Here is a 57671-nt window from a genome sequence, read left to right on the forward strand (position 1 = left end):
CGCCTGATCCTGGCCGTGCCCGACGTCTACTTCCGCCAATGGGTGGAGGAGAACTACGGCGCCCTGGTGGAGCTGCTGGTTCGCGACTGTGGGCTGCAGGGCGTGCAGTGGCGCCTGCCCGCGGACGAATACGCGCCCGAGGTGGCGACGGGCCTCCCGCGGTAACCACCGCCTCAATCCGCGCGCATCGCCTCCACGGGGTCCAGCCTCGCCGCCCGGGCGGCCGGGTAGATGCCGAACAGCAGCCCCACCCCGCAGCTCATCACCAGCGCCAGCGCCACGGCCCAGGGGGGCACGTACATGGGGAAGCGCAGCACCCAGTCGGCGAGGAACACCAGGCCGAAGCCCAGGCCCACGCCCATGGCGCCCCCCATCAGCGCCAGCAGCACCGCCTCCGTGGCGAACTGCCCCAGGATGCGCCGCCGCTTCGCGCCCAGCGCCTTGCGCACGCCAATCTCCCGCGTCCGCTCCATCACCGACACCAGCATGATGTTCAGGATGCCGATGCCGCCCACCACCAGCGACAGCAGGCACACTCCGATGCCGGCGATGGTGATGACCACCGAGAGCTGGTTGAACGACGCCGTCACCGACTCGTTGGTGTGGATCTCGAAGTCGTTGGGCATGTTCGCCGGCACGTCTCGCCGCCGGCGCAGCAGCGTGGTCACCTCGTCCTGCGCCTTCTGGAACAGCTCCGGCTCGCGGGCCATCACGTCCACGTCCAGCGAGCGGTTCTTCCCGTAGAGCTGCTGGAAGACGCGCAGGGGCATCATCACCTGGTTGTCCATGCTGAACATGCCCAGCATGCTGCCGCGCCGCTGGAGCACCCCAATCACCCGGAACGGCCGCCCCTTGATGCGCACCTCGTGGTTCACCGGGTCCATGCCGGGAAAGAGCGCGTCCGCCACGTCCGTCCCCAGCACCACCACCTGCCGGCCGTCCAGCGCCTCCACCTCATTGAAGTAGCGCCCGGACGCCACCGTCAGGCCGCTGGTCGCCGGGTAGTTCGTCGGCGTGCCGAAGACGCGCACCGACGGCCGCGTCTCGTTGCTCGCCGTCGCCACCTTCTGCCCGCCCTCGTCGTCCACGGGCACCACCACGCCCACCGACGGGCAGGACTCCTCGATGGCGCGCACGTCGTCCATCTCGATGTCCTGCCGCTTGGCGAACTTCGCCCAGTTGATGCGTCCGAAGCCGCCCGCCGGCCACTTCGTCACCTGGAAGGTGTGGGCCCCCATCCGGCCCAGGTCCTTGTTCACCTTCATGCGGAGCCCCTCGATGAGCCCCATCATGGTGATGACCGTCGCCACGCCGATGACGATGCCCAGCAGCGTCAGCAGCGAGCGCAGCGGGTTGCCCAGGAACGTCCCCAGGGCCAGCCGCAGGTTGTCGAGGAAGGCTCGCATCGCGTCACTCGTACCGGAGGGCTTCCACCGGATCCAGGTTCGCCGCGCGCGCCGCCGGCCAGATGCCGAACAGCAGGCCCACCACCGCGGCGAAGGCCACGCCGCCCACCACCGTCGTGGCCTGCACGTCCGCCGCCAGGGGGGTGATGAGTGAGACGACCTTCGCCGTCCCCAGCCCCGCCGTGGTCCCCAGCAGACCTCCCACCGCGGACACGCTCGCCGCCTCCATGAGGAACTGGAAGACGATGGTGCGCTTGCGCGCCCCCAGCGCCCGCCGCACGCCAATCTCCCGCGTCCGCTCGCGCACGGACACCAGCATGATGTTCATGATGCCGATGCCGCCCACCAGCAGGGTAATCAGGCCCACGCCCACGGCCACGCCGTAGAGCGCGCCCGTGAGCTGCTCGTACGTCTGCGCCATGGCCTCCGGCTTGTTGATGGAGAAGTCGTCCGGCAGGCCCGGCGGCGTGCCGCGGATGCGCCGGAGGATGCCCACGAGCTGGTCCTCCGCCCGCCGCACCTGCGTCGGGTCCGCCACCGCCATGGCGATCTCCAGCCCGCGCCCCTTGCCGAAGCTCGAGTAGAACGACTTGAACGGAACGAAGACCACCAGGTCCAGGCTCTCGTTGACGATCTTCCCCTTCCGGCTGAGCGTGCCCACCACCTGGAAGGTGCGGTTGTCGATGCGGATGGACTGCCCCAGCGGGCTGATGCCGGGGAAGAGCCCGTCCGCCACGTCGGCGCCAATCACCGCCACCGGCCGCGTCACCTCGTCATCCGCCTCCGTGAGGAAGCGCCCGGCCGTCACCTCGTAGCCGGAGATGGTGAGGTACTCGTGCGTCACGCCCTGGATGCGCACGGTGGACAACTGCTCGCCGCCGTACGCCACGTCCGCCACCCGCTGCACCGTCGGGGAGATGGCGGACAGGAAGGGCGCCAGGCTGCGCAGCCGCGTCACCTGGTCCATGGTGAAGTTCTTCCGGTTCCGGTACACCCACCAGTCGCCCTTCATCGCCCAGGGGAACTTGGACACGTAGAGCGTGTTGGCGCCGAAGGTCGCGAGCTGCCGGTGGAAGGACGTGTTGAGGCCCTGGATGATGCCGACGATGGCCAGCAGCGTGGCCACGCCGATGCCGATGCCCAGCGTCGTCAGCACCGTGCGCAGGCGGTTGGCCTTGAGCGAGAAGAGCGCGATGCGCACCCCCTCCAGCACGTCCACCCGCACCCCCCGCGGCAGCTTCATGTCCCCCCCGCCGCCATCACCGCCGCGCCGATGCCCAGCGCCACCTCGCGTCCGGGGCCGTCCGCCACGACCTGCCCGTCACTCAGGCGGATGGCCCGGGGGCAGCGCGCCGCCAGCTTCGGCTCGTGCGTGACGAGCACCAGCGTGTTGCCCGCCCGGTGGAGCTCCTCGAACAGCCGGACGATTTCCTCACCCGTGGCCGAGTCCAGGTTGCCCGTGGGCTCGTCCGCCAGGAGCATGGACGGCTGGGCCACCAGCGCGCGCGCAATGGCCACGCGCTGCCGCTGACCGCCGGACAGCTCGTTGGGCCGGTGGTGCATGCGGTGCGCGAGCTGCACCTTCTCCAGCGCCGCCTTCGCCCGCTCCCGCCGCTCGCGCGCCGGCAGGCCCCGGTACACCAGCGGCAGCTCCACGTTGGCCAGCGCCGTCTCGCGCGGCAGCAGCTGGAACGTCTGGAAGATGAAGCCAATCTCCTCGTTGCGGATGACGGCCAGCTCGTCGTCGCTCATGCGCGACACGTCCTTGCCGTTCAGCGTGTAGCGGCCGCTGCTGGGCGTATCCAGGCAGCCCAGCACGTTCATCAACGTGCTCTTGCCGGAGCCGGACTGGCCGATGATGGCCACCCACTCCCCGCGGCTGATGCCGAAGGAGACGCCGCGCAGCGCGCGCACCTCCTCGCCACCCACGTGGAAGACGCGGGTGATGTCCTCGACCTCGATGAGCTTGCCCGCGCTGCTTCCGTCACTCACGACTTCCGCCCACCCTTCATGCCACCGGGGCCGCCCGGGCCCTGCTCGGGCTCGCGGACGATGTCCCCGTCGCTCAGCTCCTTCGACAGCGTCCGGTACGGGCCCTCCACCACGCGCTCCCCGTCGTTGATGCCGTTGAGGATCTCCAGCTCCGTGTCGGAGGCGATGCCCGTCTGCACCCGCCGCACCTGCGCCTTGTTGTTCGCGTCCACCACGAACACCACCTTGGCCAGCGACTCGGTGCGCTTGGCCGTCAGCGCCCCACCCTCGATGGGGGCCTTGTAGTCCGGCAGCGTGCGCTCCGAGCGCACCGTCACCGCCTGGATGGGCACCAGCACCACGTCGTTGCGCGTCTCGGCGGAGATGCGCACCTCGGCGCTCATGCCGGGCAGCACGCCCGGAGGCCGGGTGTCCAGCGCCACGGTGACGGGGAAGCTCGTCACCTCCGCCTCCGTACCCGCGTTCTTGATGAGCGCCTTCTGGGCAATCTCCACCACGGAGCCCTGGAAGGTCTGCCCCTCCAGCGCGTCCAGCGACACCTCCGCGGGCTGGCCCGGCTTGAGGTGCACCACCTCGTGCTCACCCACCTCGAACTTCACCTCCATGGCGCTGAGCGCGGCGATGGTCATCACCACGTCCTCGGACAGGTCCGAGCCACGCACGCGCTCACCCACCTCGCGCGACAGCTCGATGACGTTGCCGTCGATGGGCGACTGCAGCGTCGTCTTGGCGAGGTCCGTCTGCGCCTGGTCCACCATGGCCACGTTGCGGGCCAGGAGCTGCTTCGCCGACGCCACCCGCGCGTCCGCGGTGTTCTTGGCCGCGCGCGCCGTCTCCACCTCGGCCGTCGACGCCAGGCCCTTCTTCTCCAGCTCCTCCACGCGCGCCAGCTCCTGCGCGCTGCGCCCCGCCTCCACCTCGGCCACCTGCGTGTCCGCGCGCGAGGCGTTCTGCGACGCCAGCGCCTGCTTCACCGCGGCCTCGTAGAGGCGCTTGTCGATGCGGCCCAGCACCTGGCCCTTCTTCACCGGGTCGCCGTCCTTCACGAGCAGCTCCACCAGGTCACCGGACAGGCTGGAGGAGATCTTCACGGTGGTGGCCGCCTGCACCTTGCCCGCGCCGGTGATGGTGCGGGTGATGGTGCCCTTGCGAGCCTTCGCGAGCTGCACCTCCAGGGACGGTGGCGGCCGCTCCTTGAGTCCGCCGACGGTGATGGCCGCCGCACCCAGGAACAGCACACCGGCAATGGCACCCTTCCACCACTTCATTTCGTCTCTCCCGGGCTCAGGGCGCCCATGGCCCGCATCAGCGTGAAGCGGGCGATTTCGACATCAATCCTGTTTTCCAGCAAGTTGAGCTCCGCCTGCGTCAGGCTGAGCTGCGCGTCGCGGACCTCCAGGGTGGAGCCCGCGCCAGCGCGGAATCGCTCCTCCGCCAGCTTGAGTCCCTGCACGGCGGCCTCGAGGTTGGCAGCGGCCAGGCGCGCGGCCTCGATCTGTGCCTCCAGCGAGCGGTGCGAGCGGCGGACGTCCGCCTCGATATCGCGCGCCGCCTGCTCGAGCACGAGCTGCGCCCGGCGGATGTTGGCCTCGGCACGCCGCGTATTGGCGGCGGTGGCGAAGCCGTTGAAGAGGTTCCACGTGAGGTTGATGCCCGCCGTGAAGGTGTTCTGCAGGCGCGGCTCGGTGAAGACGACGTCCGCGGCCGGGCCCTGGCGCGAATAGATGCCCTGCGCCGTCAGCCGGGGGATGTAGTCCGCCCGGGCGATGGCGCGCCCCAGCTCCGCGGAGCGCACCTGGAGCTGGCGCGCCGCCAGCAGCGGCCGGCGCTCCCGGGCCTGGGCGAGGGCGGTGTCCATGGCGGGGGCCGGAGCGGGCTCCTGCGTGAGGACGCCGGGGTCCACCGCCAGCAGCGGCTCGGTGCCGGGCCGGGCCAGCCAGCTCGCCAGGTTCGTCTGGTCCGTCACCAGCTGCGCCAGCCGCTCCGTGAAGTTGATGCGGTCATTGCCCAGGTTGACGAGCGCGGAGATCTCCTCGTTCTTGCCCACGCGGCCCGCCTGGAAGAGGGCTCGGGCTCGCTCGAGCTGCTCCTCGCTGCGCTTGACGGTGGCCTCCAGCACCTTGAGGGTGGCCTGCGTGCGGAACAGCACGAAGAAGCGGCGGATGGCCTCCAGCTCGGAGGTGTCCGCCTCCTCCAGCGTCTGGCTCTTCTGCGCGTCCCGCAGCACGCCGCTCTGCTCGAGCTGCTTGAAGCGCGCCCGGTCGTAGATGACCTGCGTCAGGCTCAGGCCCAGGTCGTACGCCTCGGTGTCGACGGACGGCGTCTCCACCTCGAAGGTGAGGAAGCCCCCGGGGTTGTTCGGGTCCTCCGAGGTGACGATCTGCTGGCGGCGGCCCTGCCAGTTCTTCCCCGCGGAAGCACTCAGCGAGAGCTGCGGCAGCAACGCCGAGCGCGACACCCCCACGTCCGCCTCGGTGACCTCCAGGTCCAGCAGCGACTGGAGCGCGCTGGTGTTGACACGCCCCAGCTTCCGGACCTCCTCGAGGGTGATGGGGCTGGTGGCCTCCGGCGCGACGTCCGGCGCGGCGGCCAGCATGGCGGCGACGAGGAAGGCGTTCATCGGCCACCTCCCATCGCCGGAAGGCCAATCATCGTCACGCCCGCGAACATGGCGTACATCACCAGGGTCAGCCCCACCGCGCGGCCCCGGCCCATGCCGGTGGCGGCGGAGAAGCCCAGCCCCAGCTGGCACGCGCTCCAGAGGTTGAAGAAGTCCACCGTCGACGCCACCCGGAGCATCTTCGGGCTCAGCCCGCTCAGCACCGCCCCCAGGTGGGAGGGCACGAGCTGCGCGGCGCGCGCCGCCGTGAGCGAGTGCTGGGAGGCGGCGCAAATGGTGAAGATGAGGTGGTAGAGGGCGATGGGCAGCAGCGCCAGGGCCGCGGCCGACATCAGCCGCTCGAAGGGGGCCTTCTGGTCGAACAACCAGCCCACCACCCACAGCACGCAGGCCAGCAGCAGCGCCAGCAGCGGCATCACGAAGACGCCCTTGGCGATGCCCCCCACCAGCGCCTTGCGCGTGGCGGTCTGGATGTTGTCGGTCAGGTCCGCCTCGGACATGCCGGCCAGCCCCCCCGAGGCCTGGAGCTCCCGGATGACGTCGGGCGCCGCGTCCCACCGGAGGGAATAGAGCGTCCCGGAGGCGGACACACAGAGTGCGAGGATGAGGAGAGGCCACACCCAGCGGCGGGCCTCGACGGCGGTGCGTGTCCCCTCTAGAGGGTCGACGAAGACGCGAACCGGTTGGACGAGTGAGGTCATATGGTTGAGTGTCTCGGAGCGATGTACGGCACTCGCCCTCAGGCAATTGCCCGGCCAGCCGAATTGACGCGGAGAACGGGCAGGCAGCCAACCGAATTCCGTTCCCGGGGGCTTTCTACCCCAGTGTTTCAGCGGACCTGTAGCAGCCTGTAGCGGAAATTTTGCCCGGGGCCCTGGGAGGGTGTATTCCGCTCGCCTGCCCGCTTGCCGGAGCTCGAATGGTCGATAGCACGGATCTCGCGCAGGTACTCCACGAGGCGAACGACATCGCACAGAGCGTGGTGCAGAGGCTCACCTCGGCGCACGTGCTCCTGGCCCTCTTCACGGTGGAGAACCGGGCGCAGCTCCTCTTGAAGGAGCGGGGCGTGGACGAGGACGCCCTGCTGCAGCTCCTCACGTCCGCCCCGACGGAGTCGGACGGTGTCGTCCGCGAGCTGCGGGAGAAGACGCGGGAGATTGCCACCAGCCTGGGCTCGGGGGAGGCGGACTGCCTGCACCTGCTCATCGCGGTGACGCGGGTGCGCTGCGCGGCCAACGAGCTCCTGCAGCTCGCCGGGCTGGACCTGGCGACGCTGCGGACCACGGCCATGGCCTTCTTCACGAGCGGCCGGATGCCGCGCTTCCTCCAGACGGGGCGTGCGCAGGCGCTGGGCCACCGGCCTCCGGTGAGCCGCCCGGTGGGTGCTCCGCCCTCTCCCCTGCCCCTCTCCACGGTGGCGGTGAGCCTGCCGCGCGCGACGCCGCCCACGCCTCCGCCCCTGCCTTCGCGGCCGTCGCGCTCCACGCCGGCCCTGTCTCCGCGCGACCTCATCGACGTGGACGAGCCGGAGACCGCCTCCGCCGTGCCCGTCCCCCCGCCCGCTCCGCCCGTGGCGCGCGCCGTGCCGCCGCCGCCCGTGGCCCCGCCCGCGCCGGTGTCCCGCCCGGCGGCGCCCCCCGCCCCGGCGCCCCAGGCCCGGAGCGCGTCGGTGGCGCTGGACGCCAAGGCCTTCCCGCTGCTCACGTCGCTGGGCCGCAACCTGAGCCAGGCGGCCCGCGAGGGCCGGTTGGACCCGGTGGTGGGCCGCGCACGCGAGGTCGAGGAGGTCATCGACATCCTCGGCAAGCGCCGCACCAACAACCCGTGCCTGCTGGGCGAGCCCGGCGTGGGCAAGACGGCGGTGGTGGAGGGCGTGGCGCAGCGGCTGCTGGAGCTTCGCGGCACGCTGGCGGAGAAGGTGCTGGTGGAGCTGGACATGGCCACGCTGGTGGCGGGCACCCAGCTTCGCGGCTCCTTCTCCGAGAAGCTCAACGCGCTGAAGGAGGAGGTCCGCCGCGCGGAGGGCCGCGTGGTGGTCTTCATCGACGAAATCCACACGCTGGTGGGCGCGGGCTCCACGGGCGAGGGCCCGCAGGACGCGGCCAACGAGCTGAAGACGGCGATGGCGCGGGGTGAGTTCCCCTGCATCGGCGCCACCACGCACGACGAGTACCGCAAGTTCATCAGCGCGGACCCGGCGCTGGAGCGGCGCTTCACGGCGGTGGTGGTGAACGAGCCGTCGGTGCCGGAGACGGTGGAAATCCTCAAGGGCATCATCGGCCGTTACGAGGAGCACCACGGGCTGCGCTACCTGCCGGAGTCGCTGGAGGCGGCCGCGTCGCTGGCCAGCCGCTACGTGACGGACCGGTTCATGCCGGACAAGGCCATCTCCGTGGTGGACCTGGCGGGCAGCCGGTGCCACCGCGAGGGCCGTGACGTGGTGGAGGCGTCGGACGTGGCGCGGGTGGTGGCGAAGCTCGCGGGTGTGCCCGAGGAGCGGCTCCTGATGAATGACTCGGCGCGGCTGCTCCGGCTGGAGCAGGACCTGTCCGAGCGCGTCATCGGCCACACGGAGGCGGTGGAGCGCATCGCCCGCGTCATCCGCCGCAACTACGCGGGCTTCGCCTCGCGCCGGCCCATGGGCAGCTTCCTCTTCCTGGGCCCCACGGGCGTGGGCAAGACGGAGATGGCGCGGGCGCTGGCGGAGGTGCTGTTCGGCAACAAGGACGCGCTGGTGCGGCTGGACATGAGCGAGATGTCCGAGCAGCACGGCGTGTCGCGCCTCATCGGTTCGCCCGCGGGCTACGTGGGCTTCGGCGAGGGTGGGCAGCTCACGGAGCCGGTGCGCCGCCGCCCGTCGTCGGTGGTGGTGCTGGACGAAATCGAGAAGGCGCACCGCGAGGTGCAGATGCTCCTGCTCCAGGTGCTGGAGGAGGGCCGGCTGACGGACGGCAAGGGCCGGCACATCGACTTCTCGAACACCGTCATCGTGATGACGACCAACCTGGGCGCGGAGGCTTTCTCGCGCACCGGCCGCCCGGTGGGCTTCGGGGCGGACAGCGCGGGGCCGTCGAGCGCCATGGACCTGGCGTCCTCCGCGGCGCGCAAGGCCCTGCCGCCGGAGCTGTGGAACCGCATCGATGAGCGGCTCCCCTTCCGCCCGCTGGAAGAGGTGGAGGTGGCGCGCATCGCCACGCTGTTGCTGGCGGAGAGCAGCAAGCGGCTCGCCAACGAGCGGGGCATCGAGTACGTCGCGGACGCGGACGTGGTGGGCCACCTGCTGAAGTCGGGCGGGTTCGACCCGCAGCTCGGCGCGCGGCCCATGCGGCAGATGGTGCAGCGGCTGGTGGAGGCACCGCTGGCGGAGCGCATCCTCTCCGGCGAGTTCGGCGCGGGAGACCGGGTACGCGTCGCGGTCCAGTCCGGCCAGCTCCTGTTCCAGCGCGAGTCGCACTGAGCAGTACCTCGAGTGCCGGGTCGAAGAGGCCCGGCACCGTCGAGAGCCCCGTGGTTTCGCGCCCGCGGACACTTCGGTCTCAGGGGACCGCATGTCGCGCGTGCCCTGACGGCCCGCGCATGGTGACATGACCTCCGCGCCCTCCCCCGCCCTCGCGGGAGCCGCAACCCGAGGTCCCGATGCCCGCACCATCCGCCCGCCAGCCCAGGCCCCGCCCCGCCCGTCCCCCCGTGGTCATCGTCGGCGCGGGCCGGCTCGGTGGAGCGCTGGGACTCGCGCTCGCATCGAAGCGCTGGCCCGTGCGGCTGCACTCACGCGGCACCGAAGGCCGTGAGCGGGCGGAAACCCTCGGCCTGAAGCCCGCGTCCCCGGCGGACCTGCGGCGTGCCCGCGTCGTGCTGCTCTGCGTCCCGGACGCCGCGGTGCCCACCGTGGCAGCCGAGCTGGCCGCCACCCTGCCCCGCACGGCCGCGCTCGTACACACGGCGGGCGCACTGTCCCTCGACGCGCTCGGCCCCGCGAAGGGGCGCGCGCGGGGCTCCTTCCATCCGCTGTGCGCGGTCTCCTCGCCCCGGGACTCGCTGGCCGGACACGCGGTGGCGGTGAGCACGCCGTCGCGGGCGCTGCGGGATGTGCTGCGCCGCATGGCGGCGGACGTGGGACTCCAGGTGCTCGACGTGCCGGAGTCCCACCGAGCGGCCTACCACGCGGGCGCGGTGATGAGCGCGGGCGGGCTGGTGGCGCTCGCGGATGCGGCGGTGGCGGCGCTGGGCGCGGCGGGAATCCCCCCGGACGCGGCGCTGGCGGCGCTGCTGCCGCTGATGCGCTCGGCGCTGCGAGGGGTGGAGGCCCGGGGCCTCTCCGGCGGCCTCACCGGGCCCATCGTCCGTGGGGACGCGGGCGTGGTGGAGGCACACCTGGGGGCGCTCCCGGAGGAGGTCGCCCCGCTCTACAGGCTGCTGTCGCGGCGCGCGCTGAGGCTGGCCGGAGACCGGCCCCGCCCCGAGTCGCGCGCCGCGTTGGAACGGCTGCTCAGGCCGTGATGATGAGCGAGCCCTGAAGGGCCTTGCGCACCACGGCCATCGCCTGCTCGGAGGCGGCCTCCGCCTCGGTGAGGCGGCGCAGGCACAGCTCGCCCTGGACCTGCGTCAGCGAGCGCTTCAGGTCGGTGAGCAGCGTGAGCGCCGCCTTGAGCATCTCGTCGCCCTGGGGCGACGGGGTCGCGGGCTTGCCGGACTCCTTCGCCATGTACTCGGTGAAGCGCTTGATGGTGTCCGCCGTCTGGTTCGGATCGAACTTCTCCAGCAGCGGCTTGATGCGCGCCGCGTTGATGCGGATGAGCCGCAGCGCGCCCACCTTGGCGAAGCCGGGATGCGCCAGGCCGATCTCGCTCATCTCGAACGCGCCCAGCAGGCCCTCCTCCGGCGCCTTGTGCGAGTGCGGAACGATGTCCACGAAGAGGGGCAGCGGATCCGCGCCCTGGCTGAACATCTCCTTCTCCTCGTCATCGACGGGAGGGAAGCTCGCCGGGTTGCCGATGAACAGCAGCGGCAGGACGATTTCGTGCCAGAAGTCCTCGGGCGCCGAGCCCGTGCCGCCCACGGTGCCGAACAGGTGGGCCATCAGCTCGGCCAGGCGCGGGGCGCGGTCGGCCTGCTCGATGAGGGGCTTGCTCGGATCCAGGCGCTGCAGGGACTGGACAATCTGCCCGTCGAACTGCTGGCGCGCCTCCTGCGGCAGCGGCGGCTGGGTGCGGCCGAGCGCGTTGCGCACGTCACGGGCCAGCGAGTCCGGCTTCGTCTCCAGGGCCGTCTTCGTCTTGTTGGTGTCCAGGACGACGAACTGGAGGAAGCCCGGGTCGAACAGGCGCTGGTAGTCCACGGGGGACAGCTTCGGGGCCTGGCTGCCCAGGGTCTGGGCCGGGTTGACGCTCAGTCGGGCCTGACCCAGGGAGCGGCGGATGTCCGCGGCCAGGTCATCCAGCCGGGCCAGCTTGCCCTGCCCCAGGGCGTCCATCACCGCGCCGAACGGCGACAGCATGATGATGGCGTCGGGGAAGCCCAGGGTGGCGCCCTCGGGCGAGTCGCGGTTGGGGAACCAGAAGGCCTGGTGCTCCTGGATGAGGCGCAGGGCGAACGCGCCGGCGAGTCCGAGCGCCAGCGTCTGGTGCTCCGGCTTGTTCACCTGGAAGGGGCCACCGAGCAGCTTGATGACGGCCTTTTCCACGTCCGGCCAGGGCGCCTTGAGCAGGTCGACGGGCTTGCCCTCGGACTTCTCGAGGGCGCCAGCGACCTGGAACTGGGCGTGGTGGACGTGCTGGGGAACGGGATACCCCTGGGGAGCGGCGGGTTCGGACATGGAGGAATCCAGAATCAAAAGGGAGGCGACGGCCTCCAAATACCGTGAAAAACGCGGTCGTGGCTACGTTTTGTGCCCGCTAGGATGGGCCGCATGCCCGCTCACCGCCGGCTGCCGCCCTGGCATGCCCTGGCTTCTCTTCTCCTGCTGACACACGTGGGGTGTGCCTTCGTCTCACCCCGTTTCCCGCAGAACATCCAGGCGTCGTTCGCTCGGGATGACATGCGGAAGCTGACCACGGAGACGCTGGAGCTCTACTACCCGGCGCACCTGCGTGGACCGGCGCTGCGGATGGCGTCCCGGCTGGAGGGCTGCGTTGCGCGGCTGCGTGGGCAGACGTGGCGCCAGGAGTCGAGAGAGCGGGTGCTCGTCTACCTGACGAGCTCGGACTTCAACAACGCGTACGTGGTGCCGGACTACGCCAGCACGCCACAGCAGATGGTGATGCCGGTGCACGTGACGCTGGAGCTGTTCCACCTGTTCGGCCTGGGCGAGGTGGACGTCGGCGACGTGGCCTGCCACGAGGCCGTGCACTATGTGCAGCTCGAGGAGACGCGGGGCGTCTGGGGGGTCCTCAACGCCATCACCGGCGGCCTGTTCCAGCCCAACTCCTTCACCGAGTCGTGGTTCCTGGAGGGGCTGGCCACGTATTACGAGGGCCGCTTCGACAAGGACACGGGGCGGCCGCACAGCCCGGTGTGGCGCGGCTGGTACGAGTCGGTGGTGCAGGCGCGCGGGGGCGAGCTGGACCCGGGCTTCCTCTCGCCGGAGCACCGGGCGTTGGACCCGTTCGGCGGCAACTACATCACCGGCATGCACTTCGTGGAGTACCTGGCCGCGAAGTACGGCGAGAAGCAGCTGTGGCGGCTGGTGGACGAGCAGGGCGGCTCCATCGCTCCGCCGCTGGCGGTGACGTTGCGGTTCAAGCGGGTGTACGGGAAGGACATCGGGACGCTATTCGCCGAGTACACGCGGGAGCTGCGCCTGGAGCACCCCGTGCGCGAGCGGCCGGCGTCGCAGCGGGTGCTGCTGGCGGACGCGGGCTACTTCTCACGGCTGGCCTCGCATCCGGAGAGCGGCGCCACGGCGCTGGTGAGCGTGGGGCGCGAGGAATACTCGCGGCTCACGGTGCGCGAGGCCGACGGGCGCGTGCGCTTCGAGCGCCCGCTGACGGAGCTGCTGCCGGGGCGCCGCTGGGTGCTGGGGAGCCCGTCGCTGGTGAGCGGCATGTCCTTCAGCCGCGACGGCGCGTGGCTGTACCTGGTGATGGCGGACCTGGAGGCGGAGGGCGGCTACGAAGCGCGGCTGTGGCGGGTGGACGCGCGCACGGGGGCCGTGGTGCGCGTCTGGGACGGGGTGAAGGGAATGGGCGGCAGCATCACCCCGGACGGCGCGGCGTACGTGTACGTGAGCATCGAGGGCGACACGGCCAACGTGGTGCGGCTGGAACTGGAGACGGAGCGGAGGGAGACGCTCACCCGCTTCGACGCGAGCCTGCCGGTGGGGCCTCCCGCCGTCTCGCCGGATGGAGCGCGGATGGTGTTCCCGGTCGCGGGCAACCAGGGCTGGGACCTGGTGCTGCGCGAGGCGGACGGGAGCCTGCGCTGGCTGACGCGGGACGGGCTGTTCAATTACTCGCCGCGCTGGCTGGACGGTGAGCGCATCGTGTTCCTGCGCGAGCACGAAGACCGGCTCCAGGCGCACGTGATGACCGTGGCCACGCGGGAGATGCTGCGCATCACGGACGCGCCGCACCTGGTGCTGGACGTGAACCCGCTGGGGACGGGCGAGGTGGCGTTCCTCAACCGCGACGGGATGGGGTTCACCCTCGACCGGGCTCCGGTGGCCCCCGTGTCGGCCTCCACCGGGGCGCTCGCGGGCGCATCGCCTCCGTCCGGAACAGGGATTGCGGCGGAAACCGCCGCGCCCGTGTCGCCCGTCTCCCATCCGGAGATGCTCGCGGTCGCTCCGGGCTCGAGCGCTTCAACATCCCCACCGGATGCGCCGTCTCCTGGCGCATCGCCGCAAGCCTCACCGTCCCAGGAGTTCACGGAGTTCCCTGGCACGACCGCGCAGTCCACCGTGCCCGAGACTTCGGCACCGCCTGCTGACGGCTCGCCGCAATCCCCGGCGCCCCAGGACGTCGCGGCGTTCCCCGGCGCAACAGTGCCGTCCTCTGCCCCCGAAGCTTCAGCGCCTCCCGCTGGCGCATCGCCGCAAGCCTCCGTGCCTCAGGACCCGGTGGAGCCCTCGCTGCCCCCTGCCTCCGAGGCTGCCGCGCAGTCCCCTGGTACACCGCCCTCGTCTGACGCGCCCTCGCAGGCCGCGGGAACACCTCCACCGCCCGAGAGTCCGGCCTCCCCTCCCCCACCCGACGCGCCCACGGCGCTCGCGGACCTGGACGCGCCCGTGGTGGCGCCACCGGCGGACCCTGGCAGCACGCTGGACATCCAATCCGACGAGCCCTACTCGACCCTGGAGGGATTCTTCATCCCCGAGTTCCGCATGCCGTACATCCTGTTCGGAACGGACACGGCCAACCCGGACAGGACGCTGGTCAGCGGGGGGTTCGCGCTCTCCGGGCAGGACCGGCTCGGCTTCCACGGGTACTCGGCGCTGCTGTCGTTCAGCTCGGAGGAGGACGAGCCGAGCGTGGCCCTGACGTACGGTAACGGGCAGCTCGCGCCCTGGTACACGCAGGTGTCCGCCGCGCGCATCCGCGAGAGCACGCGCACGGACCTGCAAGGCACGGTGTTCGCCTCGCGCACGTTCTGGACGACGCCGGTGGCGGTGGGCGTGCTGGCGCTGCGGCGCGAGTACGACGCGACGGAGCAATTCCCCGGCCTCGTCACGCGGCTGATTGGCCCGGAGGTGGCGGCCTCATACTTCGCGGGAGACTCCACCTCGTACGGCGGCACGCAGCGCGGGCTCGGGCTGTCGGTGGCGACGGGCGTGTACCCCGGCGCCTTCTTCCGCGAGTCGACGATGGGCGACGTGCGCCTGGGCCTGGACGGCTTCCTGGGAGGCCTGCCCTTCACGGGCATGGACAACCTGCAACTGTCCGCGGTGGCCCGCTTCCTGCCCGGCGCGCCCACCGGACTGCTTGAGGTGGGAGGCATCCGCGCGGGGCAGGTCTGGTACAGCAGCCGTGACTCCACGGAGACGTCCCGCCTGCCGCTCGAGCTGCAGCCCGGCGTCGCCTTCAGCGAGTACCTGCGCGGCTACGAGGACGTGACGACGCGCGCGCGCAACGCGCTCATCGGCAGTGCCACGTACCGCTACCGTGTCCCCATCGACTACGGCTGGGCGTCCACGCTCTGGGTGCTGCCGTCCCTCTTCGTGAGCGACTTCGAGGTGGAGGGCTTCGGCTCGGTGGCGCGCGTGGACAACCGGAACAACCTCGGCGCGGTGGGAGCCTCGGCCGCGCTGAGCCTCACCTTCGGCCAGGCGGTGCCGCTCTCCCTCTTCTACCAGTACGCCTACCGCTTCGAGCGCGGCCTGGACCACCTGCACCTGTTCGGCGTCGGCCTCTAGCGACGCACGCCCAGCCCGTACAGCCCATGCTTCCGCGCGTGGGCCAGGGCCCCCGACGGCACGAGCTCCGCCGGCTCCACCCCGCGCGCGAGCATGTCCCGCACCAGCGTGGAGGACACCTCCGCCAGCGGGGGCCCCACCGTCTCCGGCGCCGGGTAGCCCGCGCGGTAGAGCACCAGCACGCGCGCCATCTCCCGGATGCGGTGGAAGTCCTTCCACTGCGGCAGGTCCTTGAGGATGTCGCTGCCGATGATGAGCGACCACCGGACCTCCGGGTAGCGCTGCACCAGCAGGGACAGCGTGTCCACCGTGCGCCCGGTGAGCCCCGGCTCGCGTTCAATCCGGGTCGTCTTCAGCCAGCCCGACGTCTCCGCGCACAGCGCCTCGCACATGGCGACGCGGTGCTCGAACGCCTCCATCTGCTTGCCGAAGGGGTGCTGCCAGGACGGCATCAGCCAGACCTCGTCCACGCCCTGGGTGGCGTGCACGTACGTGGCGGCCATCAGGTGTCCCACGTGGGGCGGGTTGAACGAGCCGCCGAGGAGCGCGACCTGCACGTCGGGCCTCACTTCACTTGAGGGTCAGCTTCGAGGACTTCTTCTCCAGCACCAGCAGCGTGGGCGGCACGATTTCACGCCCGTCCAGCCGGAACGCGGAGAAGCCCAGATCTCTGTCCACCTTCTCCAGCAGCGCGCACGTCTGCTCGGCCGCGCCCACCAGCCGCCCCGGGGTGATGAAGTAACGCGGGCCGATCTGCACCACCTTCGGCTCCGACTCCTTCCCGTGGATGAACACCGACGCGTTCAGCAGGTCGTCCCGCGTCAGGTCGTTCTTGTCGTGCACGATGCAGCACAGCGTGTCGGCGACCATGTCCAACGCCTTCTTGTTGATGGACGGGTCTCTGTACTGGAGCGACTCGCGCTCCGGCACGCGCACGAAGCGCTCCATGACGAGCCGCCGGTCATCCTCGGAGACGACGTCCGCCGGGGCCTCCCCGCGCGCGGGTGTGCGCGGCAGCGTGTCCTGGCTTCCCAGCCAGTTGGACACGTCCGCCAGGAAGTCCGCGTCCGAGTACTCGCGCCCGCCGCGGCTGCGCTGCCGCCGCCAGAGGACCCACTCGTCCAGGTCCGTGTAGCGCGCCCCGGCGAAGATGAAGCGGCGCGCGCCCTTCGAGCGCAGCAGCTCGTAGGCCGCGTCGAAGGCTTCGAGATCACCGTGGCTGTCGGAGAAGACGCCGATCACGTGTGGAACACCCCACGCTCAAGCGTACAGCAGGTAGGGCACCCTTTGCTTCGCGAAGGTCTCCGCCTGGGCGGAGAACCCCTCCATCAGCCGGTCCAGGGGCCACCCCGCCTCGATGCCACGACGCACCTGGTCGGTGCCGCACAGCAGGTCGAAGGCCGGCACGTCCTCGACGAACTCGTACGCGTCCGCCCGCCAGTCGAAGTGCCCGGGGCCGATGTCGTGCAGCGCCTGGAAGATGGCGATGCCGGTGCGCAGGGGCAGGAAGGCGTTCCGGTTCGTCACGTGGATGAAGGCGCCGCTGCAGGACTCGCCCTTGTACTTGTCGAAGGTGGGGGTGAAGCCCACGGCGCGGAAGGCCACACCCGGCAGGTCCTCCTTCGCCAGCCGCGCCAGCAGCGCGTCCGTATCCACCCAGGGGGCGCCGAACTGCTCGAAGGGGCGGCAGGTGCCGCGGCCCTCGGAGACGTTGGTGCCCTCCCCCAGGCACATGCCCGGGTACACCAGCGCGGTGTCCGGCGTGGGCATGTTGGGCGACGGGGAGATGAAGGGCAGCCCGGTGTCGTTCCAGAACTGGTCGCGGCGCCAGCCCTCGCACGGCACCACCGTCAGCTCGCAGCCGAAGCCCTCCTGCGTGTTGAAGAGCCGGGCCAGCTCCCCCGCCGTCATGCCGTGGCGGTTGGGCAGCGCGTACAGCCCCACGAAGGAGCGGTAGCCCTCGCCCACGAGGTTGCCCTCCATCGCCACGCCGTTGAGGGGGTTGGGCCGGTCCAGCACGTAGAAGGGCACGCGCGCCTTCGCCGCGGCCTTCATGGCCAGGGCCATGGTGTAGACGTAGGTGTAGTAGCGGCTGCCCACGTCCTGGATGTCGAAGACGAGCGCGTCCAGTCCCTCCAGCCACTCCTGGCGGGGCGACAGCGACTCGAAGGTGGAGCCGTAGAGGCTGTGCACGGGCACGCCGGTGCGGCGGTCCCGGGCGTCGCCCACGGCCACCATGTACTGCGCCTCGCCGCGCACGCCGTGCTCCGGGCCGAAGAGCGCCGCCAGCTTCACCCCGGCCGTGCCGGCCAGCAGGTCCGCCAGGTGGCGGAAGCGTGAGTCCACGCTGGTGGGGTTGACGATGGCGCCCACGCGCTTCCCCTTCAACGCGGAGAAGCCCTGCTCCACCCAAACGTCCAGTCCCGTCTTCACCTTCGTCACGGCGTTTCCTTCCTCACCGACGGCCCGCGGGCCGGGCCGTCAGTCGTTGAAAGTCTTGAGCGCGTGCTGCGCGGCCTTCTTCGAATCGCACCGGCCCAGCCCGAGGAAGCCACCGCCGCCGCCGTCGTCCGGCCCGCCGTCGTCCTCCAGGTCCTCCAGCGCGCCCACGGCGCCCTTCAGCCTGAGCGCCGCCACCGCGTACGCCGCCGAGCTGCGCACGCTGCATTTCGGGTGCTCCAGCAGGTCGATGAGGCGGTCCTCCGCGTCGTCGCTGCCCGCCCTCACCGCGCTCTTGTACGCGTCGATGGCGTCCCCGGTGTCTCCCTGCGCCTCTTCCAGCAGGCCCTCGAGGTAGTGGCGGCGGCCCGCGTCCTTCTCCTCCTGGATGAGCCGCTTCGCCTCGCGAACCAGGGGGCCGCGCTCCGCCTCGGGAGCATCCTCCACCGCGTCGATGGCCCGCATCGTCGCGCCGCCACCGAAGGCGACCACGGCCACGCCGGCCACCACCGCTGCCAGCCCGAGCCCCACCAGCGCCTTCCGCCCGGGCACCCGCGCCCCCAGCTCGGGAGGCAGTCCGCCTCGCAGCCGCGAGAACAGCGACCCACCCACGGAGCGGGCCTGCTGTCCCAGCGCCGTCGCCTGCTGCCCCAGCACGGACGCGCCCGCCGCCGCGCGCTGGCCCAGCACCGAGGCGCCCGAGGCCGCGCGCTGGCCCAGCACCGCCACTCCCGCCGCCGCGCGCTGGCCCAGCATGGACAGGTCCATCGCCGGTCCCAGCGAGGACTCGGGCACGCGTGACAGCGCCAGGTTCCCGAACGGCGGCATGGACTCGGAGCCCGGTGCCTCGGCGATGGTGGCGGCCGTCGGGGCCTCCACGCGGTAGGGCGCGCGGGGCACGTGGAAGACGCGAATCTTCCCGGGGATGCCCTTCAGCTCGAAGGCGCCCACCTCCTTCGAGGGGACCTCCGCCTTGTTCATGGCCAGATAGACGGCCTCGGTGAAGTACACCTCGCCGGCCTCGGCGATGCCCTCCACGCGGGCGGCGATGTTGACCGGCTCACCGAAGATGTCGTTGGACTCCAGCCGCACCTCGCCCACGTTGATGGCCACGCGCACGTGGAGCTGCTCGGGCTCGGGCACGGAGCGGTTGTGGTGCCACAGCCGGTCCTGGATGGCGATGCCGCTGAGCACCGCCTGGGTGGGCGACTCGAAGGTGACGAGGAAGGCGTCGCCGATGGACTTGATGATGCGGCCGCCGAACGCCTTGAAGAGGGGCGCCAGCAGGGCATGGTGGACCTGGAGCAGGCGCTGGTTCTCCTCCAGCGTCTGCCGGCTGGTCCGCTCGGTGAAGCCCTTGATGTCGGTGAAGACGATGGCGAGGTTGGCGGTCTTCAAAGCGGGCGCAGTGTACGTGCCACCGCCCGGGGCGCAATCGTAACGGCTGGGGATGCCCGCCCGCTGTCAGCGGCGCGAAGGCTTCAGCACGCGCATGGAGCGCTTCTGTTGCGGCTCCATCGACTTGCGGACCTTCTGCGCCAGGTGGGGGCGCTCCGTCCGCTCGTAGAAGTCGGCCAGACGCCGCAGCACCAGGGGACTGGCCGGCTGCCAGGTCCTGGCCGCGAGGAGTTCTTTCTCAGCATCCAGGAGCCGCTCCTGCTTCTCCAGCACCTCGGCGAGCTGGAGGCGCACCTGCACCCACTCCGGCTTCGCGCGGGCCAGGTACCGGTAGTGCAGCTCCGACTTGAGCCAGTCTCCCTGCGCGGCCCACAGGCCACCGAGCCGGAAGCGGGCGTCCTCGTACGAGGAACGGTGCTGCACGGCCTGCTCATAGGCCCGGATGGCCTGGAGCCGGTCGCCCCGCTCCTCCCAGAGCAGCCCGCGCAGGTACCAGGCGCGGGGGTTGGTGGGGGCGACGGTGGCCACGGCGTTCAGGTGGGCCTCGGCCTGCTCCAGCGCCCCACCCGTCTTCAGCAGGAGCCGGGCCGCCTCCAGCCGGGGCAACTCCCAGCCGGGCCGGGCGCGGACCAGCGCCTCCAGGGCGGAGAGCGCGCCCGCGTCATCTCCCGCGGCCTCCAGGGCCAGGGCGTCCGAGAGGGAGGAAGGGGCCGGTGAGGCCACCGTCGCGGAGGGAGCCGTCAGGGTGGACGGCTCCGCCGCGTCGGTCGCGCCCGCCAGCAAAGCCGCCAGGAAGACCCACTTCATGCGTGGCTGATAACAGAGCCGAGCCGGGCTCCTCAACAGATCCCCTTGACGGCCGACCAGCCGCGCATGAAACCCATGACCGTGCAGATATCCCAAAGGACATTGGAAGACCTGGGCTTCTCGGAGGTTCTCCGCGCGCTGACGCAGCGCTGCCGGACGGAGCCCGGAAGGGAGCGTGTGCTCGCCCGCCCCTTCCTCGACACGCCGGAGCAGGTCGCGGAGGCGCTCGCGCTCGTCGCGGAGGCCCGCTCCCTCTCCCAGGAACAGTTCTCCCTGCCGCTCGGCGGCGTGGTGGACCTGCGCATCCCCATCGGCCACGCGGCCAAGGGGGGCCTGCTGGAGCCCCGCCAGCTCATCGACTCGGCGCAGCTCCTGTTCGCCTTCGTCCGCACCCGTGAGGCGCTGGACGAGCGCAAGGAGCGCGTTCCGCGGCTGATGGAGATTGCCCGCCGGCTCCCCATGCTGGAGTCCCTGGCCCGGCGCATCGACCAGTGCTTCGAGCCGGACGGAGAGATTTCGGACCGCGCCAGCCCCGAGCTGCGCGAGGCGCGAGACAGGGCGCGCGGCCTGCACCGCCGCATCAAGTCCCGCCTGGACGAGCTGCTCCACGACGAGAGCTTCCTGCCCAAGCTGCGGGAGAACTACTACACCATCCGCAACGGGCGTTACGTGGTGCCGGTGGTGTCCAACTACCGCTCGGAGGTGGACGGCATCGTCCACAACGCCAGCCAGACGGGCCAGACGCTCTTCATGGAGCCGCAGGCCATGGTGGGCCTGGGCAACGACCTGGCCATTGCCCAGTCGGTGGTGACGGAGGAGGAGCGGAAGGTCCTCCAGGAGCTGAGCAACCTGCTCGGCCGCGAGTCGGACCGCATCCTCGAGGGCCTGGCGGCGGTGGCGGAGCTGGACGAGGCGGAGTCGGTGGCCATTCTCGCCGCGGACCTGGACGCCAGCACGCCCGAGTTCGCGGGGGTGACGGACCTGGAGCTGCGGATGCTGCGCCACCCGCGCCTGGTGCTCCGGGGCACGGAGGTGGTGGCCAACGACGTGACGCTGACCGGCGCGGCCCAGGCGCTGGTGGTGTCCGGCCCCAACGCGGGCGGCAAGACGGTGACGCTGACGGGCGTGGGCCTGTGCTCGCTGATGCTGCGCGCCGGCCTGCCCATCCCGGTGGCGGAAGGCTCGCGGATGCCGCTGTACCGCTCGGTGCACTCCACGGTGGGCGACGCGCAGGACCTGGCCCAGGGCCTGTCCACGTTCAGCGCGCACGTGGTGATGCTGCGGGACATCATCGCGGCGGCCGGCGAAGGCTCGCTGGTGCTGATTGACGAGATTGCCGCGGACACGGACCCGCGCGAGGGCGCGGCCATCGCCATCGCGGTGCTGGAGGACCTGATGACGAAGGGTGTGGTGGTGCTCGTCACCACGCACCTGGAGGAGCTGAAGGCCCTGGCGCACATGGACCCGCGCTTCCTCAACGCGCGGGTGGGCTTCGACTCGAAGCGGATGGCGCCCACGTACCGCCTGCAGATTGGCGCGGCGGGACAGTCCTCGGCGATCGAGATGGCGGCGCGCGTGGGCCTGCCCCAGCGGGTGTGCGAGCGCGCGCGGGAGCTGTCGCTGAACGCGGGCGGTCCCCTGACCAGGGCGCTGGCGGCGGCCGAGGAGGAGCGGCGGAGGCTCTCCGAGGAGCTGGAGCGGGCGCGCGTGGCCGCGAAGGAGGCGGAGGCGCTGCGGGCGGACCTGGAGAAGCAGAAGCAGCAGTTCGAGCGCGAGCGCCGCGCGAGGATGATGCAGTTCAACGAGGACGTGCACGCGGCCAGCGAGCACGCCGCGGCCGAGGTGCGCGAGCTGCTGGCGAAGCTGCGGGCCGAGCAGAACGAGAAGGCGCTATCGGAGGCGCGGCTGCAGCTCCAGCAGCGGGCGGAGGAGGCGCAGAAGCGGGCGCAGGCCGCGAAGGCGGAGCTGTTCCAGGTGGAGGCTCCGGGGCCGGCGAACCTCAAGGTGGGCGCATGGGTGCACCACTCGGGGCTCGGCCGGGACGTGGAGATTCTCGAGCTGGTGGACAGCCAGGCGGTGGTGTCCGCGGGTGGCGCGCTGAAGATGCGGGTGCCCACCTCGGAGCTGTCGGGCTCGCGCACGCGCAAGCCGCAGCAGGCGAAGTTCCCCGAGCGTCAGAAGCAGGAGGCGGCGCTGAAGCGCGCGGCCTCGGTGGCGCCCGCGGAGGTGGAGGCGACGAACTTCCGCTGCGACGTGCGCGGCATGCGCGCGGACGACGCGCTGAAGGAGGTCGAAGCCTTCCTGGACGGCGGGATGCGCAGCGGCGAGGAGGCCGCGCTCATCGTCCATGGCCACGGCACGGGGGCCCTGAAGCAGGCCATCCGTGACTACCTCGCTGCCTCACCGTACATCCGCATGTTCCGCCCTGGTGAGAGCCACGAGGGCGGCGACGGCGTCACGGTGGTGTCGCTGCGGGCGTAGACCGAATCCCGCCAGAGACTCGCCGCGCCCTTCCTCCAGCAACGGGAGGGCGCGGTGCTGCTCCCCTCTTCCAGTCCGGGCGGCGTCGCCTCAAGGCCCGCGAGGCGCGGACAGAAGGCGGACGTTGAGTGCGCCGTTGGCGTAGAACTGGCTGTTCTGCCCCGCGCGGTGCTGCTCCAGCCTGCGCTGCAAGGCGATGTCGTAGCGGCCGAGCTTCATCAGGCCATCGTTGAACCAGCCGTCTCCCTTCCCGGAGCCGTCGACGTATTCCGCGTACGTCCCCTCCCTGGGCCAGATGACGGTGTCGAGCGTCACGGCGAAGCGGCGGAGGTCGTCGTCCGTCCACGTGAGGCCGGCGTCGTGCGCCTCGATGACGAAGGCGAGCACGCCGTTCGCGTGCGCCACATCCTGTCCGGGCCGCTCGCGCGAGCCCCATCTGTCACTCCAGAACCACGCGTCCGGGTGCCGGGGATGCGGCTCGAGCTGCGTGCGCAGGGACGCGTTGGCATTGGGCAGGCCCAGGTTGATGTCGTCGAAGACGGCCTGGTAGTTGCGCCGGGCGGAGGCGTCCTCCGTCATGAGCATCAGGTCCATGGCGATGAAGGCCCAATGCGCGGCCATGTGCGTACGGCTGCGGTAGATGAAGTCCTCGGCTCCGCGCCTGAACCATTTCTCGAAGATGTTCTTCTCGGTGAAGGCCAGCAGCCGCTCGTACTGCGAGCGGTAGGCGGGGTTGGCGTAGAGCGCGGGTGTCTCGCGGATGACGCGCAGCAGGCGCGTGACGTAGCGCCAGCAGTAGCTCTCGAACAGCGGCACCTCCTGGCCCGCGGGGTCCGACTGCGCCGAGGCCCAGCCCAGGAACCCGTCCTTGAACTGGCTCCGGGGGAGCGACGAGGAGACGCGGGCCGTGTCGACCAGGTTGTTGACGTAGAGCAGCGCGCGGTCGAGGTACACGGTCCTGCCGGTGGCCCGGTACATCGCGGTGTTGGCATCGATGCCGTACGCGAGTCCGTAGAAGTCCCAGCTGTCCGTCGAGTTGCTCCGGGGCAGGAAGTCCGTCACGTGCTCGCGCTCCCAGGCGGTCCGGAACAGCCGCTCCCAGGCGCCCACGGTGCGCAGCCCGGGAGGCGCCGGGGGCACGGGCATGGGCTCGGGAATGGGCGCCGGCTCGGGGACCGAGGCATTGGCGACCGTGAAGCTCGCGGTGGCCGCCTCCGCGTGGAACCTCGTGTAGTGGACGACGACCGTGACGGAGTGGTCCCCGTCGGCGAGCTGCCGTGTGTCATAGAGGATGGCCTGGCCGTCCTGCTCCTCCCCCGCGAAGTCGAAGGGAGCGCGGGTGTCCCGGGTCATCGGCGAGCGCTTCCGGGTGGGGTCGTCCAGGAAGAACTCCACCCCGGTGATGCCGCTCCCGGCGCCGGGTGCCACGAAGAAGATGGCGGCGCTACCCTGGAGGGTGCTCCCCTCCAGCATCTGTTCCTCCTCACGCCCCGGGGAGAGGCTGAACTTGAGGGAGGAGGCGTTGAGCACGCCTGGCCGCTCCTCGGTGGGCAAGGGCTCGGTGGGCTCCGGGTCGTCGGGCGGGTTCCCGTCAATGGGGCCCTCGTGCCGCCCTCCGCCGTCACAGGTGGACGCCAGCAGGAGGAGCGCCACGACGAAACACATGGCGAGGCCCCGGGGATGTCGACTGCGGAACTTCGACATCGAGACTGTCCTTGAGTCGGATGACCGCCACCTGTCCTGGCCAGCCGCGGCCGCCGGGTATTGCCAACGGGCACGTCGAGGATGGATGCGGGCGTGGACTTCCCCAATGGCCCCACGGGAGCAGGTGTGCTCCCGGCATCGGACACGCCCCACGAAACCCTGACGTCATGACTGAACGATGACCATCTCATGGGCGAGAGGACACCCTCCCGCCGGGGCGGCTGCGTACCGTTGCCTTTGCTGACCCCCGTCGTTTCCCCATTGGGCCACCCCATGGCCCAACGCGCGAGGAGGCGCGTCTCGTTCAAGCCATGCAATTCACTCTCACGGACCTGTGGGGCCACATGGGCCTCTTCGCGCGGCTCATCGTCATCGTGATGGCCATGATGTCGGTGCTCTCATTGGTCATCCTCGCCGAGCGCGTTCTCGTCTTCCGCACGTCCCGCCGTCACTCGCGCAAGTACGCCGCGGAGATGGGCACGCTGCTCGCCAGTGGTGACTTCGAGGCCGCCGTCCAGACCCAGCCGGGAGCCGACGTGGGCTACCTCGGCCGGACCATCCGCGCGGGGCTGACCGCCTACAACATCTCCGCCTCGGACAGCCGTGAGGAAGCCATGGAGTCGGTGGCGCGCAGCCTGGAGCGTCAGGCGCAGCGCGAGGTCCAGAGCCTCAAGCGGGGCCTGGGCCTCCTGGCCACCGTGGCCTCCACCTCCCCCTTCGTGGGCCTGCTCGGCACCACCATGGGCATCGTCACCGCGTTCCAGGAGATGGGCCTGGCGGGCGCGGGCGGCATCGGTACCATCTCGACGGGTATCTCCGAGGCGCTCGTGACCACGGCCTTCGGTCTGCTCGTCGCCATCCCCGCGGTGATGGCCTACAACTCCTTGCAGGGCTGGGTGGATGCCCGCGCGGTGGACATCTCCGAGGCGAGCAACGAGTTCCTCGACGCAGCGGCCCGCGCCCTCAAGCGCGCGCGCGCCGCCGCCGCGAGGTGAGCACGAGCCGGGACGCCTCGAGGTGCCCACCGGCAAGCCCCCGCCCCCGGGCCTCGCCGTCGGAAGGCCCGGGCCGGTGGAGTGGACGCTCCACCGGCGCGAGCCCCCACCTCAGCGGAAGTACGGCGACACAGCCGCGGAGATGCGAGCGATGAGGTCCTCGGACTGCAACCGCTCATCACCGCTCAGCGCCGGGAGCTGCGCGGTGAGCGTGTCCTGTGCCTCGCGCAGGGTCGCGTAGGAGGCCAGGGTCTGCTGGGCCTTCAGGATGTCCACCATGGTGCGGCGCGCGGTGTAGCTCCGGATGCCATCCGTGTTGAGCAGGATGGCCCGGACGTCGGCAATCACCAGCGGCAGCAACTCCGGTGAGTTGGGCGGATTGGCGGTGAAGATGCCGCGGCTCGCCGCCGGGTCCAGGTACAGGCGCGCGAGGGTGCGCCACGCAATCTCATCCGCCTGGGCGGCGTACGTCGCCGGCGCTCCGGCGGGGACCTGCAACGGCGGCCGCACGTGAGCCAGGGTCAGGAGATACGCGGAGGCCCGCGTCTGGGCATTGCCCGCCCGCACGAACTGCAAGGGGAACTTGACGTAGAAGTCGAAGCTGCGGAGGAGCTGGGAGATGGGCCTCGTGCCGCGCAGCCAGACGTCGACCCGCTCGTGGAACCGGGGGATGTAGTACTTCGTGAGTGGGTCATCGAAGCGGTCACTGGGATTGCAGTAGGGGTCGACCGCCGTGTCCTCGTCCGTGCAGAACGCGAGGGTGGGGAGCTGCGTGGACAGCCCGTAGAGGTAGCGCACCGCCTCCACGTCATACGGCCCGGGCGTGTCCAGATAGACGGCATCCTCGTCCACCAGATAGTCCATCACCGAGGTGGCGCGAGGGCTCGCGGGGCCACCGTCGTACACCCGCGAGGCCATGAAGTTGTGGCGCAGTCCCAGGGTGTGGCCAATCTCGTGCAACACCACGTTCGTGAGGTACGCCTCCACCTTCTGCTTCTTGGTGAGCGGCGCGGTTGCCTCCGCCATGGCACTCCGCGAGGCCGGCGTCCACGGCTCGAGCTCCGCCTCCTGGGGCCCCCGCGGCTCCAGCTCGCACAGCGAGTCGCCCCCCATGCCGTTCCACGACAGGAGCAGCGGCCGGTCTGTCTTCAGCGTGGCGACGCCAGCCGTCGCGTCGTCACCGAACACCAGGTCGCCCCACCACACCCACAGCGCGGGCAGGTACACGCTGGCGCCGCGAATCTCCCCCGTGTTGGGGTTGGTGCGCCAGTTGGCGAAGGCGAAGGGAACGGCCTCGTCCGTGTCGAAGATGAGGGTGTTCTTCTCGTCATCCGCGAAGCTCGACAAGTCGTCGTCCACGACGGCCTCCAGCGCCTTGAAGCCGAACGCCGCGTTCCAGCCCTCGATGCCGCGCTTCACCGCTCCCACCAGGTCATAGCCCTGGTAGCGCGGGTCGTTCTGCACCGTGATGAGGCTGGGGGTGATGTGCCACCGGATGGGCTTCATGCCCGGGTGGATGTTCCACTTGGCGGCCACCTGCTCGGTCAGCAGCGTGTTCTGGATGTAGCGCGCCGGGCCCCGGAAGTAGTGCTCCCGGGGCGGCAGCGGCGTGGGCGTGTAGCCCGGGCTCTCCGCGTACCTGCGCAGGGCCAGGGCCAGGGTCCCCGAGTTCCGGAACGGGTTGGCCTCCAGGAGTTCGGCGGCGTCGGCGTCAGGCACGTCCAGGTAGCCGGTGAAGACCTGCTCGAAGGTGATGCCGTCCGCCAGGCGGCGGAAGCGCTGGGCGAAGATCAGCTCCACCTGGAACCGGACGCCGCGCCGGCTGAACGTGTCTCCCATCACCCCGAAGCGGTTGAGCCCCGCCGTCGGGTCGAAGAGCACGTACTGGTCCGAGCCTCGCGAGCGGTTGAACGGGCCGTGGCCGGTGACGATGGGGTACGCCTCCACCACCACGTCCGGGTCGAAGACGTCGCTCATCGCCTTGCGCTCGTCCACGTCCAGGACGAAGAGCTTGCCGTTCTGCTCCTTGAAGCTCACCACCCGGGTGCCCATGGATTTCGCGGCGTTGTAGAGCACGCCGCCCGGGTGGTTCTGCTTGAGATACGCGGACATGAACCACTTCTGGCCCAGCTCGCTCCGCCGGATGGCCAGGTAGAAGCTGGTGCCGGAATCCTCCACCACGCCGTCCAGCTTCTGCTCCGCCTGCTGCTTCTGCTCCGCGCTCACCACGCGAGGCACGGCCACGAAGGCCCCATCCAGTTCCACCGGCAACCCGGCTTCGGGAGCTTCCGAAACACCGGGAGTCGAAGGGGTCGACGGCTCGCTACAGCCCGTGCTCAGCGCCAGGACCAGGGACGCGGCGCTCAACCAGACGCGAGGTGACGCGAATCGGCTTCTCCACATGAGGGGCCTCCGGGTTGGGGATGCGCCCATCGCATCCCGTGCCGGACGAACGGTGGCGAGCGCGCGGGCTTCGCCTTTTCATTGCCGGCCACGGGAATGCCGCTCGGTGGGCAACGAGTTCGCCCGCCCGCGATATGCCTCCCGCGCGAATGCGTTCCCCTCCCCTCCCTTGCCCAAACCGGCTGAGCGCTGAACCGAGAGGACCGGGCCATGGCACAGGTGGCACAGCTTCCGTGCCACCCCCGTTGTGCCTCCTCGAAGGGAGCCGTGAACCTCTTCGAGCGAAAAGCCGCGAAGTCACGGGGGACGCCATGGCTCCGGGCCGTGTCGAACACTGGCCCACGCCTTGCTCAAGGGGCGCGTGTCCGGCGGAGCGGCGCTCGCCGCGGCCGGCATGTCAAGCCATCACCTTGAAAGGAACGAGATATGAGCGGGAATGCATTCACGCGGGCCGTCCTCGTGACGGCGCTGTGCACCGTCGTCGGAGCCGGCTGCGGCGGGCTGGAAGAGGACGCGCAGTTCCAGCAGCCCACGGTCGAGGAGCTGGGCACCACCGAGGCGGACCTGGCCCCGGACTTCACCTGCGGGCCCCACACCCTCACCTACTACGTCGTGGACACGTCCATCAATCAGGTGGCCGGCATCCGCTGCGTGAAGGTGGTGAACGACCACTCATTCTCCTGGTACGGCGAGGGACGCTGGTCTGCCGGCAGCTTCACGTACCGCCACGTCGGCTATGCCGCGGGTGACAACTTCAACGGCGGGGTCAATTTCCGGGGCTCCATGGCGGACATCCATGGCAACGGCGAGAACGGAGCGGGGTTCTTCAACCAGAACCTGGTGATGACCGCCTCCCGCCCCGTCACCCAGGCTCCCCAGACAATTGATGTCTATGGCGGCGGCGTCAATGAGCGGTGGTACCTGGCCTCCTTCGGCACCACCCAGTACACGCAGCTGCCCTTCGAGCTCAAGAAGTGCGGCAGCGCCTACCTCGACCAGATGCACATGGTGGGTCAGCCGGAGACCCAACATATCCGCTGCCTGCTGGACCTGAAGGTCGGAGCCAACCTGCCCTATGCGTGGGTGGGCAAGGGGACGCTGAGCAACGGCCAGCCCTACTTCCACCTGGGCACCGGCAACTTCCAGCTCGGGGGCGGATGGGGAATGTCGGACCTGTGCCTCACGAACAGCCACGCCTGCAACACCTTCGCCTTTGGCAGCATCTCGCTGTCCCTGCTGTCCAACGGCAACATCTGGGTGACCGGGGCCTTGAACGAGACCTGGTATCGCCTCTGACGGCTCGAGCCGTCCGTTCCACCCGGGGAACAGTGATTTGCGCGGCGAGGCATGGTGGAACGGCGGCCCGCCGCGCATGATCTCCCCATGGCCTCGTTCCGACCAGATCGTCGCAGCGTCCTCAAGGCCGCCGCACTCGGCGTCGCCACGACGCTGCCATTCCCGGGCTGCCGCGATTCGGCCCGTGCCAACCGCCCTCACGAGGAGGGAACCTCCACCATGCCCCAGGCCACCGAGCCACGCATGCCGGCGCTCTTCATCGGGCACGGCTCTCCGATGAACGCCATCGAGAACAACACCTGGACCCACGGCTTCCGCTCGCTCGCCGGGCTGCTCCCCAAGCCCAGGGCCATCCTCTCGATTTCCGCCCACTGGTTCCTTCCCGGCACCTTCCTCACCGGGAACGAGCACCCGCCGACCATCCACGATTTCGGCGGGTTCCCTCGCGAGCTCTACGAGATGCAGTACCCGGCCCCCGGCAGCATCGAGCTCGCGCAGCGCGTGGTGAAGCTCCTCGGGGCCTCTCGCGCGTCCATCCAGCACGACTGGGGGCTCGACCATGGCACCTGGACGGTGCTCCACCACCTGCGTCCCAAGGCGGACGTGCCCGTCGTGCAGCTCAGCATCGACGAGCGGCTCGCGCCCTCCGAGCACCTCGCGCTGGGCCGGGCGCTCGCCGGGCTCCGGGACGAGGGCGTCCTGGTCATGGGCAGCGGCAACGTGACGCACAACCTGCGGCACGCCTTCACGAGCATGCGGTCCGGGAACTCCGCCACCCCGGAATGGGCCGAGCGCTTCGACCAGGAGGTGGCCAGGGCGCTGGAGCAGCACGACGGCGCGTTCCTGGCGCGCGTCATCGAGACCGACGCGGGCCGGCTGTCCCACCCGAGCATCGACCACTACCTCCCGCTGCTGTACGTCGCCGGCGCCGCCAGCGACCGGGATGCCGTGCGCTTCCCGGTGAGCGGCTTCGACCTCGGCTCGCTGTCGATGCGCTCCGTGCTCCTCGGCTGAGGCCAGCCCCTCCCGGCTCAGCCGCCGGGGGGAGCCACCGAGAGCGGCCGTCCCTTGAGGAACTCCAGCAGGAAGTCGCGGAAGGCCGACACCTTCCTCGGCACGTGCTGGGTCCTCGGGTACAGCATCACCAGGGAGGTCGACGCGTGCGTGAAGCGCGGCAGCACGCGGACGAGCTGCCCGGACGTCACTTCCGCCTGGGCGAGGAACGTGGGGAGGATGGCGATTCCCGAGCCCGCCTTCACCGCCTCGCGCAGGAAGAACATGTCGTCGGCGAGCACGCGCGCGTTCTTCTCCGAGAGGCCCAGCTCGCCCAGGTACTTGAGCCCCCGGAACGCGACGATGTCATGGTGGGCCAGGTCCTCGGGCGCGCGGGGCGTCCCGCGGCGTGCGAGGTACGTCGGTGATGCGAAGAGCTGCACCTCGATGGGGGCGAGCCGGCGGACCCTCAGTGACGAATCCACGAGCTTCGCTCCCGAGGCGCGGAGCGCGAGGTCGAACCCCTCCGCCACCAGGTCCACGTTCCGGTTCGTGAGACGGCAGTCGACCCGCACGGAGGGATAGCGCAGGGTGAAGCGCGCGATGACCTCGGGCAGGAAGGTGGCCCCCATGTCATGCGGCGCGGTGAGGCGCAGCTCCCCCGACGGCGCCTCCTCCCGCTCGGGCAGCGTGCCCACTGCTTCCCGCAGCGAGGCGAGCAGTGGCGCCGCCCGCTCGTACAGCGCCGCACCGGCGGTGCTCAGCGACACGTGGCGCGTCGTGCGGTGGAGCAACTGTGCCCCCAATGAAGCCTCGAGACTCGCGACTCCCCTGCTCACCGACGACTTGGGCAGCCCGAGCTTGCGCGCCGCCTCCGAGAAGCTGCCGGACTCCGCGACGGCCACGAAGAGGCCGAGGAGGTTCAGGTCCATTGTTCCACCAGGGGAATGCTCTTTTGCGCGTTGGACCGCTGGTGCCACCACGGCAACGCTCAATATAGAGCCTGGAACCCGAACTCCACAGGAGCACGGCCATGCCCATCATCGACGTCACACTCATCGAGGGACGGCCCCCGGAGCGGAAGGCGGAGCTCATTCGCGAGCTGACGGACGCCGCGGAGCGGGTACTCGGCGTGCCGCGTGCCAGCATCCGTGTCCTCTTGAGGGAACTGCCGGCGGAGAACTGGGGGGTCGGTGGCGAGACCAAAGCCTCGACGCAACGCTGATGGGGGCGCGCCGCCGGGTGGCCTGGATGCTCGCGGTGCTCGTCGCGTTCGCGGCGGGCTGTAGCCGCACGGAACCTTCCACCAAGGAGCCAGCAGCGATGTCCGAACCCCCGAAGCCCCTTGTGTCTCCACGCGTGCTCACCCTGGAGCCAGCCTCGGGCCGGGCCGAATACCTGGTGGTGCTGCTGCACGGCGTGGGAGCGAGTGCGGACTCGTTCCTTCCCGTCGCGCGCGCGCTTGCCCCCGCGTTGCCACATGCGGAATGGGCCGTCCTGGATGGCCTGCACCCGTTCGATGGCGGGCCCACGGGACGGCAGTGGTTCAGCCTCCAGGGCATCACCGAGCAGAACCGCCCCGCGCGCGTGCGGCAGGCCGGTGCCGAGGTCTCGGCGTGGATTGATGGCGCCCTCGCGGCCCGAGGCCTGGGACGCGAGCGGCTGGTCCTCGTCGGCTTCTCGCAGGGCGCCATCCTGGCCAACTGGCTCACGCTTCACCGCAAGCCGTCGCCCATGGCCGTCGTGTCGCTGTCCGGACGCCTCGCCGAGGACGCACCGCCGGCCCCGGAGATGACCACCACGCCGGTGCTGCTGGTCCATGGTGCGCGCGACACCATCATGCCCGTCAGCCTCGTTGACGAAGCCGCGCGCGGGCTCGAAGCCCGGGGCGCCCGCGTCCACGTACGGGTGCTGCCGGCGCTCGGCCACGGGGTCGATGATGCCGTGCTCCTGGAGGCGCGGCGCTTCCTGCGAGAGGTCCTCACGAGCCCGTGACGAAGGGGCGCCGCTCGGACTCCCGGGCGGCCCGCTTCCAGGGGGCAGCGAGAAGTCGGGTTGAAATTTAGGTCAAACGACCTATATTTTGCCCCATGCATACTCATGAAGGTCAGGTGCGGGACACCCCGCGGTACGACCCCGAGGGCGCGGTGGTGCTCGCGGGGGGCTATGGAGTCGTCGGTTCCGAGGTCGCCCGGATGCTCCGGGCCCGTCATCCCGCGCTGCCGCTGGTGCTGGCCGGGCGGACTCCGTCACGGGGCGAGGCCCTCGCGGCGGAGGTGGGGGCGTCACTCCAGGTGATGGACCTCGCGGGCCCCTCCCCGCTCGACTTCTCCGCGCGGGCCGTGGTCACGCTGGTGAACGACCCCGCGGACCGGCTGCTGCGCGCCTGCGTCCAGGCGGGCATTCCCGTGGTGGACATCACCCGCTGGACGGCGCGGGTCCAGCAGGCGCTCGCATTGCTGGCGGTGGAGCCGCCCCGGGCCCCTGTCGTCCTCGCCTCCGGATGGATGGCAGGCGCCGTCCCGCTGGTGGGCGCGGCGCTCTCCCGGGAGCTGGGGGGCGCCTCCACCGTGGAGGTCTCCATCCTCTACGACATGGCCGACCGCGCGGGCGAGGACTCCATCGAGTTCATGGACCGCATGCACGTCCCCTTCGAGGTGATGGAGGAGGGACGGCGCCGGGTGGTGGAGCCGCTGACCGAGGCGCGCAAGGTCGAGCTCGGGGGCCGGCAGCACCGGGTGCTCCGGCTCGACACGCCCGAGCAGCTCACGCTTCCCCTGGTCCTCGGCGCGAGGACGGTCTCCACGCGCATGGGCTTCTCGGACGCGTCGGCCACGCTCGCGCTCCAGGCCGCCCAGGGGCTGGGTCTCTTCCACCTGCTCCGGGGGGAGCGCTTCCGGCGCCTGCGCCGCGCCCTGATGCACGGCTCCGGAAAGGGAGGACGGGCCGAGGTCCGCGTCGAGGTGACCTCCGGCGCGGGGGCACGCGCGCTCACGCTGGTGGATGCACGCGGGCAGGCACACCTGACGGCGGCCGGCGCCACCCTGGCGCTGGAGCGCGCGCTCGGACTGGATGGAGACGCCCCTCCCCGGGGTGTCGCCTTCCCGGAGCAGACGCCCTCCCCCGAGCGGGCGCTCGAGGCGCTGCGCTCCCTGGGCGTGGAGCTCGTGCTGTCGCCCGGCGCCCCGGACGCGGAGAGGCGGGCGGCATGAGCACGCGGGGTGCCTCCCGCAAGGGACAGGAACGCAGCGAGGCCATCCTCGAGGCGGCGGAGCGGCTGCTCGTGGACGAGGGCCACGCGGCGCTCTCGCTGCGCGGGGTGGCCCAGCGGGCCGGCATCCGGCTGGGCAACCTGCAGTACTACTTCGCCACTCGCGAGGAGCTGGTGCGGGCCCTGCTCGCGCGCGTCCTGGAGCGGGCGACGGCGCGGCTCGAGGAGCGGGTGGGCGCGGCGGGGGACTCGGCCGGGGCGCTCGACAAGGCGTTGGAGTTCCTGCTGGAGGATCAGAAGCACCCCGCCAGCTACCGGCTCCTCTATGACTTGTGGGCACTGGCGGCGCGGGAGCCCGCCATCGCCGCCGAGCTCCGGGTCTTCTACGCGCACTACACCGACGCGGCGGCGGCGCTGCTGGCCAGGGCGGCTCCCGGGCTGTCCCGCGCCGAGGCCCGCGTGCGAGCGGAGCTCCTCGTTTCACTGCTGGAGGGGCTCTCGCTCTTCCGCTCCGGGACGGTGGGCGCGCCCGATTCGCGGGTGGAAGCGGGGCTGCGGCGGTTCGTGTCCTGGCTCAGGGACACCCCCTAGCGCAACTCCACGGTGAGGCCTCCGAAGGTCATGTTGGCCCACTGGCCCCCATCACCCGCGTGTGTCATGGGGGCCTCCGCCAGCCCCACCGCCACCACCGCGCCGTCCCGGGCATCCACGCCCAGCAGGTGGAAGTGCCGCTGGCTTCCGTCCATCGGCACGGTCCGCATCCGCGCCGTGGAGCCTTCCGCCGTGACGAGGGCCAGCAGCGGGCCCGCGCCCCGGCTGATGCTCATGCCGCCGCTCCAGCGGTCCCAGCCCGTCGCGCCCGCCGCGAGCAGCCCGTCATCCGTCCAGCGCAGCGCCGAGAAGTGGTCCGCGCGCTCCCCGCCCACGTAGCGCTCGTAGCGCAGGGCCCCGGTGCCGCGCGAGAGCACCGCCACGTAGCCGTCATACGGCGCCATCCTCACATCCGAGCCGGGGAACGGCGGGTAGTAGTCGATGCCGCCGCTGGCATCGAGGCGCACGGCGGTGCCGGCGATGGCGAGCTCCCCGCCCCTCGCGGCCAGGTCGAACACGACGAACTCGGCCACGCCCTCGGGCTGGAAGGAGTGCGTCCCCTCGCGCTCGCCCGTGGCCGTGAAGGAGGTGAACGCGAACGGCTGGTGCTCGGTGTCCATGGGCGAGGTGACGTCCTCTCCGATGAGGCAGTCCATCCTCGGCGGCGCCTGGAAGATGTCGCTCGAGGCGAGGCACCGGAGCGTGTTCCACGTGCGGCCCACCACCACCGCGCCGTCGCCGCTCACCGCCAGCAGCGGCCGTTGGGGCGCCTCCCGCCAGCGGAACTCGTCATAGGCCCAGGCCACCGGCTCCACCCGGTGCCGCCCGTCCACGAGACGCGTCCACTGCTCCGCGTAGCGCGACTCCAACCAGCGCAGCGCCATCACCCCGGACACCAGGTCCTTGGGAGGAATGTCCGGCCGCTCCTGCGGCTCGTCCACGAAGGAGAGGAAGGCCACGACGACGTCCTCGCCCCGGGCTTCGGTGCGGAGCCAGCCATCGGTGAGCGCATGCGCGGGGCGGGACTTCATGCGGAACGGCCGGGGAGGCAGGCCGGTGCCCAGGTCTCCCGCGGGCAGCGTCTCGGGCTGGGGCACTGGCTGGCGTGCCAGCACGTCGCCCCCCGGTGACAGCCGGACGAGGTCATAGCCCCCGCGCTCCGCGCCGGTGCGCTCCACCCCCAGCGTCAGCTCCCCCGAGGGGTGCACCGTGAAGTCGCTGAAGTGCTCCCCGGGTGCCTCCTCCAGCGTCCACAGCACCTGGGAGGCCAGTGACCTGGCGACGAGCCTCCGCTTCGAGCCGAGCTGCTCGTCACGCGTCGTCTCCAGGACATGGGCCGTGCCGCCGGACAGTCGCACCTTCAGCCCGCCCCACCCGGTGCGCGGATTCACATCGTGCGTCAGCGTGCCCTGACCGAAGACATGGGACAGCCCCGACGCGGGCACGGTGCAGCCCTGCTCACAGGGAGCCTCCATGTCCTGGCAGGCGGACATGAGCACACACAGCAGCGCACCGAGACGGACAGGCTTCATGGACCGGATACGTAGCGCCCCTGGCGTCCTGGTTGCACGCTGACACCGTCAGCTCCTCCGGCTCGTCTGTCGGAAAAAGCCACAAATACGCAACTTCCGCTCCAAAACCGAATTGCTCATGTATCCTTGAAGTCCCTCTTCTTCGGAAAGGTCGTGCGCGTGAGCAATCGATTGTTGAGGACGTTCTGCGCGGCGTGGGTTGGCGCCGGGCTCGTGGCCTGTGGCTCGGTGCAGCCGGAGTCGGAGCCGGCGAGCCAGGCGAAGGATGCGGACATCCAGGCCGCGTTGGCCCGCCTGCCCTCGGCCGAGGTGCTCGGCCGCCAGGGAGAGGTGCCCTACTTCATCAAGGGCGACCTGGGCCGGCTGTCCACGGCCACCGGCTCCGCGCAGAAGGCGCGCGAGGCTGGGGGCGAGGCCCGCGAGGCGCTGGGTGACATCGCCGCGGCCTTCCGCCTGCGCAATGACGAACTGGTCTTCCGGCGCTCCTCCGTGGACCCCCAGGGCCACCAGCACCTGCGCTTCCGTCAGCTCCTGAACGGCCTCCCCGTGGTGGGCTCCGAGCTCGTCATCCACGCGGACGCCCAGGGCTTCATCTACGCGGCCAACGGCACCGCCCGCGGCGCCCGGCCGGCGTCCACCGAGCCGAAGGTGGCCTCCGAGGCCGCGCTGAAGGCGGCCGAGCTGGGCTCCAGCGCGCTGCGCGCCACCGCCAGCGGCCCCGCCACCCTGGTCTACCTCTTCCCCGAGGGCTCCGATGAGCCGCGCCTGTCCTGGCAGGTGCGCATCCTCGGCGAGCGCGAGGGCATGCCCGCCGACGACCTCGTCTACGTGGACGCGGAGCGCGGCGCCGTGCTGGCCGTCCACCCGCAGCTCCACTCGGCCCTCAACCGCCGCGTGTACACCGCCAACAACGGCAGCACCACGCCGGGCACGCTGGTCCGCAGTGAGGGCCAGGCTCCCACGGGCGACGCGCACGTGGACATGAACTACGACCAGCTCGGCGTCACCTACAACTGCTACAACACGCTGTTCGGCCGCGACTCGTACGACAACGCGGGCGCGACGCTCATCAGCACCGTCCACTACGGCAGCAACTACGTGAACGCCTACTGGGACGGCACGCAGATGGTGTACGGCGACGGCAACGGCGTGGACTCCATCGAGCTGGGCAAGGACCTGGACGTCACCGTCCACGAGCTGACCCACGCGGTGACGGACACCGAGTCGGACCTCATCTACTCGGGTGAGTCCGGCGGCCTCAACGAGTCCATGTCCGACATCTTCTCCGGCGTGTGCGAGAGCTGGACGCGCGGCTGGGCCACGGACGCGGACGTCTTCAAGGTGGGCGAGGACATCTGGACGCCGAACGTCGCGGGCGATGCGCTGCGCTACATGGACGACCCCGCCGCGGACGACGTCTCGCTGGACTTCTACGGCGACTACTCGTCGGGCGTGGACGTGCACTACAGCTCCGGCATCAGCAACCTGGTGTTCTCGCTGCTGTCCAAGGGCGGCACGCACCCGCGCGGCAAGACGACCATCAACGTGACGGCCATCGGCCCGGAGAAGGCCGGCCGCATCTTCTACAAGGCCAACACGGACCTCTTCACGCCGAGCACCACCTTCGAGCAGGCGAAGACGTACACCGTCCAGGCCGCGCAGGCGCTCGGCTACGACGCGGCCACGGTGCAGGCGGTGTCCGACGCGTGGCTCGCGGTGGGCGTGCCCCCGCCGCCGCCGGTGACGACGCCGCTGACCAACGGCGTGGCGATTACCGGCATCTCCGGCAGCTCGGGCAACAAGAAGTACTACACGCTCGAGGTGCCCGCCGGGCAGCCCAGCCTGAAGTTCGAGACCACCGGCGGCACGGGTGACGCGGACATGTACGTGCGCTTCGGCAGCGTGCCGAACAGCAGCACCTACGACTGCCGCCCGTACACCAGCGGCAACACCGAGACGTGCTCCTTCACCAACCCGCAGGCGGGCACCTGGTACGTGATGCTGAACGGCTTCAGCGCGTACTCGGGCCTGTCGCTCAAGGGCACGTACTCGGGCGGTGGCGGCCCCGGCACGCCGGTGACGGAGACGGCCACCGGCACCGTGGCGCGGAACGAGAACGACAACTTCGGCCCGTACAACGTGGTGGCCGGCACCAGCTTCAGCGTGGTGATGACGGGCTCGGGCAACCCCAACCTGTACGTGCGCTTCGGCTCCGCTCCCACCACCAAGGCCTATGACTGCCGGCCGAACACGTCGGGGGCCTCGGAGACGTGCACGCTGACGGTGCCGGCCGGCCAGTCGTCCGCGTACGTCATGGTCCGTGGCGGCAGCTCGGGTACGGCGACGTACAACCTGACCATCAACTACACGCGGCCGTAGTCGCGGCCAGCGGTGGTTTCAGCGCGGCGGGCGGCTTCCCCCACGGGAGGCCGCCCGTCGTGTTTCGTGGGGCCGCCGCGCTCACTGCATGCCGTAGCGCCGCAGCTTGTCGTAGAGCGTCCGCAGGCCGATGCCCAGCCGCTGGGCGGCGCGCTTGCGGTTGCCGCCCTCGGCCGCGATGGCCTGCTCGATGGCCATGCGCTCCAGCGCCTCCAGCGTCGTGTCCGGCACCCTCCCCCCTTCCGCGGCCGGGGCCGGAGCCGCCACCGGAGCCGCCGCGCCCGTGGGGTCCAGCCACAGGTGGCGTGGCTCCACCACCGGGCCGTCCGCGAGGATGGCCGCGCGCTCCAGCGCGTTGCGCAGCTCGCGCACGTTGCCCGGCCATGGGAAGGCCACCAGGCGCTCGGAGGCCTCGGGCGACAGCCGCAGCCCCGGGCGCCCCAGCTCCTCGCCAATGCGCCGCAGCAACAGCTCCGCCAGCGGGCGCAGGTCCTCGCGCCGCTCCCGCAGCGGGGGCAGGCGGATGGGGAACACCGCGAGCCGGTGGTAGAGGTCCTCGCGGAACTCGCCCCGCGCCATCATCGCCTTGAGGTCGCGGTTGGTGGCGGCCACCCAGCGCACGTCCGCCTCCAGCGTCCGCGTGCCGCCCACCCGCTCGAAGCGCCGCTCCTGGAGCACCCGCAGCAGCTTGGCCTGCAGCTCCGCCTTCAGCTCGCCCACCTCGTCCAGGAAGAAGGTGCCGCCCTGGGCCAGCTCGATGCGCCCGCGCCGCTGGGCCACCGCGCCCGTGAAGGCGCCCTTCTCGTGGCCGAACAGCTCGCTCTCCAGCAGCGTCTCCGTGAGCGCCGCGCAGTTGACGGCCACGAAGGGCCCGTCGGCGCGCTCGCTCCACTGGTGCAGGGCCCTCGCGGCCACCTCCTTGCCGGTGCCGCTCTCGCCCATCAGCAGCACCGTGGCCTGCGTGGGAGCCACCTTGCGCAGGGCCTCCACCACCGGGCTCATGGCCGGCGCGCCCCAGCTCAGCACCACCTCGCCCGCGACCTGGCGGGTCTCCGCCTTCCAGTTGAGCAGCGCGCGGTGCTCCAGCGCCCGCGCCACCGTGAGCCGCAGCTCGGCCGGGCTGCTCACCGGCTTCGTGAGGTACTCGAAGGCGCCCGCCTTCATCGCCGCCACCGCGCTCTCCACCGAGCCCACGGCGGTGAGGACGATGACCTCCACGTCCGGCTGCTCCTCGCGCACCTTGCGCAACAGCGACAGCCCGTCCAGCCCGGGCATCTTCAAGTCGGTCAGGAGCAGGTCCACGCCCTGCTTCGCCAGGAGCCGCGCCGCCTCGTCTCCGTCGGCGGCCGTCGTCACGGAGTGGCCCTCGCACTCCAGCGCCTCGGCCAGGAAGGAGCGCACGCCCTCTTCGTCATCCACCACCAGGATTCGCGCCATGGCTCTCAGCTCCCCTTCGATGGAATGGTGAGGCGGAACTCCGCGCCCCCGCCGTCATGGCCGCGGGCGCGCACCGTGCCGCCGTGCAGCTCGACGATGCGGCGGGTGATGGCCAGCCCCAGGCCGACGCCGCGCACCCTTCCGGTGACGAAGGGCTCGAAGATGCGCTCCTCCTCGCCCGCGGGGATGCCCGGCCCGTAGTCCCTCACGGTGAAGACGAGCGACCTCCCCTCCTGCTCCACGCGCGCCTCCACCCGCTGTCCCGCGGGGCTGGCCTGCACGGCGTTGCGCAGCACGTTCTCCAGCGCCTGCTGCATGCGCCCCGCGTCCAGCGCCCACTGCGTCCTCGCCGGAAGGTAGTGGGCGTCCACGCTCGCCTCGCCCGTGGCCTCCACCGCGGCGCGGAGCACGTCGTTCGGGTCCGCGTCCGCGCGGTGCAGCTCGCCGCTGCGCACGAAGGCCAGCAAGTCATTGAGGAGCTGCTCCAGGCGGACGGCCTCGCCCACGATGCGGTCCGCCTTGGGGTGGAGGGCCTCGTCCCGCTCCACGCGCTCGGCCAGGAGCTGCGCGTGTCCCTTGAGCGAGGCCAGCGGGTTGCGCAGCTCGTGGGCCAGCACCGCGGACATGGTGCCCAGGGCCGCCAGCCGGCGCCCCCGCTCCAACTCCTCCGACATGGCCTCGCGCTGCGCCTGCGAGCGGGTGAAGGCGAAGGCCAGCGCGAGGATGCCCACGCACGACACCACGGCCACGCCCAGCAGCCGCCGCGAGCGGGACTCGAGCTCCAGCGCGGTGAGCGGCTCGAACTCGTACGCGATGCGCAGCACGCGGCGCGGGTCCTGCGCGCGCTCTGCCTCCGCGGGGGGCGGAGGCACCACCGCGCGCACCTCACCGGGCGCGGGGGGCTGCGGCTCGGGGCGTGGCCTCCGCAGCCGATGCATGAGGCGGGCGCGGCCTCCGTCCAGCCGGAGCTGGGGGCCCGGCTCCGGGGTGATGTCTCCCACCGAGCCCTGACCGGCGGAGACCAGCACCCGCGAGTCTTCGAGGATTGCCACGAAGCGGAGCCCACCCGCCTGATGGGCCGCCAGGAAGGCGTCGAGCTCCGCCTGCGTCGGTGGACCTCTATCATTCCGGAAGGCCTCTATCCCGGCGCTCGTCAGGACGGTCGCCATGCCACGAGCCACCAGGGAGTAGGCCTCCTGCGCCGTGCGGCGGCTGAAGAGCGCGGCGGACAGCAGCACCGCGCACATCAGCACCGCCGCCGCCCACGGCATCCAGGGACCGCGCGGACGCCACCGGCCCGCGCCGCTCATCGGTGCCCCTCCTCGGGGTGACTCCAGCTCCTGGGGACTGTCTCGCACACTGCGAACTCTGCATGCGGAGTGCGGAATCCGCACTCCCTTCCCACCGTGAACCACGGCCCGTGGGCTCCACCTCGCTCCGTCGTCTCCAACGTCATGTGCGGCTCTCCTGGGGAAGGAGCGCGACCCGGGGGCCGCAAGCAGGGAGGACGGGCGGGCGCACCGGCCCTCCGCCTCCGTCCGTTGTCCCCTGCCAGTGCAATCACGAGGCCCACGCGCCGGCCCAGTGCGGCGCCGCGCACGCGAGGGGGCTCCAGGGACGGCGCGCGACGCGCGACGCGGTGGTCCGCCGGGCCAACGTGCGGAATCCGCAGTCAGGGTGCGGGCCTCGCAGCGGCGGAGGCAGCATGCCGCGTGATTTCGCTGGGTTGGCTGCTGGCAGGGCGCGTGCAAACGCTCCGTGCGGTATGAGCAAGCTCCCGAGAGCGTGGTTCAAGAATCGGTCTCATCGGATGCTGGCCCTGGGCTTCCTCGGGCTGGCGGCGGCGCCGGAGGTGGCCCTGGCGCAGGCGGCGGAGGCCCAACCTCCGGTGGAGCTCCGGGCGCGGGCGGAGCAGCCGGTGCTGAGCGTCACCCTGGAAGAGGCCATCGCGCGGGCGATGAAGGTGAATCCCCAGGTGGCGCAGGCGGCGGGCACGGTCACCACCTCCGCCGCGGCGGAGCGCAGCGCCTTCGGCGCCTATCTGCCGAGCCTGTCGGCGAACGCCAATGGCTCGCTGGCGAGCACCCAGCGGCTCGACCCCACCACGGGCGCGGTGCTGTCGGGCTCCAATGACACGTACAGCGCGGGCCTGGCGGCCTCGTGGGATGTCTTCACGGGAGGCCAGCGGAGCGCCACCCGCCGGCAGACACGCGCGCAGTCGAATGCCGCCGAGGCCCAGCTCATCGCGCAGCGCTCCACCGCGGTGCTCGACGTGCGGCGCTCCTTCTACGAGGTGCTGCGCGCGGAGGGACTGGAAGAGGTGGCCCGCTCCCGCATCGAGCGGGCGAAGCAGAACGCGGAGGCCGCGGAGCGGCGGCTGTCGGTGGGCTCGGCGACACGCTCGGACGTGCTGCGCTCTCGGCTCGAGCTGACGACGGCGCGCGAGTCCCTCCTCTCTGCGCAGACGCAGCGCACGTCGGCGGCGCTCGCGCTGGGGCGTCTCATCGGCGTGGACGGCCCGGTGGACGCGAAGCCGCTGGAGGACCTGGAGCCGAAGGCGCTGGCGCTCACGGAGGACGCGCTGGTGGACGAAATCACGGCATCGGCCCCGTCGGTGCTCGCGGCGGAGGCGGACCTGCGGGCCTCCGAGGCGGGCGTGGGCGCGGCGAAGTCGGAGTACCTGCCCACGGTGCGGCTGTCCGGAGGCTACGACTGGTTCAACCAGGACCTGGCCCTGACGGGCGGGCAGACGAGCTGGTCCGTGCGGCTGGGCCTCTCCTACCCCATCTTCGACGGCTTCCTGCGCGAGGAGCGCGTGGTGCGCGCGAAGACGCAGGCCTCGGTGTCACAGGTGGGGCTGGCGGACACGCGGCGCGCGGTGCGCTCCAGCGTCGGGCAGTCGCTGAGCCAGCTCCGCCTCGCGTCGGAGCGCATCACCTTCGCCCAGGAGTCCGTGGAGGTGGCGAAGGAGGACGTGAAGGTGCAGCAGGAGCGCTACCGCCTGGGGGCCACCACCATCCTGGAGCTGCTGACGTCGCAGGAGAGCCTCGTCCAGGCGGAGATCGACCTCGTCGCCGCCCGCTTCGACTACCAGCTTGCCCGCGCCGAGCTGGAGGCGCTGGCCGGGAGGCCGCTGTGAGCACTTCCACGAACCCCCCGGCGGGAACGGCCCCGGCACAGGCGGTGGGCCGGGACATCTCGGACGTGGTCATCCGCGTCGAGGGACTGCGCAAGGACTACAAGATGGGCTCGGAGGTGGTGCGCGCGCTGCGGGGCGTGGATGTCATCATCCGCCGCAACGAGTACGTGGCCGTCATGGGCCCGTCCGGCTCCGGCAAGTCCACCTTCATGAACCTCATCGGCTGCCTGGACGTGCCCACCGCCGGGCAGTACTGGCTCAACGGGCAGCCGGTGGCGGGCATGTCCGAGGCCGCGCTCGCGCGCATCCGCAACCGGGAGCTGGGCTTCGTCTTCCAGAGCTTCAACCTGCTGCCCCGAGCCTCCGCGCTGGACAACGTGGCGCTGCCGCTCATCTACGCGCGCGTGCCGAAGAAGGAGCGGCGCGAGCGCGCGGCGGCGATGCTGGAGAAGGTGGGCCTGGGCGAGCGCAAGGACCACCGGCCCAACGAGCTGTCCGGCGGCCAGCGCCAGCGCGTGGCCATTGCCCGCGCGCTGGTGACGCAGCCGGCGCTGCTGCTGGCGGACGAGCCGACGGGCGCGCTCGACAGCCGCACGGGCGAGGAGATCATGGCCCTCTTCGGCGAGCTTCACGCTCAGGGCCAGACGCTGATGCTGGTGACGCATGAGTCGGACATCGCGGCATATGCGCAGCGGGTGCTGTTCCTGAAGGACGGCGTCATCGAGCGAGACGAGCGGAAGCGGGACTGAATCGGTCCGCGCTCCCGCGCGGCGACCTGGAATTGGAGGAACGTCGTGAGCAAGACGAAGAAGTGGGTCATCTCGGGCGCCGTGGCGGTCCTGCTCGGAGCGGGGGGGGTGTACACCACCACGCGAGGTGGAGAGCCGCAGGCGCAGGAGCGCTCGGCCTCGGTGGCGGTGGTGGAGCGGCGGGACATGGAGGTGGTGGCGGAGTCCTCCGGACTCGTGGAGCCCCTTCGCGTGGTGGAGGTGAAGTCCAAGGCGTCCGGTGAAGTCCTCCGCGTCCACTTCGACACCGGGGACAAGGTGGAGAAGGACGCGCTGCTGGCGGAGATCGACCCGCGGGACGTGCAGAACGCGCTGGCCCAGGCCCAGGCGGACGTGGAGTCCGCGCGGGTGAAGCTGAACACCACGGAGGCCCAGCGCCTGCGCCTGGAGGAGCTGCGCAAGTCCGGCTACGTCACCCAGCAGGAGTACGAGACGGCGGTGGACGCCGCCGCCACCGCGCGGGCGTCGAAGGTCCGTGCGGAGACGAACCTGCAGCTCGCCCGTGAGCGCAGCCGGGACGTCACCATCCGCGCGCCCATCGCCGGCACCCTGCTGGAGCGGCAGATCCAACCGGGGCTCATCATCGCCTCCGCCACGTCCAACGTGTCCGGCGGCACCACGCTCTTCAAGATGGCGGACCTGTCGGTGATGCAGGTGCGCGCCAAGGTGGACGAGACGGACGTGGGGCAGATCAAGCCCGGCCAGCGGGCGCGCGTGACGATGGAGGCGTACCCGGGCCGCACCTTCGTGGGCGAGGTGGTGAAGGTGGAGCCCCAGGCCGTAATCGAGCAGAACGTCACCCTCTTCCCGGTGCTCGTGCGGCTGGACAACTCCGAGGGGCTGCTGCGGCCGGGGATGAACTCGGAGGTATCCATCGAGATCTCCCGGCGGCGCGACGCCATCACCGTGCCGAACGCGGCGGTGGCGAGCCTGCGCGACGCCCGGTCCGCGGCGGCGGCCGTCGGCGTCTCGGAGGAGGCGGTGCGCGCGGTGATGCGGCCGGCGGGCGCGGGCGGTGCCGCACAGGGCGATGCCGCGGCGGGTGCCACCGGAGCCGGGGCGATGGGAACAATCGTGCCCGCCGCGGCCGGAGCCGGTGGAGGCTCGGGCCAGGGCAGTTGGGGCGGAAGCCGTGGTGGACAGGGCGCGCGCGAAGGTCGGCAGGCCCCGGGAGACACGCGGCCGGGCATCGTCTTCGTGCAGGGCCCGAAGGGGCTGGAGCCCCGGCGCGTGGTGCTCGGGCTGAGTGACTGGGAGAGCTCGGAGGTGGTGAGCGGGCTGGAGCCTGGCGAGCAGGTGCTGCTCATCTCCGTCGCCCAGCTCAAGCAGCAACAGCAGCGGAGCAACGAGCGGATGCGCCAGATGGCGGGCGGAATGATGGGCGCGGGCGGCGCGCCCCGTGGCGGAGCGCGGTAGAGGGAGGCCAGGTCATGGGAGAAATCATCCGGGTCGCGTTCGACGCGGTCCTCGCCAACAAGCTCCGGTCGCTGCTGACGATGCTGGGCATCGTCATCGGCATCGCCGCGGTCATCACCATGGTCGCGCTGGGTGAAGGCGCGCAACGCTCCGTGGCGCAGCGGCTGCAAACACTCGGCACCAACGTCCTCACAGTGCGCCCCGGGCAGGCCTTCCAGGGCGGCCTGGGCCGGGGACAGGCGTCGATGGCCGTGGATGACGCGGAAGCGCTGCGCGAGAACCCGCGCTACGTCCAGGCCGTCGCTCCGGAAATCGAGTCGCGATTCCAGGTGGAGTACGGCGCCAGCAACGCCAACCTGTCCGTCGTGGGAACGTGGCCGTCCTACTTCGACATCAACCAGGGCACGGTGGTCCAGGGCCGCCTCTTCACGGACGCGGAGGACCGGGGCCGCCGCCGGGTGGTGGTGCTCGGCGCGCTCGCGGGCACCCAGCTCGGGCTGAAGGACTCGTCGTCACTGGTGGGAGAGACCCTCCGCATCCGCGGCATCCCCTTCGAGGTCATCGGCGTGCTGGCGGAGAAGGGAGCCCAGGGCTTCTCCAACCCGGACGAGAGCCTCTACATCCCCCTGGCCACCGCCCAGTTCCGGGTGATGGGCACCGACCGCATCCGCTCCATCGCCGTGCAGGCGGTGGACGAGAAGTCCATGGACAATGCGATGGCGGAGATAGACCTGGTGCTCCGGCGCGAGCACCGGCTGCGGCCGGAGGAGCAGGCCGACTTCAACATCCGCGACCAGGCCTCGCTGCTCACCACCATGCAGGAGACCACGCAGACCTTCTCCCTGCTGCTGGCCGGCATCGCCGCCATCTCCCTGCTCGTGGGCGGCATCGGCATCATGAACATCATGCTCGTGTCGGTGACGGAGCGGACGCGGGAGATCGGCCTGCGCAAGGCGCTGGGCGCCACCGGCATGGACATCCTGCTCCAGTTCCTCGTGGAGTCGCTGGTGCTGTGTCTGGCCGGTGGCACGCTCGGGCTGCTGCTGGGCGTGGGCGGCGCCGCGGTGCTTCAACGGGTCGCGGGCTGGAGCGTGGTCGTCGCTCCCGAGGCCATCGTCGTGGCCATCGCCTTCTCCGCGTCCGTGGGCGTGTTCTTCGGCATCTGGCCCGCCCGGCGCGCGGCGAGCCTCGCTCCCATCGAGTCGCTGCGGTACGAGTAGCGAGGCCGGCCCGCCGCACCCATGGCGGCGGGCCTGGACCGCGGGGCTCACTCCGTGACGTAGACCGAGGAGCGGTCTGGGGCGCAGGCGCCGGGCGCGTGTCTCCACCCCGGCCCGGAGCTACTTCGCGGCGCCTCCCGCCTTCTCCAGCCGCTTGACGGTCTCCGCCGCGTTCACATTGGAGGGGTCCAGCTCCAGGGCGCGGCGATAGTTCACGAGCGCCTGCTCCTTGTTCCCGCTCACCAGGTACGCCTCACCCAGGCTGTCATGGGGATTTCCACTGTTGGGAAACATCTCCACGTTCAGCTTGAAAATTTCAATCGCATCCAACGCTCTCCCGGACATGAGCAGCCGGTAGCCGACGCCGTTGAGCTGCCCTTCGGAGAAGTCGTACTCGGCCGCCTTCGTCGCCTTCAGCGCCTTGTAGCGGGCGATTCCCTCCGCCACGGGCGCCTTGTCGAGAGCCTCCAGCACGGCCTCGGCGACGGGCTTCCGGGGCTGCTGGGGCTTGATGCCGTGCAGGATGCTCAGCAGCCCGCGCGCGAGCGCATCGAGCTTGTCGCCGCGCGACGTGTTGTCCAGGAGGACGACCAGCTCCTTGCGCTCCGGTGCCCGGACGAGCAGCGAGCTGAAGCCGTTGATGCCCCCATCGTGGAGGGTGGTGGAGACCTCCGTCTTGCCATCGTCCAGCTTGAAGGGCCGCACCTCCCAGCCATAGCCGTACTGGCTCAGCCCCGGGGTGAACATCCGCTGCTTCAGCGGCGCGGGCAGCAGCGTGTCCGTGTAGAGCGCCCTGTCCCAGAGGTAGAGGTCCTCCACCGTGGAGTACAGCGAGCCGGAGGCATAGGGAATCGACATGTCCAGGTAGGGCGCGTTGACGTACCCGTCGGGCCCGAGCTGATACCCGCTCGCGCGCTTCGGGAGCACCGCCATGGTGACGTCGTAGCCGGAGTTCTTCATCCCCAGCGGGGCGAAGATGCGCTGCCGCACCGCCTCCGCGTACGGCATCCCGGTGACCTTCTCGATGATGGCGCCGAGCAGGTGGTAGCCGGAGTTGCTGTACGCCCACTTCGTGCCGGGCTCGAACTCGAGGTCGCCGCTGGCGAACTTCTTCACGAACTCCGCCACCGGATAGGGATTGCGCGACTCGCGCTGGAAGAACTCGGGCGTCGTGTAGCTCGGGATGCCGGAGGTGTGGTTGAGCAGATGGGCAATGGTGACGCGGCTGCCCGTGTCCTTGCGGTAGTCCGGCAGGTGCGTCGTGAGGGTGTCGTCGAGCTTGAGCTTGCCCTCGGCGACGAGCTGCATGACGACCGTCGCCGTGAAGGGCTTGGTGACGGACGCGATGCGGAACTTCGTGTCCGTCGTGTTGGGCACCTGCCATTCGAGGTTCGCCTGGCCGTAGCCCTTCTTGAAGATGATGCCCTTCTCGCCGGCGACGAGCACCGCCCCGTTGAACTGGCGCAACTGGTGGTACTTCGCGACGAGCCGGTCGAGCTCCTGCTGCCGCGACGCGGCTTCGGCGGCGGGCACGGCCAGCGCGAACACCAGGAGCACGCCCGCGGCGCGTGCATTGAGCCATTTCATTCGAACCCCCTGCGTAGGTGGAGACCCGGTTGGACGGGGCCCCACCCTCTTCCCACAGGGGGAACAGCACGCACAAGAAGCCCGCCCGGTCATCAGGCGACCGGGCGGGCTGGGGCACGGCCGGGGTTAGCGAGTGGCTCTCGCCCGCCCCTGCTTGGACGGCTTCGGAGCGTCGCCCGAGGCCACCGCGGCCGCCACGCCGAAGACGACGTCGTCGTGGTCATCGTAGATGCCGAAGCTGCAGCTCGCCTGCAGGCTGCTGGCCTCCACGAACTGCGCCCGGATGGCGTGCTGCCCGGCGCCGCTTCCCACGGTGAAGGTGTGGCTGAACGTCTGCGCGCCGCTGGCGGTGCAGGCCAGACCCGTGGCGAGCGACGACCACGTCGGAAGGCCCGGGGTCGGCGTGTAGTACAGGTTCAGCTTGTCCGTGGCGTCGTAGCACCAGACCGTCACGTCCACCTTCACCTGCTTGCCCGGGGTGATGGGCCCACCGTCCACGCTCTTGAGCACGACGCGGTCGATGCTCTCGTCGAAGTGGTAGAAGCCCCACGGGCCATCCGGGCAGCCATCGAGCGTGTTGGGTTCGTTGGGCTCGGCCCCGAGGAACTGGCTGCCACGGCTGTTCACGATGGTGCCCGTGTCGCACCCGCACCCGGTGCCGCAGACCGGCGTCCCGAGCGAGGCGTCATAGGAGGCGAGCGCCACCGTGCACGTGCCACCCTCCTGGGTGTTGAAGCTGAAGGGGGCGCTGTAGCTGCCCGCGCCGCAGCCATTCACCGCGCGGGCCCGCCAGTAGTACCGGCTGCTCGCGGTGAGCGCGGGGGAGACGGTCCACGTGCTGGTCGCGAGTGCCGTGGCCGAGCGCACCACGTTGGTGAAGCCGGAGTCCGAGGCCACCTGCACCTCGTAGGAGGTCGCCCCCGTCACGTCGCTCCAGTCGAGCACCGGGGACAGCGCGACGCCCTCCGCCGTGTCCGCGGGGCTCGCCAGGGCCGGGCTCGCCGGCGGGGTGCACGTCTGGTCCGTGGTGGTGAAGCGGAAGGCGGCGCTGTAGGTCCCGTTGGCGCAGTTGTTCACCGCGCGGACGCGCCAGAAGTACTGGGTGTTCGCCGTGAGCGCGGACGGGACGGTCCACGTGGAGCCCACCGTCGTGCCGGAGCGCACCACGTTGGTGAAGGCGGAGTCCGTGGCCACCTGCACCTCGTAGGAGGTGGAGCCCGCCACGTCCGCCCAGTCGAGCGCCGGGGCCAGCGCGACGCCCGTGGCCCCGTCCGCCGGAGCGGAGAGCGTGGCCACGCCGGGCGGCGTGCAGGGCCCACCCGGCGTCGCGCAGACACAGGCCGCGGCCGGGCCGTAGCAGGCGCTGGAGCTGGCCGGGACGACCGAGTAGCAGTACCGCCGGTCGTTGGCGACCTCGCCGTCGGTGTACGCGGTGCCGGTGACGGTGGCCACCTTCGCCTTGCCGAAGTCGCAGCCGGCGTAGCCCTCCGTCTTCATCACCCAGTACTCGCTGGCGCCGGCCACCGCATTCCAGCTCAGGGCCACCTGCCCGTCGCTGCCGGTGGCGGTGGCGGTGGGCGCGGCGCTCGGACCGCTCGCGCAGCCCGAGTTGGCCGGAGCGGGCGTGTTGCAGGCGATGCCGTGGCGGTTGAACGCGGCATGGATGGCCGTCATGTGCGGCGTGCCGTCGTTCAGGTTGCCGTTGTCGTCGTCCGCGGCCAGCCACTGCATGTAGCCGTGGCTCGCGCCGCAGCCATCCGAGGTGCCCGCGGTGCAGTTGCAGGCGTGCCACGAGCCGATGTTGCCGCTGCCCTGGTAGAAGATCTTGTTGCCGATGATGAAGGCGGTGTTCGAGTCGTAGTTGAACGGAGGCGCCTGGAGGTCCCTCGCCACCAGGTCCCACGCGGCCTGGCGGGCGGGCGCGGCGGCGCAGTGCACCTGGCGGCCGCAGGGGCCGGTGCTGGAGCTGCACTTCGTGCACACGAAGTTCTGCGGCGTGGCCGGCGTCTGGTTGGCGTGGGCCATGTAGTCCGCGTCGCGCACGCCCGAGCACTTCGTGTTGCACCAGGCCGCGCCCGTCTGGGCCTCGTTCTGGTTGTAGCCGGTGCCGTCCGGCGTCTTGCCGCAGCCGCGGTCGCTGGTGTGGAAGAAGCCGTAGCCCACGCAGGAGGCCTGCAGGCGGTAGATGGACGCGATGTCCGCGTAGCCCTCGGAGGAGTTGCTGAGGGCGCCGCCGGAGTCGAAGTCATCCATGCCGTGGCCCCACTCGTGGTCGAACACGGCGGCGATTTCGCCCGTGTTCCGGCACCCGCCGCCGCTCCGGTAGAAGTTGATGGTGGAGCCGTTCCAGAAGGCGTTGCAGGTGCTGTTGATGTTGACATTGGCGGTGAGCTGGCCCTGCAGCCAGGTGTTGTTGGGGAGCCAGCCGCGGGCCAGCTCGGCGATGCGGTTCACCTCGTAGAAGGCGGAGCGCGATGCCGGCGTGTTGCCCGCCCCGCCGCCACCCGTGGTGCAGTCATGCTGGCCGTTGGTGCCTCCCATCTGGACGTTGCCGGTGGAGGAGCTGAAGCTGACGGAGCCGCAGGTGTCGCTGACGCGGACGTACTTGCCGGCCAGGGTGGTGGTGACGTTGCCGGAGCTGTAGTTGAAGACACCGGCGCCGTCCGTGAAGTTGTTGGGCGACGCGAGGCCCGTGTTGGCCCACGGCATGGGCGTGTCGACCTGCATGGTTCCGCACGCCTCGTTCTGGGTGCAGATCTCCGTGCTGGTCAGTGGGTAGATGCCGCCCTTGATGGTGGCGTCCAGGTAGTGGTTGTCGTCCTCGAGGGCCAGCACCTCACCGGTGTGGGCGTCCACCGTCACCTTCCAGCGCTCCTGCTCACCGGGGTTCTGGAAGCCGTAGGTCCACACGAGTTGGTGGCGGTAGCCCTCGCCGAAGCCCTTGGCGTCGGCGTTGGCCAGGGGGGCGAGCTCCAGCTCGGGCTGCATCCAGAGCTGGCCCGGAGTCTCCAGGAGCCCGAAGCGCTCGCCGCCGGCCGTCAGCGCCTGCTGCGCGGCCAGGGTGGGCTTCGTGGAAGCGGTGGCGTTGCTCCAGGCCTCGGTGCCGATGAGCACGAGGTTGCCGTGGTTGATGGTGGCCACGAGCCGGCCGTGGCGGACGGGGATGCCCTGGAGCTGCTGCGGGATGAGGACGTGCCAGAGCGTGTCGGTGACCTGCGTCACGCGGGGCTCACCGAGCTGGAGCAGGTCCACGCCCAGGGCGGCCTGGTTGTCGCTGATGAACTTGAAGAGCAGGTCCGCGACGACGGCCTCGTCCACCTTCCCCACGGAGCGGCCGAGCTGCTGGTGGACGGTGGAGAGGGTGACCTTGTTCCCCACGCCCGTGCCGGGGATGAGGGGGATGGCGCCCTGGATGGCGGAGGGCGTGCCGGTCAGCGGATCCAGGTACACGTGGAAGTCGCGGCCATTGCGCGCGAAGAAGTCGTCCCAGGCGCTCGGCCCGAGGCGCTCGAGGTGGACGCGCGCCTCCTCCAGGGGCACGTTGGAGATGGGGAGGTATAGCTCGGGCTTGAAGAAGGCCTGACTCGCCAGCGTGCTCTGCTGGGAGGGCTGGAAGGCCCAGCCCAGCGCGCTGAGACACAACGCGAGACAGGCGACCCACTTCGACGCGTGGCGCATGCGGTTCTCCTCTGGAGAGGCGCCCCACACCGGGAGCGCGTCCCCAGTCGAACCCGCCGTGCGTCGTGACAGAAACGTTATTTTCAGGAGATGTTATCTGGGCCAGTAAGGCGGATTTAACGGCTATTTACGATATTCACTGGTTGACACTGGCTCGCTCGCTCCGCGCCCGCGACAACACCGTCGGCGGTGCGGAGTTCAAGGACACCGTCCTGTTCTCTCCAAGTTGGACGAGGACTGACAGTGATGACATCCGCGGGATGACTTGACGCCAATGACAGATATCCAGACATGCAAATGCACGCAGCATCCGGTAGCGCCCCCCGAGGCGTGAGCGTATAGCTGCATCGTTTCGTCAGCAGCCTTGGCGACCTTCTTCAACCCCAAGGAGAACCCACCCATGAAGAAGCGCAATGCCATCGCGGGTTGGACCGCGGCCGCCAGCATGGTCCTGGCAGCCGGTGTCACCGCACACGCCCAGACCTCGAAGGAGCGCAAGATGCCAGCAGCCAGTGCCGCCCAGACCGCCAGGACGACCGCCTCGTTCAGTGGCTTGACGCCCGAGGGGTACAAGCAGGTCTCCACGAGAGAGGTCACCGTCGATGGAGAGCGCGCCACCCTGACCCGCTTCGAGCGGCAGGACGGGCGCAACACGGGGCTCGGCGGTGAGCACTTCAGCCTGGTGGTCAACGAGGCCGGCCTGCTGAAGGGCTTCGCGCACATGGACCTCGCCTACGAGAGCGACAAGCTGCCCTCCCGGGAGCGCACCCGGGAGATCGCCATGAGCTTCCTGAAGGAGTACGCGCCCGACCTGCTGCCGCGCATGGAGATCAGCTGGATCGAGCCCCATGACGAGCCGGTCCGTGTCACGCGCCAGGGGCGCCCGGAGCTCGTCACCGTGACGGGAATGAAGGTCAAGATGCGCAACACCGAGGACGGTCGCTGGTTCTGGGTCATCGTCGGGACGAACGAGAAGGTCATGGTGTTCGAGCGCGACATCGTGTGGATCACCATGCCCGGCCACCGTCAGACGGAGAAGTGGCTCCACGACAGCTGGCTGGCCGCGCGGGATTCGAAGAAGTCGGCGCGCTGAGCGGCAGCGGAGCCGCCGAGGAGAGCGCGGCCGCGCGCAAGACGAAGTCGAAGCGCTGAGCCGAACGCCGGGGCGGCGGACTCGCGGAACCCGTCCGCTGTCCCGGTCCAAATTCCCGCGCTTCCTCGTGAACGCCAACAAGCTCCAGCTCGGCCCCGGTGGTGCGCGCCAGGGGACGCGCAGCAGTCCCCTCAGCGCGGAGTGACACGCCCGCCGATCTCCGGGAAGCGCTCGTAGGCCCGCTTAAGCGCGTCCAAGTGGGCGCGGTCATCGAGATGAAGCGGTGCCTCCGTGAGCTGCACCACCCACCCGCCCGATGCCGTGCGCCGCGCCCGCGAGAGCAGCTCGGCGTCGCGCGAGGGGTCTGGGAATCCGATGGCGCGTGCGGCAGCGGCAGACCAATAGTTCAGCCACCCGAGGTAAAAAGGAATCTCGGGCGAGCGGATGTGCTCGAAGAGCTTCAGGGCGGGCAGCCCCCGGCGTGGGGACGGCGGCCCCCCCTGCGTGGGTGCTGTCTGATACGCGATATCCACCGCAGCGTCGTATGGCGTCGCGCGCCCCCACAGCGCACACGCCCCCTCCGCCACGCTCTCAAGCACCGCCGCCGCTGACGCGCTCACGCGCTCGTCCAGTGGCAGTTCCGCATGCACCTCAAACAGGGGCTGACCGCCTGGGCTGAAAAGTCCATCTCTTCCACTACCATTAACCGTCACGGGGTAGCTCTCGTCCCCATTGCACAGGATAGGGAATTTCCCGTCCCGCGTCTTTTCTGCGAGCCACGCATCGCGCTGCGGCAATGCGATGGGACGCCCGCTGTCGGAGATCCGCCACTCCAGGCGCAAGCCGGGGAGCGCCTTTTCCATCCCATGGACGATATCGAGCGTCCGACGGTCGTTGCCCACCAGAGCAGGCGCGTAGACGATGATGCCGAGGCTGCTTTGCGTCGTCATCGTTTGCACCCCGTGACGACGATATTGAGGGACTGATCCCGTTCCAGCAGCGCCTCTTTGTGCGCTTGGGTGCTCACCCCAATCATGTAGCCATATCCGCATGCCGCCGCAGCTCTTCGCTCCTCTCTTATCTGCTCCATTTCCTTCTCGATCTCCCGGAACCTGTCAACGCGGATGAGACAGTGAGTTCGTGAGATTACTGCGCACTCTCCTGAGAAGTGGAGAGCCGCGCGGGGTCGTTTATCCAGACGATGTTCGGCAGCACCTGCGGCTTGGGTGCACCGCGCGGGAATCGCTCGGGGTGAGCAGCGTAGGCGGCGGCAAGCACGGCGGCCCGGGCCGCGAGGCGCTCGGCGGCCAGGCCGTGGTGCACGTCGTGGGGCGTGAGCAGGCTGAGGCTGCCGTGGTGGTGCTCCTCGTTGTACCAGCGGAAGAAGTCGCCGCAGAAACCGCGGGCATCCTGGAGGCAGCCGAAAGTCTGGGGGAAGTCCGGCCGGTACCCCCTGTGCCAGCGTAGTTGTCGCCCGGACCGCGAGGCCGGCAGAAGCACCCAGGGGGCGTGAAGGGCAGAGAGGACGTGCCGTACACGGAGCAGTTCAAGGAGCAGATGGTGCGCCGGATGATGGGGCCGGAGGCGCTGAGCGCGACGGCCCTGGGCAAGCAGGTGGGAGTGCCGCAGTCGACGCTGTCGAAGTGGCTGAAGAGGGCTACGTTGGGAGCGATGACGAGCGAGTCTGAGCAGCAGCCGGAGGCGGCGAAGGTGGCGAGGAAGTGGACGGGGCCGGAGAAGCTGCGGGTGCTGGCGGCGGCCGAAGGGCTGAGCGGCGAGGCGCTGGGCGCGCTGCTGCGGCGTGAGGGGCTGCACGAGGCGCAGCTGACGGCCTGGCGGGGCGCGGCCACCGGGGCGCTGGCGGAGGCGCCGGCGGCCGGGGGCATGACGGCCGGAGAGCGGCGGCGGCTGGCGGCGGCGGAGAAGCGGGTGCGGGAGCTGGAGAAGGAGCTGCGGCGCAAGGAGAAGGCGCTGGCGGAGACAGCGGCACTGCTGGTGCTCGAAAAACTTCAGGAGCTGGGCTGGGACGAGAGGGAGCGCGACGAGGACGACGCGTCGCTCGAGCGGAGCGAGAAGTGACGCTGGCCCTGGTGGACGGGGCGCTGGCAAAGGGCGTGCGGCTGGAGACGGTATGCCAGCGGCTGGGCGTCAGCCCCCGCACGGTGCAGCGCTGGAGGAAGCCCCAGACGGCCCAAGACAGGCGGTGCGGCCCACGCCAGGCCCCTGCCAACAAGCTGTCGCCCGCCGAGCGGCGCCAGGTGCTGGCGCTGGCCAACAGCGAGGAGTTCCGGGACATGTCGCCCAAGCAGATTGTCCCTTGCCTGGCCGACCGGGGCGAGTACGTGGCCAGCGAGTCGAGCTTCTACCGGGTGCTGCGCGAAGAAGAGCAGCTGGCGCACCGGGGACGAGCCAGGGCGCCCACGCCTCGTCCGCCTCCCCAACTGGTGGCGAACGCTCCCGGCCAGGTGTGGAGCTGGGACATCACCTACCTCAAGGGCCCGGTACGTGGCGCCTTCCTCTACCTCTACCTGGTGGTGGACGTGTACAGCCGCCGCATCATGGGCTGGCAGGTGCACGAGGAGGAGTCGTCCGACAACGCCTCCGCGCTGCTGCGTCGGGCGACGCTGGAAGCCGGCAGCCCCGCGGGCCTGCGGCTGCACTCGGACAACGGCGGCCCCATGAAAGGAGCCACCCTGCTGGCCACCCTCCAGTGGCTGGGCGTGGTGCCCTCCTTCAGCCGCCCGCGCGTCTCGGACGACGACCCCTTCTCCGAGGCTCTCTTCCGCACCCTGAAGTACAGGCCCAGCTTCCCCGACAGGCCCTTCGCCTCCCTCGATGAGGCGAAGGGCTGGGTGGCCTCCTTCGTCGCCTGGTACAACAGCCAGCACCGCCACAGCGCCCTGAGCTTCGTCACCCCGGACGAGCGTCACTTCGGCCGCGAACAGCAGGTGCTGGCCCAGCGCGCCGAGCTCTACCTGCGCGCTCGCCGCCGTCACCCCGAGCGCTGGCGCGGCAAGACGCGCGACTGGACTCCCGCCGGCCCCGTGCGCCTCGGCCCCTCCCCGCACCCCTCCCAGGCACTGCAGGAGTTGAAGCGCTCGGCTTAATCCTCTCACGCGACATCTACGTTGACACTCACCGGCCCGTCTTCGCGTCCACCACGTCCAGGCCATCACCGCTGAAGTCGATGAACAGCTTCTCTCCGGCCACATGCGTCTGGCGCATCGTCACGCTCAGCGTCGCGGCCCACCGCGCGTACTTCTCGCGGATGATGATGCTGCGGAACAGGTCCGCGGAGCGGCTCTCGCAAGGGACGTACCCGGCTTATCCTATTTCGGACCAAGCGTCATGAGTACCTCGGCAACTCCGTCCGCGTGCTGCGGGTTCTCCTGGGCCACCGTGCGGAAGCCACCCTTCTCGAGGACTCGGATCGACCCGACGTTGTGGACAGCGACCCACGCATGAAGCGGACGAGTCGGCTCGATCACGAGGAACTCCGAGAGCGCCCGTGTCGCGATGCCCTTGCCCCAGTGCTCGCGACCCAGCCAATAGGCGACGAGGCGCATGCCGTCCTGTTCCCAACTGCCGATGTACCCAGCGACCAGGCCGCCAACGACGATGGTCCGGGTCACGTTCTCGGGGCGGAGAACCTTCGTGCGCCAGTGGGTCAGGAAGGCATCGCGTTCCCGCAACGGGAATGCGGCCATGCGCAGCGCGACTGCGTCCCGTTGGTGCTCGAAGAAGATCGGGAGGTCTTCATCCGTTACGTTGCGCAGGATCACCAAGAGGTCTCCGCGAGCCGAGTGACGAGCCGATTCTAGCCCGTGTCCCATGCCGGGGCACATGGTGGCCACTCGTGCCGAGCGCTCTTCGTCCTCCGCCTCTCTCTTCCAGAGGGAAGACCGGGCGGGCAGCCTGTGGTCCGAGGAGGGACCCAATCCGCCCGTGCGGCTTCGATTCCCGCCGCCTCCACATGAGCCGCCTCACGCGTCGGCGGTTCCAAATGACGGTGAGCTCGCCGCCCATGGCCCCGCCCCACGCACCGCTCACGCCCTTCGCGAGGGGACGTCCTCGGAGTCGGCCGTGGCGCACTTCGCGGCGGGCACCGTGCCAGACACCCGGTAGAACCTCAGGCAGGACGGGACGTGGCTTGTGCGTTCCGGAGAAGCGGCCCGTGCCGCGACCCGATCTTGCTCAGCTGATTGGCATTGAGCTTTGGAGGAAGCGTTTCGCTTCGGGGGAGGCGCATGCGGGACGCGACATCTCCCCCTTGCTACATCCAGCTGTATGCCATGACCCGGGTATTGCCTCAAGCCCCCCTCTGTGAGGCACAGACGCCGGCCGCACGCGAAAAACAGCGGGCACGGAGGAACGAATGCACAACGAATCCGGACGCAGTGCGGCCACGAACAACCATGCAGTGCTGATCGCCGGAGGCGGCCCGACGGGCCTGATGCTGGCAGCCGAGCTGGCGTTGGCGGGGAGCGACGTCGCCGTCGTCGAGCGTCGCGTGGACCAGGAGCTCCCCGGGTCACGCGCTGGCGGCCTGCACGCCCGCACGATCGAGGTGCTCGATCAGCGGGGCGTCGCCGAGCGCTTCCTCTCGCAGGGGCAGATCATGCAGGTCGCGGGCTTCTCGTTCATCCCGCTCGACATCAGCGACTTCCCGACGCGCCACAACTACGGGCTCGCGCTCAGGCAGGCTCGCATCGAGCGCATCATGGCCGAGTGGGTCGCCGAGCTGCCGGTGACGTTCTATCGAGGGCGTGAGGTGACGGGGTTCGCGCAGGACGACACCGGCGTCGACGTCGAGCTGTCGGACGGCTCCTCGCTCCGGGCGACGTACCTCGTCGGGTGCGACGGAGGTCGGAGCCTGATTCGCAAGAAGGCCGGGATCGAGTTCCCCGGCTGGGACGCGTCGACCAGCTTCCTCATCGCCGAGGTCGAGATGACCGAGGAGCCCGTGTGGGGCATCCGCCGAGGAGAGAGGGGCGTCAACGCCATCGGCAAGCTCGACGACGGGAAGCGCGCCGGCGTCGTGCTGGTCGAGCCGCAGGTCGGCAACAAAATCGAGCCGACCCTGGATGATCTGCGCGCGGCGCTGATTGCGGCCTACGGGACCGACTTCGGTGTTCGCAATCCGACCTGGCTCTCCCGATTCTCCGACATGGCTCGGCAGGCGGCGTCCTACCGGGAGCGACGGGTGCTCCTCGCCGGCGACGCGGCGCACGTGCATGCCCCCACGGGCGGACAGGGACTCAACATCGGTGTGCAGGACGCCGTGAATCTCGGCTGGAAGCTCGCGCAGGTGGTGAAGGGCATCTCGCCGGAGCCCCTCCTCGACACCTACCACGCCGAGCGGCACCCCATCGGTGCCCGCGTGCTCCGCCTGACGATGGCTCAGATCGCGCTCGGCCGCGGCGACGATCGCACCGAGGCCCTGCGCGAGAACATGACCGAGCTGCTGAAGATGGAGCAGCCTCGCAAGCAGTACGCCGCGATGATGTCGGGCCTCGACGTCCACTACGACCTCGGTGCGGGGCACCCGCTGCTCGGGCGTCGCATGCCCGACCTCGAGCTGAGCACTGAGAGCGGTCCGAAACGCGTGTTCGCGCTGCTGCACGAGGCCCGACCGGTCTTCCTCAACCTCGGCGAGCCGGGCGCCTTCGACATCACTCCGTGGGCGGAGCGGGTCCGGAGGGTCGAGGCCCGATACA

Annotated in this window: 42 protein-coding genes and 1 pseudogene (1 of these 43 running past the window's edge); 19 read left to right on the forward strand and 24 right to left on the reverse strand. The window is 70.6% G+C overall.

Annotated features, from left to right (window positions below):
* Positions 1-173: 173 nt before the first annotated feature.
* From K8638_RS30765 to K8638_RS30790, 6 genes are read right to left on the reverse strand one after another with little or no spacing between them, the layout of a single operon-like run.
* Positions 174-1406: an ABC transporter permease gene (locus K8638_RS30765; protein ID WP_223758240.1), complete on the reverse strand. Its 1233-nt coding sequence runs from the start codon at positions 1404-1406 to the stop codon at positions 174-176.
* Positions 1407-1410: 4 nt separating this feature from the next.
* The gene (locus K8638_RS30770) at positions 1411-2649 is read right to left on the reverse strand and encodes an ABC transporter permease (protein WP_223758241.1); all 1239 of its coding nucleotides are present in this window, start codon (positions 2647-2649) and stop codon (positions 1411-1413) included.
* Complete coding sequence (locus K8638_RS30775; RefSeq protein ID WP_370644146.1) at positions 2646-3398, reverse strand: ABC transporter ATP-binding protein; 753 nt, start codon at positions 3396-3398, stop codon at positions 2646-2648. The genes K8638_RS30770 and K8638_RS30775 overlap by 4 nt, the downstream gene beginning before the upstream one ends.
* Positions 3395-4666: an efflux RND transporter periplasmic adaptor subunit gene (locus K8638_RS30780; RefSeq protein ID WP_223758242.1), complete on the reverse strand. Its 1272-nt coding sequence runs from the start codon at positions 4664-4666 to the stop codon at positions 3395-3397. The genes K8638_RS30775 and K8638_RS30780 overlap by 4 nt, the downstream gene beginning before the upstream one ends.
* Positions 4663-6018 (reverse strand): TolC family protein, encoded by a 1356-nt coding sequence (locus tag K8638_RS30785; RefSeq protein WP_223758243.1) that lies wholly within the window; start codon positions 6016-6018, stop codon positions 4663-4665. Before K8638_RS30785 ends, K8638_RS30780 begins: the two co-directional genes overlap by 4 nt.
* Positions 6015-6719, reverse strand: coding sequence for a YIP1 family protein (locus tag K8638_RS30790; RefSeq protein WP_223758244.1), 705 nt, complete (start codon positions 6717-6719; stop codon positions 6015-6017). Before K8638_RS30790 ends, K8638_RS30785 begins: the two co-directional genes overlap by 4 nt.
* Before the next feature lie 218 nt (positions 6720-6937).
* Between K8638_RS30790 and K8638_RS30795 the strand changes: the two genes are divergently transcribed.
* Positions 6938-9475: an AAA family ATPase gene (locus tag K8638_RS30795; RefSeq protein ID WP_223758245.1), complete on the forward strand. Its 2538-nt coding sequence runs from the start codon at positions 6938-6940 to the stop codon at positions 9473-9475.
* Positions 9476-9654: 179 nt separating this feature from the next.
* Positions 9655-10518: a DUF2520 domain-containing protein gene (locus K8638_RS30800; protein ID WP_223758246.1), complete on the forward strand. Its 864-nt coding sequence runs from the start codon at positions 9655-9657 to the stop codon at positions 10516-10518.
* Here the strand turns inward: K8638_RS30800 and K8638_RS30805 are convergent.
* Positions 10508-11833: a hypothetical protein gene (locus K8638_RS30805; protein WP_223758247.1), complete on the reverse strand. Its 1326-nt coding sequence runs from the start codon at positions 11831-11833 to the stop codon at positions 10508-10510. The genes K8638_RS30800 and K8638_RS30805 overlap by 11 nt on opposite strands.
* Positions 11834-12055: 222 nt before the next feature.
* Here K8638_RS30805 and K8638_RS30810 point away from each other — a divergent pair, with 222 nt between their 5' ends.
* Entirely contained in the window at positions 12056-15367 is a 3312-nt protein-coding gene (locus K8638_RS30810) for a hypothetical protein (RefSeq protein ID WP_223758248.1), read from the forward strand.
* On the opposite strand, the gene nadD is transcribed toward K8638_RS30810, so the two are convergent.
* The 5 genes from nadD to K8638_RS30835 all read right to left on the reverse strand — a co-directional run bounded on the left by nadD (position 15364) and on the right by K8638_RS30835 (position 20011).
* Complete coding sequence (gene nadD / locus K8638_RS30815) at positions 15364-15936, reverse strand: nicotinate (nicotinamide) nucleotide adenylyltransferase (protein ID WP_223758249.1); 573 nt, start codon at positions 15934-15936, stop codon at positions 15364-15366. The genes K8638_RS30810 and nadD overlap by 4 nt on opposite strands.
* 1 nt (position 15937) lies before the next feature.
* Positions 15938-16609 (reverse strand): hypothetical protein, encoded by a 672-nt coding sequence (locus K8638_RS30820; RefSeq protein ID WP_223758250.1) that lies wholly within the window; start codon positions 16607-16609, stop codon positions 15938-15940.
* Between the two features lie 18 nt (positions 16610-16627).
* Positions 16628-17809, reverse strand: coding sequence for a DUF1343 domain-containing protein (locus K8638_RS30825; RefSeq protein ID WP_223758251.1), 1182 nt, complete (start codon positions 17807-17809; stop codon positions 16628-16630).
* Positions 17810-17848: 39 nt separating this feature from the next.
* Positions 17849-19204 (reverse strand): adenylate/guanylate cyclase domain-containing protein, encoded by a 1356-nt coding sequence (locus K8638_RS30830; RefSeq protein ID WP_223758252.1) that lies wholly within the window; start codon positions 19202-19204, stop codon positions 17849-17851.
* A 66-nt stretch (positions 19205-19270) separates the two neighbouring features.
* Positions 19271-20011: a lipopolysaccharide assembly protein LapB gene (locus K8638_RS30835; protein ID WP_223758253.1), complete on the reverse strand. Its 741-nt coding sequence runs from the start codon at positions 20009-20011 to the stop codon at positions 19271-19273.
* A gap of 75 nt (positions 20012-20086) precedes the next feature.
* Here K8638_RS30835 and K8638_RS30840 point away from each other — a divergent pair, with 75 nt between their 5' ends.
* Positions 20087-22492 carry an endonuclease MutS2 gene (locus K8638_RS30840; RefSeq protein ID WP_223758366.1) on the forward strand — a complete coding sequence of 802 codons (2406 nt, stop codon included), beginning with the start codon at positions 20087-20089 and terminating at the stop codon, positions 22490-22492.
* A 90-nt stretch (positions 22493-22582) separates the two neighbouring features.
* Here the strand turns inward: K8638_RS30840 and K8638_RS30845 are convergent, their stop codons facing one another.
* A complete protein-coding gene (locus K8638_RS30845; RefSeq protein WP_223758254.1) occupies positions 22583-24157 on the reverse strand; it encodes a hypothetical protein in 1575 nt (524 codons plus the stop codon).
* Between the two features lie 350 nt (positions 24158-24507).
* On the opposite strand from K8638_RS30845, the gene K8638_RS30850 reads away from it, so the two are divergent.
* Entirely contained in the window at positions 24508-25191 is a 684-nt protein-coding gene (locus tag K8638_RS30850) for a MotA/TolQ/ExbB proton channel family protein (protein ID WP_223758255.1), read from the forward strand.
* A 111-nt stretch (positions 25192-25302) separates the two neighbouring features.
* Here K8638_RS30850 and K8638_RS30855 read toward each other — a convergent pair whose 3' ends face one another.
* A complete protein-coding gene (locus K8638_RS30855; protein ID WP_223758256.1) occupies positions 25303-27594 on the reverse strand; it encodes a zinc-dependent metalloprotease in 2292 nt (763 codons plus the stop codon).
* A 426-nt stretch (positions 27595-28020) separates the two neighbouring features.
* Here K8638_RS30855 and K8638_RS30860 point away from each other — a divergent pair, with 426 nt between their 5' ends.
* Positions 28021-28890, forward strand: coding sequence for a hypothetical protein (locus K8638_RS30860; RefSeq protein WP_223758257.1), 870 nt, complete (start codon positions 28021-28023; stop codon positions 28888-28890).
* 219 nt (positions 28891-29109) lie between these two features.
* A complete protein-coding gene (gene ygiD, locus K8638_RS30865) occupies positions 29110-29904 on the forward strand; it encodes a 4,5-DOPA dioxygenase extradiol (protein ID WP_223758258.1) in 795 nt (264 codons plus the stop codon).
* Positions 29905-29921: 17 nt separating this feature from the next.
* Here ygiD and K8638_RS30870 read toward each other — a convergent pair whose 3' ends face one another.
* Entirely contained in the window at positions 29922-30815 is an 894-nt protein-coding gene (locus K8638_RS30870) for a LysR family transcriptional regulator (RefSeq protein ID WP_223758259.1), read from the reverse strand.
* A gap of 71 nt (positions 30816-30886) precedes the next feature.
* On the opposite strand from K8638_RS30870, the gene K8638_RS30875 reads away from it, so the two are divergent.
* The 4 genes from K8638_RS30875 (at position 30887) to K8638_RS30890 (ending at position 33685) form a co-directional block, all read left to right on the forward strand.
* Positions 30887-31108 (forward strand): 2-hydroxymuconate tautomerase family protein, encoded by a 222-nt coding sequence (locus K8638_RS30875; protein WP_223758367.1) that lies wholly within the window; start codon positions 30887-30889, stop codon positions 31106-31108.
* A 98-nt stretch (positions 31109-31206) separates the two neighbouring features.
* Positions 31207-31878, forward strand: a complete 672-nt coding sequence (locus K8638_RS30880) for an alpha/beta hydrolase (RefSeq protein ID WP_223758260.1) — start codon at positions 31207-31209, stop codon at positions 31876-31878.
* Positions 31879-31994: 116 nt separating this feature from the next.
* Entirely contained in the window at positions 31995-33095 is a 1101-nt protein-coding gene (locus K8638_RS30885; RefSeq protein WP_223758261.1) for a saccharopine dehydrogenase, read from the forward strand.
* Entirely contained in the window at positions 33092-33685 is a 594-nt protein-coding gene (locus K8638_RS30890) for a TetR/AcrR family transcriptional regulator (RefSeq protein WP_223758262.1), read from the forward strand. Before K8638_RS30885 ends, K8638_RS30890 begins: the two co-directional genes overlap by 4 nt.
* Here the strand turns inward: K8638_RS30890 and K8638_RS30895 are convergent.
* Positions 33682-35217, reverse strand: coding sequence for a hypothetical protein (locus tag K8638_RS30895; protein WP_223758263.1), 1536 nt, complete (start codon positions 35215-35217; stop codon positions 33682-33684). The genes K8638_RS30890 and K8638_RS30895 overlap by 4 nt on opposite strands.
* A 159-nt stretch (positions 35218-35376) precedes the next feature.
* On the opposite strand from K8638_RS30895, the gene K8638_RS30900 reads away from it, so the two are divergent.
* Complete coding sequence (locus K8638_RS30900; protein WP_223758264.1) at positions 35377-37596, forward strand: M4 family metallopeptidase; 2220 nt, start codon at positions 35377-35379, stop codon at positions 37594-37596.
* Between the two features lie 81 nt (positions 37597-37677).
* Here the strand turns inward: K8638_RS30900 and K8638_RS30905 are convergent, their stop codons facing one another.
* Together K8638_RS30905 and K8638_RS30910 are read right to left on the reverse strand one after the other, a co-directional pair.
* Positions 37678-39033, reverse strand: coding sequence for a sigma-54 dependent transcriptional regulator (locus tag K8638_RS30905; RefSeq protein WP_223758265.1), 1356 nt, complete (start codon positions 39031-39033; stop codon positions 37678-37680).
* A gap of 5 nt (positions 39034-39038) precedes the next feature.
* Positions 39039-40343: a sensor histidine kinase KdpD gene (locus tag K8638_RS30910; protein WP_223758266.1), complete on the reverse strand. Its 1305-nt coding sequence runs from the start codon at positions 40341-40343 to the stop codon at positions 39039-39041.
* Positions 40344-40843: 500 nt separating this feature from the next.
* Here K8638_RS30910 and K8638_RS30915 point away from each other — a divergent pair, with 500 nt between their 5' ends.
* From K8638_RS30915 to K8638_RS30930, 4 genes are read left to right on the forward strand one after another with little or no spacing between them, the layout of a single operon-like run.
* Positions 40844-42172 (forward strand): TolC family protein, encoded by a 1329-nt coding sequence (locus K8638_RS30915; protein WP_223758267.1) that lies wholly within the window; start codon positions 40844-40846, stop codon positions 42170-42172.
* Positions 42169-42921, forward strand: a complete 753-nt coding sequence (locus K8638_RS30920; protein WP_370644147.1) for an ABC transporter ATP-binding protein — start codon at positions 42169-42171, stop codon at positions 42919-42921. The genes K8638_RS30915 and K8638_RS30920 overlap by 4 nt, the downstream gene beginning before the upstream one ends.
* Positions 42922-42966: 45 nt before the next feature.
* The gene (locus tag K8638_RS30925; RefSeq protein ID WP_223758268.1) at positions 42967-44376 is read left to right on the forward strand and encodes an efflux RND transporter periplasmic adaptor subunit; all 1410 of its coding nucleotides are present in this window, start codon (positions 42967-42969) and stop codon (positions 44374-44376) included.
* A 14-nt stretch (positions 44377-44390) separates the two neighbouring features.
* Positions 44391-45596, forward strand: a complete 1206-nt coding sequence (locus K8638_RS30930) for an ABC transporter permease (protein WP_223758269.1) — start codon at positions 44391-44393, stop codon at positions 45594-45596.
* Positions 45597-45716: 120 nt separating this feature from the next.
* Here the strand turns inward: K8638_RS30930 and K8638_RS30935 are convergent, their stop codons facing one another.
* Both K8638_RS30935 and K8638_RS30940 read right to left on the reverse strand, forming a co-directional pair.
* Positions 45717-47183, reverse strand: a complete 1467-nt coding sequence (locus tag K8638_RS30935) for a serine hydrolase domain-containing protein (protein ID WP_223758270.1) — start codon at positions 47181-47183, stop codon at positions 45717-45719.
* 126 nt (positions 47184-47309) lie between these two features.
* Complete coding sequence (locus tag K8638_RS30940; RefSeq protein ID WP_223758271.1) at positions 47310-50861, reverse strand: endopeptidase; 3552 nt, start codon at positions 50859-50861, stop codon at positions 47310-47312.
* A gap of 400 nt (positions 50862-51261) precedes the next feature.
* Here K8638_RS30940 and K8638_RS30945 point away from each other — a divergent pair, with 400 nt between their 5' ends.
* A complete protein-coding gene (locus K8638_RS30945; RefSeq protein ID WP_223758272.1) occupies positions 51262-51954 on the forward strand; it encodes a hypothetical protein in 693 nt (230 codons plus the stop codon).
* Between the two features lie 191 nt (positions 51955-52145).
* Here K8638_RS30945 and K8638_RS30950 read toward each other — a convergent pair whose 3' ends face one another.
* From K8638_RS30950 to K8638_RS30960, 3 genes and pseudogenes are all read right to left on the reverse strand, one after another.
* On the reverse strand, positions 52146-52904 hold the full coding sequence (locus K8638_RS30950) for a DUF5953 family protein (protein ID WP_223758273.1): 759 nt from the start codon (positions 52902-52904) through the stop codon (positions 52146-52148).
* Positions 52901-53044 (reverse strand): DUF6310 domain-containing protein, encoded by a 144-nt coding sequence (locus K8638_RS44690; protein ID WP_255663006.1) that lies wholly within the window; start codon positions 53042-53044, stop codon positions 52901-52903. Before K8638_RS44690 ends, K8638_RS30950 begins: the two co-directional genes overlap by 4 nt.
* 56 nt (positions 53045-53100) lie before the next feature.
* Positions 53101-53403 (reverse strand): annotated as a pseudogene (locus K8638_RS30960) (IS3 family transposase); the annotation flags it as partial.
* A gap of 108 nt (positions 53404-53511) precedes the next feature.
* On the opposite strand from K8638_RS30960, the gene K8638_RS30970 reads away from it, so the two are divergent.
* A protein-coding gene (locus K8638_RS30970) for an IS3 family transposase (protein ID WP_370644153.1) occupies positions 53512-55061 on the forward strand; the annotation gives its coding sequence in 2 pieces (ribosomal slippage) (positions 53512-53962 and positions 53962-55061; 1551 coding nt in all).
* A gap of 222 nt (positions 55062-55283) precedes the next feature.
* On the opposite strand, the gene K8638_RS30975 is transcribed toward K8638_RS30970, so the two are convergent.
* Complete coding sequence (locus K8638_RS30975; RefSeq protein ID WP_223758275.1) at positions 55284-55736, reverse strand: GNAT family N-acetyltransferase; 453 nt, start codon at positions 55734-55736, stop codon at positions 55284-55286.
* 593 nt (positions 55737-56329) lie between these two features.
* Here K8638_RS30975 and K8638_RS30980 point away from each other — a divergent pair.
* Positions 56330-57671, forward strand: the 5' portion of a protein-coding gene (locus tag K8638_RS30980) for an FAD-dependent monooxygenase (RefSeq protein WP_223758276.1). Its footprint extends 155 nt past the window's final position; only the first 1342 of its 1497 coding nucleotides appear in the window; the start codon lies at positions 56330-56332; its stop codon lies beyond the right edge, outside the window.

This window comes from Myxococcus sp. RHSTA-1-4, assembly GCF_020037125.1.
GTDB lineage: Bacteria > Myxococcota > Myxococcia > Myxococcales > Myxococcaceae > Myxococcus.

Excerpts from the sequence above, each read along its gene's own strand:
- K8638_RS30765 (WP_223758240.1), bottom strand. The coding sequence starts at position 1,406 with ATGCGAGCCTTCCTCGACAACCTGCGGCTGGCCCTGGGGACGTTCCTG.
- K8638_RS30770 (WP_223758241.1), bottom strand. The coding sequence starts at position 2,649 with ATGAAGCTGCCGCGGGGGGTGCGGGTGGACGTGCTGGAGGGGGTGCGC.
- K8638_RS30780 (WP_223758242.1), bottom strand. The coding sequence starts at position 4,666 with ATGAAGTGGTGGAAGGGTGCCATTGCCGGTGTGCTGTTCCTGGGTGCG.
- K8638_RS30785 (WP_223758243.1), bottom strand. The coding sequence starts at position 6,018 with ATGAACGCCTTCCTCGTCGCCGCCATGCTGGCCGCCGCGCCGGACGTC.
- K8638_RS30790 (WP_223758244.1), bottom strand. The coding sequence starts at position 6,719 with ATGACCTCACTCGTCCAACCGGTTCGCGTCTTCGTCGACCCTCTAGAG.
- K8638_RS30795 (WP_223758245.1), top strand. The coding sequence starts at position 6,938 with ATGGTCGATAGCACGGATCTCGCGCAGGTACTCCACGAGGCGAACGAC.
- K8638_RS30800 (WP_223758246.1), top strand. The coding sequence starts at position 9,655 with ATGCCCGCACCATCCGCCCGCCAGCCCAGGCCCCGCCCCGCCCGTCCC.
- K8638_RS30805 (WP_223758247.1), bottom strand. The coding sequence starts at position 11,833 with ATGTCCGAACCCGCCGCTCCCCAGGGGTATCCCGTTCCCCAGCACGTC.
- K8638_RS30810 (WP_223758248.1), top strand. The coding sequence starts at position 12,056 with ATGCGGAAGCTGACCACGGAGACGCTGGAGCTCTACTACCCGGCGCAC.
- K8638_RS30835 (WP_223758253.1), bottom strand. The coding sequence starts at position 20,011 with ATGAAGTGGGTCTTCCTGGCGGCTTTGCTGGCGGGCGCGACCGACGCG.
- K8638_RS30840 (WP_223758366.1), top strand. The coding sequence starts at position 20,087 with ATGACCGTGCAGATATCCCAAAGGACATTGGAAGACCTGGGCTTCTCG.
- K8638_RS30845 (WP_223758254.1), bottom strand. The coding sequence starts at position 24,157 with ATGTGTTTCGTCGTGGCGCTCCTCCTGCTGGCGTCCACCTGTGACGGC.
- K8638_RS30850 (WP_223758255.1), top strand. The coding sequence starts at position 24,508 with ATGCAATTCACTCTCACGGACCTGTGGGGCCACATGGGCCTCTTCGCG.
- K8638_RS30855 (WP_223758256.1), bottom strand. The coding sequence starts at position 27,594 with ATGTGGAGAAGCCGATTCGCGTCACCTCGCGTCTGGTTGAGCGCCGCG.
- K8638_RS30860 (WP_223758257.1), top strand. The coding sequence starts at position 28,021 with ATGAGCGGGAATGCATTCACGCGGGCCGTCCTCGTGACGGCGCTGTGC.
- ygiD (WP_223758258.1), top strand. The coding sequence starts at position 29,110 with ATGCCCCAGGCCACCGAGCCACGCATGCCGGCGCTCTTCATCGGGCAC.
- K8638_RS30870 (WP_223758259.1), bottom strand. The coding sequence starts at position 30,815 with ATGGACCTGAACCTCCTCGGCCTCTTCGTGGCCGTCGCGGAGTCCGGC.
- K8638_RS30880 (WP_223758260.1), top strand. The coding sequence starts at position 31,207 with ATGTCCGAACCCCCGAAGCCCCTTGTGTCTCCACGCGTGCTCACCCTG.
- K8638_RS30890 (WP_223758262.1), top strand. The coding sequence starts at position 33,092 with ATGAGCACGCGGGGTGCCTCCCGCAAGGGACAGGAACGCAGCGAGGCC.
- K8638_RS30895 (WP_223758263.1), bottom strand. The coding sequence starts at position 35,217 with ATGAAGCCTGTCCGTCTCGGTGCGCTGCTGTGTGTGCTCATGTCCGCC.
- K8638_RS30905 (WP_223758265.1), bottom strand. The coding sequence starts at position 39,033 with ATGGCGCGAATCCTGGTGGTGGATGACGAAGAGGGCGTGCGCTCCTTC.
- K8638_RS30910 (WP_223758266.1), bottom strand. The coding sequence starts at position 40,343 with ATGAGCGGCGCGGGCCGGTGGCGTCCGCGCGGTCCCTGGATGCCGTGG.
- K8638_RS30915 (WP_223758267.1), top strand. The coding sequence starts at position 40,844 with ATGCTGGCCCTGGGCTTCCTCGGGCTGGCGGCGGCGCCGGAGGTGGCC.
- K8638_RS30930 (WP_223758269.1), top strand. The coding sequence starts at position 44,391 with ATGGGAGAAATCATCCGGGTCGCGTTCGACGCGGTCCTCGCCAACAAG.
- K8638_RS30935 (WP_223758270.1), bottom strand. The coding sequence starts at position 47,183 with ATGAAATGGCTCAATGCACGCGCCGCGGGCGTGCTCCTGGTGTTCGCG.
- K8638_RS30940 (WP_223758271.1), bottom strand. The coding sequence starts at position 50,861 with ATGCGCCACGCGTCGAAGTGGGTCGCCTGTCTCGCGTTGTGTCTCAGC.
- K8638_RS30945 (WP_223758272.1), top strand. The coding sequence starts at position 51,262 with ATGAAGAAGCGCAATGCCATCGCGGGTTGGACCGCGGCCGCCAGCATG.
- K8638_RS30950 (WP_223758273.1), bottom strand. The coding sequence starts at position 52,904 with ATGACGACGCAAAGCAGCCTCGGCATCATCGTCTACGCGCCTGCTCTG.
- K8638_RS44690 (WP_255663006.1), bottom strand. The coding sequence starts at position 53,044 with ATGGAGCAGATAAGAGAGGAGCGAAGAGCTGCGGCGGCATGCGGATAT.